This is a genomic window from Draconibacterium sediminis, assembly GCF_000949475.1.
Lineage (GTDB): Bacteria > Bacteroidota > Bacteroidia > Bacteroidales > Prolixibacteraceae > Draconibacterium > Draconibacterium sediminis.
Genome location: NZ_JRHC01000006.1, coordinates 115,344 through 173,014 on the forward strand (window position 1 = coordinate 115,344; position 57,671 = coordinate 173,014).

The window sequence follows — 57,671 nt, forward strand, 5'->3', positions numbered from 1 at the left end:
TCCTGAACCTGCATATTCTCCTGATGAAAGCTTGCGAAAATGAACTCCATTCAATTTAAAGGTGATTCCAAATCACAAACAAAAGTATTCAATTCAATCCAATAAGCCTGCGGTTGCAAAAGACTTCGGCATAAACGCAGCGGATGAATAGTCAAGAGTTTTTGAAAACGATTATACTTTTGCATGAATACACCTTTCTCATACTTCGAAAGGAAAATTCATTGCAAAAACAGCGGTAAAAACACTTGACTATTAATGCGCCTCCCCCGCTTCGATTATCATCGTCCATTTATTCCGATTCCTTTTGCAATTTGGATTAAATTGATTTTTGAGTGTTTACGATTTGGAATATGAGCCTTATTCCGGAGGATAATCAACCGGAATAATAGAACATCACTCCCCCAACCTTTGTATAAGGGAGTGTACCATTGGTCCGCATGTTCTGTAGAGTCCTTGATGATACCCCCAACAGTTCGCGAATCTCACTCGACCATAGCCACCTTTTACTGGGTTGCCCGTAATGTTCCTTTAATAGCTTTTTGAATTCATCTAATATTTCAATTTTGAAAAGCCTTAAATCATCGGTAGTTAAAATTTCTGCAGGCAAACATTACAATTTTTAGTTAGACATTTATTTCCGCTCACAAATTGCGATGATCTGCGCATTTTTTTCCCAAGGCGCACCCAACTTGGGAAAGGCTCATTTTGAATTAAGAAACGCATTAAAACCTTACAGCAAACATCCCTATCCTACTGACCTGTTACAATTTAAAAGCTCAGAAAGCCGCAAATTAAAAAAGAAGTAATTTTTTCACTTCTTTACATTTCATCCAACTCATCCATTTTTTTCAAAAGGATCTTACTGAGCTTGTCCAGGTACTTGGTACGCTCATTTTTACGGTTACGGATGTCCAGGAATACATGGAAGATATCACCCAACTTAATATTGAAAACCTTCGAAAGCATTTGCTATCTCCTTTAAATCAGCTTCTCCATTGTCAGTGGACTCCAGATAGTAAAACCCATAGATCAGTTCAACCAGCGACACCTTGGAATCAGTCCACTTCAGGGAAGACTCCATCACTTCCTTTTCTGCTACAGACTTCTATTCAATTTCCTGTTGGTGCATTACCTCCTCAGTAACCAACCCCTTCAAACAATCCAGTGCCACCTCAAAATAGAAAACAAGAAACACGAATGAATACGTTACAAATATTTATTATTTTCAATGCAAGAATGGAAGGTTTTTGAACAGCTTTTGGAGGGGTCAGTTAAGACCGGCACATGCATTCTTAATACCAGAAGTTCCCATTTGCTCCCATAACCTTGTTCTATTCTTCGGAATTGAGCTCCCAAATATTCCTATTTTTTTCGTTCAGTTCGACTATATTCATATCTGTATTCAATACTATTTCGTTTTTAATTCATTTATGAACCAATCTGTAATTTCCTGACCTTCATGCTCTTCAAGGATGTTAAGAAAATTTTTTGTAGAATGGATATCATCCGATAAAAACCTATTTAAAAACTCATTGAATCTACTCTTTCCAATTTTTTCTTCTAAGCTGAATAGCAATAAAGGTGCTTTATTGTAGAGCAAAGAATACGCATTCTTGCTCATTCTGTCGAATTCCCATAAAGGATCAGAGTTCTTGCATGATTCTTTCTTTTTGCTTAACCTGGTGTGGAAAGATTCTTCTCCAAATAAATCGCGTATAATAGCAAGTGCTGAATATTCTGCAATACCTTCATTTAACCAATCTTCCCAAGAGTTTACATCAGCTTTAAACCACCATAAATGGGCGATCTCATGGGCGAAATATCTATAATATCGTTCCTCTTTATCAAAATAATCTCCGGGGTGAAATCCCCCTAAAAATATACCGCCAATCCTTGCATAACCACCACCAGTTTCTCTTTTGGAAATTATCACGGTTATTTCATTTTTTGCTTCACCATACAAATTTGAAAGTTTAGCGTAAATCAGGTTGAAATCATGATGTAATTTTGGCAATACAGAATCTGGGACATTGTGATGATAAATAGATGAAGTAAAATCACCTTGAGTGCTATGAGATAATAGCACGTCCTTTGAAGCACAAACTACAATATCATTTGTAGGATGCTGATTCTCGATTATATAGTTCGTACCATTGAAAGTAGTTTTCCCCATCCCAAATACATTGTAACGTTTATCTATTTGAACAGTAACTTTATAGGTATATAAACTAATATCTGAACTGTATGGAAACCATGGATAATAAAGACCTAACTCTGTCCAATCTTCAGAAATAATATTGCCAAAATATTTTGGCAACTCGGAGAGTTTTCCTTTGTACGAGAAACTTAATGCGATAGTATTGTTCTCAATTCTTATTGGTTTCACAGGGGCTAGGTTAACTGCACTAGGCATGTAACCCATTTTAATTGCGCTTGTATCCTTCTTAAATTGAACATCCTGGCAAGAGATAGTTTCAATAAACAAGGAACTATCCAAATAAAAAGTAGTCCCGTCACTTGAAATAGTGCCGGGTGGTATTATCAACTTTCCTTTAACTTCAATATGTTTTTCAACCGGATCCACAATTAGGAAGATTTCGTAATGAGGATTTTTACGATCATTTTGAATGTTACTTTTACAGGACAATAGGGCAGCACTGAATAAAAATAAAACCATTAATTTTTCCATCATGATATTTCTTTTTCATTTAAATGAGAACAAGAGGATTAGGAACATTATATGCATTCCCAAATCTGCCACTCTTACCAACAATATCTCCTTGATTTACCCAATCACCAACAGCTACATTGACGCCTTGCATATGAATCATTGTGATTTGAAATATATTTCCGCCAATGCGAGATGTCTTGCGGTAATAATGGCCATTAGTCTCTGCATAATCGGAAACTTCTGTTATTGCTTATTATATAGTCGATTTAAATTAAAACAACTGTTATTGCTGATTAATCAGCAATAACAGTTCGGCAATTAAAAGAAGAATACTTATAATTACCAATATAAGAAAAAATATCTTTTCTATTTTCTTGTTCATCTTTTCATCAAAACGATTTACTTATTCCAACTTTGGCATAAAAAGGTACAGTAGGATTATCTTCAAAATCTTGTCCGTATGTTTTTCCGAAACGCAAATACAGATTTGTCGATTTTATGCTAGCATTGGCTTGTAATCCGAGCTTAAAATTCCCGCCTGCAGTGTTATACCATCCGTCTGTTATCTCGGGATAGTAGTCTTTGGTAATGCCATTCTTAATTTTGGTAATCTCCGAACGATCGTAAGTAAATTCTGCAGCTATTCCCCATTTGGATTTCTGATAACCAAATAAAGTTGACAAGCTAGATCCAAAATTCAAAAGGCTGGCAACTTCCGATTCAAATTTTCTGGTAATAACCGAAGCTTTAGCCGACCACCATAAATTATTGTGGCTCCATATCTTCGTCTGAAGTCCTATTCTGGAGTTCCAATCATCGAATACGTCTTCACCAAACGGAACACTGAATTCTGCATCAACAATCAATGGCAATTTTGTATTTCCAATATTATATCCGTAGGTTAAACCATAATATGAGCAGTTATCTTCTCCCAGACTCAGAGTAACAAAATGCTTTTTCCCATTTTCAACTTCGTTCCAATTAATATCCTGGGCGTTTACAATGCCTGCTTTTAAAGTGAGTAAAAAAACTAAGGATATGATTATTTTATTTATTGTTTTCATTTGTGTTCTATTTATTGTTTTCTGATTGTTTAAAATTTCTTTGGTTTTCATTTTGCCTATTGTATTTCATTCAAATAGCTTAAAACCTTTGGATACATGTCGTCCCAGCCGAAGTAAAACATTTCGTGGCCTGTACCCAGAACAATTTCTATCTCTTTGTTTGGGAAAGGAGCAGCTACTTCTTCGGCCCAATCTTCACCATAAGCTTCGTTCCATTCGCTGTACATAAAAAGTACCTTTGTGTTATAGTTTCCAAGATTATTTTTGAAATCGAATCCATGTTCAGACACATAATCATGTGAGGCACTGTGTGCAACGGCGCCGCTTCTCCAGTGTGGATAAGGACCGGGATTACCAATGGTGTTTCCTTCGGCCGTTTCGAATGAAATCCAAAAACTTTGCTTGTAGTCCAGTATCTCATGTTCGCTCCTACCTGCAAAAACGTGGTCTGGGAAAATGGCATCGTTTGTTGCTTCATTGAAAAGCTCAACTTCCAGCGACCGTGATAAATATTCCTCCATCTGGTCGAAAGTTAAACCTCCTGGCTCAGCCAAAATCAATCCATCAATAGCATCCGGATATTCGTTTACATAACCGGCAGCAAGCATTGAACCCCATGAATGGGTTAGCAGATTTACCTTTTGATTTTCATCGTAACGATAATATTCAATAACTGCTTCCAAATCATCGAAATACATTTGTACTGTGAAGTCGTCAGCGTTATGCCGCTGTGATAAACCCGCTCCGCGTTGGTCGTAGAAAACTACGTAATAACCATCGTCAACCAAATCGCGGCAGCAAAGTAATGAGCGGTAATCTCCTCCCGGGCCACCGTGGATAACCACAATCATCGGATCTTCAGGATTCCCAAAAGCTTCAGCATGAAGCATTGTACTATTTACTGTAATAGATGGTAAGGATGGATCCTCATCCACAGTTCGCGGGACCAACAGCCCGGGTTCATCCATTTCATAAAAATCATCTTTACTGCAACCAAAAACTAGAAGGATTGCCCAGATAAAAATTGATAACTTAAAAATTTGTTTCATCGTTTTCATGTTTGTTCTTTTTAATTGTTTAAAATTCGTTACAAACATAAAGCGAGAAACAAGGCGCATCGCTTCAGCTTAGAAGCTGGTACCCTCTTGTGGTGTCAGCCTGAAGGCTGATACTCTGCAAAGCTTGTTACTTGCTGGTAATCAGTGAGAAATATTGAGATGGTGTTTGACCTGTACTTTTCTTAAAATACCGGTTAAAAGATGACTTTGAGTTAAAGCCACATTCAAAAGCAAGTGAAAGTAGCGTTAATTGTTGGTTTTTGGGAATAGCAATAAGTCGTTTGAATTCTTCTACGCGATAGTGATTTACAAACTCATAAAAATTCTTTCCTTCTTTTTCATTTATCACTTGCGATAAGTAATTGGGATGTACGGTAAACTCTGATGCGAGCTCGTTTATAAGCAAATCGTTTTTTGTATATGGTTTTTCTTCATCCATATAATGGGTCAGCTTACGATACAACTCCTCCGACGCATCTTTTTTCAGGCCTGATTTTAAATATTTACCCTTTAGTTTTTGCTCAGTGCCATGTTGTTGTGGATATACCGCAACTTGTCTGATTCCAAAAAATCCCATCACAAATACAAAAAAAGTAACGGTAAGAAAATCATAGTAATCATCCACATCCAGAATAACGACAAACCAAATAACAGCCATTCCCCATAAAAGAATACGAAGCCATGTGAGATCTCGTTTTTCAATATCAGAGAATTGATTTAGGATATTCTTTTTATGGCGTTCCAATAAAATAATCGACCATACCTGGTAACCTATTCCAGTAATCGCATAGGCTAAAAATAGAAGCTTCATAAAGATCTCGTACCCTACTCCATTGTTTTCATAGATGAAGATCTTCTCCTGCGCCGGGCGTAAAAAATAAGGAATCAGATAAATGTAAGCAGCAGTTATTGGTACAAAATGTAGCGCCAGAAAATTTCTTTTTTTTGGGAGTTGCCTGGTGGAAGAAGCAACGTATAAGTACAACATTACTCCATGAATTAGAGGAAGTGGTAACCCAAATCCAAGTAAAAATGGATAATTCAGGTCTTCCTTGGTGTAGTTCATAAAAAACAAAAACATGTGCACCGAAATAAGGAACATCCAAACAACCAGAATTTTGTCTGATCGAGTTTTGTTCTTTTTAAATAGCAGCATCAACTCAAAGAAGACCGCAATGCTTATTCCGGCAATAAATATCATTAGCTAAAATTTATTATCCACTCCAATTCCAAATAAAACTATACATATTTAAATACTTTTATAACATTTCCCAAATAAAATTAAGTTTTGTCATATCCTGTCGCCAGCTAATTCATGATAATAAACCAGCAAAAAACGGAACTAAATACCCTTTCTCTTGATGTGTTATAAAGATCAACCTTTACTTTTATATTAGTCCTTTTTCTGCTTTCCAGCTCCAACAACGCCTCTTCTCGATCTGAATTAACATAGTCAGCTTTTGAATAAACGATACCATTTGCCGGTTTGCTAAATTTGATTTCTGCTTTTCGAACTACCGGAACTACTTTGTTGACAACAGTTTTAAATTCTTCTAACAAAAATTCGCCACTTGTTGCTTCTGCCAAAATAAAAAGTGCTCCTGCATGGAGCGTTCCGAGATGATTTAATAATTTTTCATCAGGCGGCATAGTAAAAATATAATCAGTAGACTTAGCCATTTTCTTAAGTCCTGTATGTTTGTTCAGGGGTAAATCAATTGTATTCATAAGTGCTATTTCTAATAGTATGGTTCGTATCTTCTGGTGTAAAATCCCGACACATTGTTCTATTTAGTTATTTGAATCGATCAAGCCAATCAAGATTATCTATCTGTTTTAAAAGATTTTGCGAGCAGAAAATATGCTACTTAATAAAATTACATCTTAGATTATAAAGTAGTTTTCATCCAAGTAAAAACCATAAAAAACTTAATGGAATTCAAACTTTGTTTGCTTCTCGTAATTTTTTACTCTTCTCTATTTCTTCAATTTTCCTTTGAAATAAGTAGCGTACCAGCGAGCTGTTTGTGTAAAGCCATTTAGTAAAACGTTTTTTCCTTCCTGGAATAAAAACAGTTCTTTTATTTTTTTCTAACGCTTTCAGTGATTGCAAAACCACGCTTTCCGGTGTCATCCATGAAGAATCCGGCACTGCACTTTTGTCAAAATTCTTTAAGTCTCCAACCTCGTGAAATTCGGTACTTACAAATCCGGGACAAAGTGCTTGTATTTTTATGCCTAAGCCTTTTACCTCGGCTTTGAGGTTTTCGGAAAAGGTAATTAGAAATGATTTTGTAGCATCATACAAAACATTGCCCGGTGTTAATATATAAGCACCCAATGATGAAACATTTATTATAGCACCGTGTTTCCTTTTAATCATAATTTGGAGGGCTGTATGGCTAAATTGTATTGGTGCTGCCATATGCACATGAAGCATATTCATATCTTTTTCAATGGGTACATCCGCAAAATAACCCTGCGTGGCAAATCCGGCATTATTAATCAAGAAATCAAGATTTGATATTTGTTTAATACTTTCTGAAACTTTATTAATGTCTTTTGCAAGAGCGAGATCGGCTCGAATTATTTCACACTTTATAGAAAATTCTGATTGAAGTCTCGTCGCAATTTCATGAAGTCGTTCACTCCGTCGTGCAACTAAAACCAGATTAAATCCAAGTTCTGCAAGCTTATTAGCAAAACATAGTCCTAATCCAGAAGAAGCTCCTGTTATTACAGCACATCCTGGTTCGTTAAAATCCCAAAAAGCCTTCTTTTTCTTTAATTCTGTCATTTTTTTTAATTTGATTGTTTCGATATTCGGCTTAGCATGAACGCTAACGAATTGGAGATATAAATGTTACACTGTCTCTTCGTTTCTGAATTCATGACATCCACAAAGGCAAGCAATCATCCAATACTTACTAAAATTTTAAGCTAAAATTTAAATTTTTGTTGCTTATGTAAACTTCGAGTTCAGCTCGCAGCTTCAACCAATAAACATGATCTTTTGAAAATATTATCGTTTCAATCTCTTCAGCACTTTCCAGATAGTTTTTATACAGAATTTCTTCAAAACGAATCCAGTCCTCTCCCCTTTTATCATTAAAACTCAAAGCATGTAACTCAATATCATCTGTTATGTGTTGAACTTCAGAAACAATCGCTTTGGGATCTGATATTTTTGGAATAATCGGACCAATTTTTAACGATGTTTTCACACCTTCAGCTTTAATCTCACGAAGAGCCTGATTCCGATTCTTTTTATTCAAAGTATTGAAATCAAACAGTTCGTTAATTTTATCGTCGTTCGAAGCAACCGATAAACAAACCTTCGAGGCAGGCATCTTTTTCAGAATATCGAAATCTCGTTTAACAAGATTTGATTTCGTATTTATGTTGACTGAAAAACCTTTTTCTAGTAAAACTTCCAATACGATTCTAGTCTGACAAAGACTCTCTTCCAATACCTGGTACGGATCGGTCTTATATCCGATAAGAATGGTTTGTGGCTCAATTTCATCGAGTTCTTTTTGCAATTTTGTACAAATATCTCTTTGAATTTTTATTTCATCATTCCAACTTGTTTTGGAACAATTTGAGTTAGTAAAATAAGCGAAACTGCTCTGATGACCAATATAAGGGTCGATGTAATATTGAAACTGCTTTTGGCTACAAGTCCTTAAAACAGAATTACTTGAACAAAATGAAATTCTCATTATTAAATACTGTTATCAATTTTTATAAATACGATCATCAATAAAGAAACCTACTGTTTTTCTGAATTATCCCAGTGTTAATATTTTAGTTTTCCAGCCAATTCATTCCTGCTTCCCTGGTACAAAAAACTTCAAACTCAACATTATCAATTGTTTTCAATTCCATTAAGAAGATTAGGGCAAAAGAGGTTTCACGAGGAGAATTTACAATGTCGGCGATTTTTATCGTACATGATTTTTTGAAAAGCTCATTGAATGCATTAATAAGTGTCACTTGCTCATTAATCTCATAATTAGCATAAAAAAAACGCAGATCAAGTAAAACCCTTATTATAGTTGAGTTCTTGGCATATTCAGCCAAAATCTCTACCATTTCCAACAGATCAGAAATTCTTAAATCATCTCTTGCTTCATAAATTAACAGATCTTCCTGATTGAAATATTTATACTCAAACTTATTCATTGTAATTATTTCTGAGCTAGCAAATCTTTGCTTGGTTCTAATTTTGTTCAAAGGTCATTATCATATTTTAGGAAAGAATCACCCTTCGGGGTGATTCTTTAGGGTGATTCAAAAGCTTTAAAGCCTACCCAAGAGAAGATTCGTCTCCCAAAAAGCGTTTACTCCTCATTCCATTCTGCCCAATTATTCACTATTTCATGGGCAACAAACCCGCCTACCCGGTATGCATTTTCAACGGCAATTGGAAATCCAACCCATGTATCATTAATACAATCGCTTGCATTTTCACCCGGGTATTGTTGATCAAAATCACTCGCAGTTCGAAGTGCCATCACCCTGTCAAAAGAAATAAGATTAGTCTCTGAAAGTCTTTTTAGTGCTGTAACAATACCACTGTCTTCCATGTTGGTTACATAGTATGTTCCCTGTCCATTAGTCCATTTCTTAACCCACCAATCTGCCCACTCGCTATAAACTTTCCCATAGAAAAAAGTATTGCCGGCAACATTATCTCCAATTGTAACAAAAGGCTCTCTTCGTGCAGCAGAATTAGCTGGAAACCTGTTTCTGATTTCTTGAGCCTCCTGAATATCAAATAATTCAACGTTTTTTGTTATTTCATATGCTTTTTTCACCAGTGATGAATTTAACTGGGTAACTTCTGTTCCGATAGTCCAGCCATTTTCACACCAAACCTCTTTACAGCCAAGTCGGAATCTGGAAAAATCCCAATTATCAGGCAATTCTTTGGCATCAATAACATGACACAAATCAGCATCCAAAATCCATTCCGACCATACAGCTGAACCAAGTGTGCAAACTTGGGGTGAAGTGCCGGCAATACCGGCTACAATGAAATAGGTATTTGAAAGATCCAGTTTAGGATTTAATCCCAATGCCATAACAGACGCGGTAGCATTAGCCAATCCACCTCCGGTAATTATTAAACCTTCTCCATTATCGTTATAATACAAAGGAGAATAAGCTCCCGGTATTTCCATCTCATTTACAAGGCTGTCTCTCTGATACCAAAGTTGGGCTTCTCCTATACCATCATCAGTAAGATCTCCCATTTCCATCATGGTAATTATTATGACTTTAAAAGAAGTCCTTTGGGCACTAGCTGTATTAAAATGAATTAGAGATAAGATGGTAAAAATGATCACAAATCTTTTGTAAGTTATGTAGTCAAACATATCCATATTGCTATTATTTATATTCGAAGGTCATCACCAACTTGCACCTTTAAAGTAATTAGGATCAAAGATTTTGGCTTTCAACTTTTGAGGGAAAGCAATATCGAAGTATTCTTCTTTCATTATGGGATTTCCATTTTTAAAAAATACCACCTCTGTTGCTATGTATTTACCATTTATCATTCTGTAATTATCAAAAATGGCTTCATCATATCGACCATGATTGTTATTTATCATTTTTATAAAAACAAGCCTTTCTTTATCGACATAAAACCTTGGGCTATCATCATTATCATCAGACGCACCTACACAGTACACTGATTTCCCATTTAACGAAGTTTCATACAACCGGGAAATATCATAACCTTTTTTCGTGAGCTTATCAATGGTAAGTTTAACTGGTTGTACATACACATCGAAACCCAGTACCATTAGATCATGAATATCCTCTATTTTATTCTGAACCTGATTATTATTTATGATGTAAATACTGTCATTTCGAAACACATAACCATCTCCACTGTCGAAACTGTCAAACTTAATTATCAATTGATTTGGAGATCGATAAGCCTCATGCCACACTGTTTTGTTAACGACAGAACCGTTTTGATATTCAAATACATATTGAGAAAAAGTTAGGTTCCTGACGAATGACTCAGCATACTTTTCTTTCATTAACACAATTACATCTTCACCTGTTCTCACTGGTTTTTCGCCAAAGCTCAACATACTGATACAAATTAGTAGTATAATGGTAGATACTGTTTTCATTTTTAATTATTGGGTTAGAATTTAATAATAATCAGGGGAATAGCGGTTTAATGAGGATCATCCACAACAAAATACCTAAGCCAAAAACAGTGTGGTTTGTTATGTTGGTACGAATAATCTTCGATCTCTGTTCAGATTTAGCCGCAACAAATCCCATGTTGATACTTGGCAAAAGCCAAAACCATGGAAAAATTACAGTTACAAAACCATAGAATATTGGCAACCAAAATTGGTTTTTCATCCAAGGGAATTTTAATTCCATCCCAAAATAGAATCCGGTTAAAACGATACCTATTAAATAATGCGATATAAAACACCATAATTTTTCATTTTTTAACGGAGGTGTTGTAGTAATATTCTGGTGAAAATATTTTCCCTTAAACAAATATAGAAACCATCGCCCAAGTTCATTTTGAGTAATAAATGGATGTATAATTTTTCTTTTAGCAAGGAAGCTGGCACATAAATCCATTATTATTGTTGCAAAAGTCCCTGAAAGTATTATTTGAGCTATAAGCATAACATTCTATTTCAATAGCTTACAAAAAGTTACATTTTCTCCACTCCACAAATTATCATCTGCAGGTAGTACATTTTCATTAAATTCAATACCAGTAAAATCAAATGGTTTCAAAAGACGAATTAAATCTTCATGCGAAAAGTAGTGCGTCCAAAAACGGTAAACGCTGGTTTTTTCATCTTCAGCCACAACATGCTGGTTAAGTATTACTTTTTCCTTTTCATAAAAAAAGGATTCAGAAAGGGTTATATAAGGTTTATCGCGCCAGAATCCCTGTTCTGCAACTTCCCAGTTTTTCGGACTTACTTTTTTATCCAATTCTCTGTCATTTAAAACATCAAATATCAAAGTGCCACCGGGTTTTAGGGCTTTTTCTATTTTGCCAAGAAGTTTGTTTCGATCATCCGGCAACAGTACCCCTAAGTCGGTGTAAATCATTAATACCAAATCAAAATCATTTTCCGGCAATTCCAGATCCAGATAGTTTTTATTAATGTATTCAATATCCAGGTTCCTTGATTTAGCCTGTTCGATTGCATAGTCAATCGAATTTTTTGAGATATCAACTCCTGAAACCTTATGACCTTTTTGAGCAATCTGCTGTGTATATAATCCAGGACCACAACCTAAATCGAGGATTTTTAATTTTTTATCCTCTACCTGTTCAAAAATCCAATGAATAGTTTTTTCAATGGTTGCCTTTTTTCTGCTTGCCAAATCAATATCGGGATGCAGGTGAATTTCGAGCAATTGTCTTGAAATATGCGGATCGGTCCACATAAATGCATTGCCAGGATTATAAATCTCGGGTTGTTGGCTATATTTTATAATATCTGTAATTTTCATTTTATCTGTTATTTAATTTGTTTGATTTAATGAACGTGAATAGAAAATAGGAACTTAACACAGTCAGGTGAATCCATATCGGAATCATATTATTTAATGCGATGTATCCACATGATACTGCGTAAATCTGAGCTAAAACAATACCTGAAATTACCGGGAAAACAGTGATCACTAAAATTCCTTTGCGTTCAAGCGGTTTTAAACTGCCCCAAATTAAGAGCACGGTCCAACCAACCATTAACCCAGCTCCCATACCAAGAGCGTATCTGTATTCGGGAGTTGAAACTACGTTTTCATGCTTAAAAAGATACGTTCCGAATTCCGGGAACATCATAATTATTGCAGCAAGCGCATCAGTAATGGCACCTAACCAAAATGCTATTTTTAATAGTGTTATCTTATTACTTTTTCTCATTTCTGTTCATCTTGTAAAAACGTTAGAATCTGTAGGCTATCCCTAAGTTTAAGTGCATTGGAGAACCTCTGTAACTATTAAGTTTTTCTGTAAATGGAAGTTTCAATTCCGAATAGACATCAATATCCTTTTTGATGGTGAATCCACCTTCCAGTCCAAATTGAAACCTTCCACCGGCACCTTTGTACCAGCCATCAACAGCATCCTCATAATAGGTTTCCTTATAAAAATCAGAATGCTCAATTTTATTTAGAAAGATGTTTTCATATTCCGCAGTAAGTGCAACAAATCGCTTTACGCCGTAAATGCCAAATGCCACTTCATCAGCAGCGGCAAACCTTTTCGAATCGAAATTCTTTGCCGACATGCTTCCGGCAGAAACATTCAGGTTATTTACAATTTTGAATTTCCCTTTTTCAATCACGGGTAGAATTCCACCTATTTTAAAATCGTTGTTACTGAAATTCGCCGTTGATGAACCAAATTCTGCAAAACCAACAATGTTTTGGTTTAAAAATCCAATATCAAATTTACGCTCATAGCCTAACGTAAGCATGGTTGCAGGTTCTATTCCCGTTCGTAAATACACCCTGTTGTTTACGTCAGGATCGCTATTTATTATGGTTTGCGCCGACAACTGATTTAAGGTAAAAAGCAGTGTCATTGCAATTACTATGGTTTTTATGTTGTTCATTTTGTTTTCTGTTTAAAAAATCTACTTAAAATAATTTCTGATTAATAATGCTATTTCGTCAGGCTTTTCCCAAGGACCCGTATGCCCAACTTCTGAAACTTCAATTAAACCAGATTGTGGATAATATTGCATTTGCATATCGGCGTATTCTGGTAATTCATTCAGTACGTTTTCACTTCCGATAAATAAAAACCTACCCTGAAATGAATTGAGATTTGAAGTAATATCGAAATCTTCCGAATCAATAAAATCAAGGTTATCATCTAGAAGTAAAGCGCCTGCCCGCCAATATGGTGAGTTAGGATCTGCATGGAACTCGGGCTGCGATTTGTCGGACTGGCTTACGTTCATCATGTATTGGTAATCGGCTCGTTCGTGCCCATCAGGAGTAAAATGATCGTGTGCAATTAAATACTCTTCCAGCCATTCTTTACCAATTTCACTTAACACTGAAGTTGTATTATCCTTAACATAGTCCCAAACTTCTTTTGATAAAGGCCCCGGCTCATAGGAAACAATATCTTTTATTCTTTCAGGATATGCATTTATTAAGCCGGTTGCTAATGTCCCGCCAAACGACCAGGCAAACAAATACACCTGTGAATCGGAAATACCTGTTTCATTTTCTTTTGCCTGCAGGTAATATTCAATAATGTCATTTAGATCTTCAACATACAAATCAAAGCTCAATTTACCCGGTTCAAAACGAGGCGAGAGCCCTCCTCCACGCTGGTCGTAGAATACGCAGAAATATTCATCCTGAAGTTGGCTTATTCCGCCATTGGTAACTGTCCTTTCTTCTGGATAACGTGAAGCATTTTCAACTCCTTTCTGACTAATCATTGGTCTATAATCGCTTCCCGGACCTCCATGCAGAAAAATAATAATCGGGTTTTCAATATTTCCCATCGTTTCGGCATGAAACAGTTTCCCGTTTATTTCAAGCCGTGGAAGACGAAGATCTTCCGTTACAGTTTTCGGGAGCAAATTTCCCGGTTCATCAATATCATAAACTCCTTCATCGCATCCGAAGAAAAAAGCGGATACAAGAATAATTATGACAATATTTAATAATTGTTTCATTGTTTTCATGTTTCTTGTTTTCGTTTTCCTAAAAATTTTTTAGTGATTTTTGTTGATAAGAGAGCTAATCACAAGCCCTATCCCAATTCCTACCATAATGCAGCCAACAAAGGCTTTTGCCGATGTGTGGAGCACAAAAAAACCAACGCCTAATCCAAGCATCGTAGTTCCTCCTATAATCCACGAAGACGAATTGTCGTTTCTGCATTCTGTTTGTTTAATTGTTTCCATGGCTTAAATTTTAGTCGTTTAATTGTTTTCTGTTTTTATGCCTTCAAAAAAGTTTTTAAGCTTATGATCTCCATACCAGGGGGCAACCATATCCATTGCAAGAACAGTGAAGAAAAATTCCATCGGACCGTAAGTTTTCTGAGATGTGAATGTTCTGGCGAACCATAATATCGTTTTTCTCATCCATTCGGGCATGTAGCTAATTTTTGGTTTTTTCCCGAGCGTATCGAATGCCATATTTACAATTTCGTTATGCGTGAGAATTTCAGGACCACCGGCTTCAATTTCTATTTCATTCGTCTCAATGGCATCAACACATATTTTGGCCAAATCGGCACCGTGTATAGGATTCATTTTAAAATTTCCATCGCCAAAAAGTTCGGCTTTTCCTTTTTTTGCCATTTTTAGGAATTCGCTCATGTCTGAGAAAAAGCCATTTGGCCGCACAATACAATAGCCGATACCCGATTCCTTGAGCTTTTTAACAAACATTTCTTTAGCTTCACACATTTTCAGATGTGTTAATTTGTCGGCATTAAATGCTGACACATAAATGAACTTTTTTACTCCGCTTTCAATTGCTTCTTCCAATAAATTCAAATTGGCCCGGTAATCAACATCCATATAGGTCAGTCCATCCTTTTGTTTGGTAATTCCGACAGTACTAATAACAACATCCGCATTTGGCATGCATTCAATAATACTCATCGGATTAGTTACCTCTGCTTCTATTACATCAAATTTATCCTGATCAAAACCGGCTTTCTCCTTGTTCCGGACAATTAAACAGGTGTTATATTCCCGGGCCGTTAATTCTTCGGCTATGTATCTTCCCAAATACCCTGTAGCTCCTGCCAGTACTATATTTTTTGCTTTCATTTTATTCGATTACATTCAAAATGTGAGGTTTTTTTCTTGGGTGAATTGCGGGAATTTTTTTAGGATATCCCAATGCAAGAGGTGCAACTATTTTTAGGTTCGCTGGTATTCCTAGTTCATTTCGTAATTCAGGATTACTAATTGCCGTGGCAAAATTCACCCAGCATGTTCCTAATCCTTTCGATGTTGCTAAAAACATAAAATAGCAAGCAGCTAACGAACAGTCGGCAACCAGGTTTTTAACATTCGTTTCCCCCATAATAAAAACCACAGCAGGCGCGTGATAGAAAATATGGAAAGATTCATTTTGAAGCATCTTTTCATATTTTTTAGCAGGATCGCCAGGATTCGCAGCAATACGTTTGATGAAATTCTGCCTGCACTCATCAGATATCCGGTCGAGCATTGCTTTGTTGCTTACAACCAGATACTTCCATGGCTGCTCATTGCCGGCACTTGGCGCCAAAGTACTATCTTTTATTATGCTTCGTATTGTAACCAACGAAACAGGTTTATCCTGGTAGTTTCTAATAGATCTTCGGTTTTGTAATATTTCATCTAGCATCATTTGTCCGTGATTTTTTTTGATTTTTGAAATCATTATTTGCCGGGACTCTCCGTTTTTTCTACTGAAATAAGTTTCAGATTTAAATCTCTGATCTTGTTCAGAATTCCGTAAATAAATGCTTCGTCTCGTGCATCTCCGCGCAAAATGGTGTAATCGCCTTTAGTTGTGATATCCAAACCATCAAACCATTCTTTCCACGATGAATCGAGATGTCCTTTGATTTTTATTTTAATTGTACCATTCATTTTAAATTGCTTTGAATCAACACAACAAAGGTCCGGATCATCCGCCAAAAAAAAATCACCCTTTTGGGTGATTTCAGAGGGTGATTTTGAATGTTTTATGAAATTAAAAATCACAGGATTCCCAATTTTTTCGCCTTTTCCACGGCTTTTATCCGGCTATCTACCTCAAGTTTGAGGTTGATGTTTTTCAGGTGGGTTTTTACAGTGTTCAACGAAATAAACAAATCGTCGGCAATTTGCTGGTTGGAGTATTCTTTGGCTAATAGTTTAAGTGTATCCCGCTCCCGGGCGCTTAAAACGTTTTCGGAAGAAGATTTTTCCGTATTCTTTTCATTTTCACATCCCTTTAGTAAAAGGTTAAGATAATCTGTTGAAATTGCATCTAAAGTTTCATCCGACTTAATTGCTTTTTCTTTTTTTACTTCCTTTAGAATCTTTTCAATTTCAATGCCTTCATTCAAATACAGTCTAACTAATCCTTCCCTCTGGGTTAGAATTAACAATTCTCTGATACTGTTAATGGCATCTTCATTTTTCCCTGTCTTTATGAATACTAGTACTTTCATTATTTCCACTTCAGCAAACAACTCTACTATCTTGCTATTCTTTAGTTTCAATGATAGTTCATCAAGAATTGTATCCGCTTTTTGGTATTTATTAAAAGAAATGAAATAACGAGCACTTGCTATACCATATAGAATTTGTTCAATTGGATTATTATTTGTTGGGTTACTTAGTTGTTTGTATAATGAATCAGCTTCATTTTTCATGCCTAATTGGGAAAACAACTTTAGCTTTAAGGCAAATGATAAAACAGCTAAATGATGTCTCGAATTATTCAAGAGTCTGGTCTTCTGCTTTTCAATAGTTTCCAGAGCTGTCTTTAATTTACCGGCTTTATAATAACTTTCAGCCAATAATAATAATCCAACGCCTTTAAATGACATACTCACCAGATTCTGTGATAGTTCATAACCTTTGAATGCATTTTCGATACCTGATGTTATATTTCCCTGTTCGGTATATATAAAGCCAATTGTTGAATACAATATTGATGAATACAGATTAAATTTAAATCCTTCTGTATACTTTTTCTCTTTATACTTTTCAAGTAGTTCCAGGCATATTTTAACTGATTCTTGATATTTCCCTCTATGCTTTGAGAAATATGCAAAATGGAATGTTTGTACAATTTCCAAATATGTGTTATCGATATTCTTTGCATGATCCAATCCAGTAAAAAATGAAGATGTGCATTTTTCAAGGTCGAACTGCAATAATTCAGATAATCCCTTTCCATAGTATGCCCAGGAACTCCAAACATTGTCATTATCATTTAAATGGTTGACAGATAAATTAGCAAAGTATGTAGCACTTTCTACATCACCCATGTAATCTTTAAGAAGGGTATTGGTTGTATAGAGTCTTCCTAACAGAACCTTGTTCTTATTTTTGACATTTTCATCATGAACCAAAACATTCAGTTTATCTAAAAACTCTTCAGCTTCATTCAATCTTCCTACAATTATTAAAGTCCATGCATGCATAACACCGAACTTTAAATTTGAGAAAACCTCTTTCTCAGGAAAAAGATCAGCAAATTTTAAAACTATACCGTATTGAGAAGTTGCTATCAGGTGATCAATAATTTCATCAATAAGTTCAAGACCTTTTTTAATATTTCCTGCTTTAAGCGTATGCTCAATTGCCAATAATGCAAAATCATTTTGTTCAAACCAGGTTCCGGCATTTTGATGCAAGCTTTGAATACGTTTTTTATAGTATTGGTTCAGCCTCTGCATTAATAAATCAGCAAATAGATGATGATATCTGTACCATTTTCTCTCATTATCCAAAGGAATTAGAAACATGTTTCCTTTTTCAAGTATTTCAAGTAATTGCTGACTATTATCTTTCCCGAGAACCGCATCACAAAGCGATCCTGACAAACGATCAAATATAGATGTACAAAGAAGAAATTCCCGCATTTCATCATTTTGAATAATTAGAATCTCTTCCATAAGGTAATCCATAATATACTTATTGTTACCTGCTAGCTGTTCTATGTATTCAGAAATATTATCTTGTCCTTTAAATGTCAAAGACACCAACTGTAATCCGGCAATCCATCCTTCCGTTTTTCTTTTAAGTAAGTCAATATCTTTATCGCTTAAACTCAATTTAAGTTTTCGGTTAAATAGCTCCCCAATATCGTTCTTCGTGAAACTTAATTCTGCTGATCTTATTTCAACGATTTCATTCTGACTTCTGATTCTGGAAAGAGGTATTTGAGGATCTTGTCGGGTAATAATCACAAAATGAATGTTTTTAGGGCTATTTTCCAGCAAGAAAAGTAGAATATCTGAAATTTGCTGATTATTAATTAAATGAAAATCATCCAACACTATTAGAATATCTTCTTCGATTGGCAAGAGTTCATTAATAAATGACTCAACGATATAGCTTATTTTAATGGTGTCTGATGATTTAAGTAATTCCAAGGAGTTATCACCAATACTATTATTTAGGTTTCGAATACTATTAAATAAATATTTTAAAAATACTACTTGATCATTATCCCGCTCATCTAAGGAATACCATGCAGTTTGAAAGTTATGTTTATTAATCCAATTACTAACAAGTGTTGTTTTTCCATAACCGGCTGTGGCGGAAACAAGAATGAGTCTTCGGGTTAATCCTTCATCTAGTTTTTCAAACAAGGCAGATCGGTGAACAACATTCTCTTTGGGTTGCGGAATATGTAGTTTAGTTAGTAGCATATTTGAATATCTGAATTAGACAATCCCAAGTTCTTTCGCCTTTTCTACAGCTTTTGTTCTACTATCCACTTCGAGTTTGAGATTAATGTTTTTCAAGTGGCTTTTTACGGTATTCAAAGAAATAAACAAATCGTCGGCAATTTGCTGGTTGGAGTATTCTTTGGCTAATAGTTTAAGTGTATCTAATTCACGGGCACTTAAAACATTTTCCGTTGCAGCTTTACTTGTTTTCTTTTCATTTTCAAAAGCTTCAATAAGAACATTCAAATAGCTGGAAGACACTGCATCTAGTTTTTCTGTCGAACTAACTTTCTTTCTTTGTCCTATTTCCCTTAATAAGGACTCAATTTCTGCCCCTTCATTGATATAAATTCTATTAAAATGATCAGATTGGGTACATTTTAAACAATTCAAAACAGAAATTATAGCCTCTTCCCTTTTATTTGCAAGCAATAACGATTTTGCCATTAAGAGTTTTACTTCTGCTAATAATTCAAAAGCGTCATGACTTTTCAACCCCTTCTTTAGGTCGGTTAGCAACAAGATGGATTCGCTATAATTTTTCTGTGAGATACTATAACGAGCAATGGCTACATTATAAAAATAGTTCTCAAAATTGTGGTTTTTAGTTGTTTCCTTTCTACGGTTAAGGATTGTGAGAGCCTTTTCGTCTTCACCAAGCAAAATCAGCAAATTGCATTTTAAGGAATTGGCCAAAACATAAAGCCATTGCGCAATATCCTGATTAACGATCTTTTCAAGCTCTTCAATTAACGACAAAGCTTTATTGAATTCTCCAGACTTGTAATATGTCTCTGCCAGCAATAAAGCATTGTAAGCTTGAAACGACAGACTTAAAACTCCTCTTGAAAGATTATAACCTTTACGGGCATTTTTAATTCCTTCCTCAGTTTTTCCCTGCTCGGCCTGAATATATCCAATTATGGAATAAAGTATTGACGATAACAGGCCAATCCGGTATTCTTCGATTTTTGAATCGGCATTAAATGTTTCAAGAAGATTATTACATAGTTCGAGTGATTTAGTATACTCCCCTTTTACTTTTAATACATACGCAGTTTTAGAGGTTGCTATTAAATTCAGGTACAGGTTATCTACTTTTTGAGCCTTTTCTCTTGCAATTTTAAATGAGCTGATGCTTTTGTTCAATTCAAACCGAAGCAAATTCGATTCTCCGTATGAAATATGAGCCCACGAATTCCATAAAACATCATTTGTTTCAATATTTTCAATAGCAAGTTTTGAGTACCTGAATGCGGCTTCAACATCGCCCGAAAAGACTTTTAAAAGGTTATACGTTTCATACAATCTTCCCAACAGTTTATTCCTGGCGCCGTTAGATTTATCGGTTTTTATACTGGTTTGTAATTTATCCAGAAATACCTCGGCTACATCTAATTTACCCATTATAATGAGTACCCAGGCGTAGGCAATCCCAAATTTACCACTTGAGATAATTTCATTTTCATTCAGGTGCTGTGTAAATTTCAGAATAATTGTATACTGCGATGTTTCCCATAAACTATCAACTTCGTTATCAATTAATTGCAGTGCCTTTTCAGAACTTCCGGCTTTTAGTGTATGCTCAATGGCAAATAAGGAAAATCCTTTTGCTTCATACCATAAGCCAGCTTTTTTATGCAATTCTGGTATTTGTTCTTTATGCTTGATTTGCAGTCGTTGTTTTAATAAATCGCCAAAAAGATGATGGTAACGAAACCACTTGCGTTCATCATCGAGCGGAACAATAAACATGTTACATTTTTCAAGCGATTCAAGTAATTGCTGGCTATTGTTTTTGTCGAGTATTGCATCGCATAGCGAGCCTGAGAATTGATCCAGTACCGAGGTTTTTAACAGAAAGTCTCGCGTCTCATTATCCAGTGTATTCAGGACTTCCTCAATCAGGTAATCCATAATATACCTGCTGTCTCCGGCAATACTTTTCAGGTATTCCGAAATATTATCTTTATTCTGAAGTGTAATTGCAGTTAATTGTAACCCGGCAATCCAACCTTCGGTTTTTAGTTCTACAAGGCTAATGTCATTCCGGGTAAGCCCGAGCTTTAATTTCCGGTTAAAAAAATCGGTAATATCGTGCTCGTTAAAGCTTAAATCAGCAGACCGAATTTCCATAAGTTCATTCTGACTTCTCAGCCGTGCCAATGAAATTGGAGGATCAGAGCGAGTTAACAGCGCAATTTTAAAGTTTTGAGGTTTGTACTCAATGATAAAACTTAAGGTCTTAAATATCTCTGAGCGGTTAATTAAATGTAAGTCGTCAATAACAAGCAGAAACTCTTTTTCAACAGAAAGTATGTCATTTATAAGCAGTTCGATAATATACTTTATTTCTGCAGTGCCCGGAGATTTTAATAAATTAAGTGATTTGCCCCCAATGTTTTCATTAACTGTTTGGATGCTGTTAATCATTAAGCTCAGAAATTCAAAGGGATCATTATCGCGGCTATCCACCGAGTACCAGGCAGTTGGTATTTTGTTTTGAATTATCCAATCGCTAACAAGCGTAGTTTTTCCATAACCTGCTGTGGCGGAAACAAGAATTAATCTACGGTTCAATCCTTCATTTAATTTTTCAAATAAAGCTGATCGGTGAACCACATGCTCTTTGGGTTGCGGAATATGTAGTTTAGTTAGTAGCATTCTTGATTAATATAAAATAAATACCGACTATTAAAAATTAAAGATACTACTTCCATAAAAAAATTGAAAACTGATCAAAACTCACAATTGCAAATAATTAACACTATTACGAATTCCATTTTTTTATGGAACTGTCATAACTGGCTATTTCCTCTTTTCCAAGAATACTATTAATGAACTCGGACTTATCACAGATTGAATTTATTATTTCGCTATTAATAGCGTGGTTATATATCACCCAATTATTTTTAACATTCGGGTTTTTATTAATGTCAATCGTTCTACTTGTGTAATAAGTAAAATCATAATCTTTTACATTCATTGTTCTTACTTTTTTACTTGAGTTAGTTATGTAATAGATTTTCATGTTTTTAATGTCATAAACTATCTTCCATTGCGTGTTATTACTCACTGCATCAAGAATCGAAAAACTATAGTCTATTTCATTCTGCCCTTCATATTTTTCAACTAATTCCTTGGCGATATTGTATCTCTCCAATGAATTCGCCACATCAGTTGGGTAATTATTTTTACCGATATCTTTAATATGCTCATTTTGATTCAATGAATTTTCAATTGTGTTATTTGATAAGACTCCATCTAAGCGTGGATTATTTTTATACACAAGCATCTTTCCATTAATAAATTCAAATATAGCGCTGTCTCCATTTCTATCCATTGTATTAAAATGAATGGGGAATTTAAAATCTACATTAGAAATTCGCACCTCTGTGCAGGATTTTATTATTTCATTAACGGATTTACACGAATCAAGCATATACTGAATCCACTGGTGAGAAATTAAAGCAGGTCTTTCATCAGGTTGCTCATAAACTGATTCTTCCAAAAACAGGTGTTCCACAACCAAGCCTTTTTCATTCATCCCGCCATGTGGAATATCCTTACTTATCTGATTAAAAGTAATACTTCCAAACTTTGACCTCCAAACCGCAGGAGTTTCGTTACATTTTCGACTAATATAAGCTGTCTTTTTTACCTCGCGAGGATTAATAAATACTGTCCCAATGTCAGTTTCTACATCCAAATTTCGGCCAAATATTAATTCTGAATCGGTTTTAATTGTGAAGCTTGTACACATACATAAAGCATTTTTATTAATAAATATTGGTTGCTTTCAAAACTACGAAGGGTTTGTTTTCCTTTTATTTTTTATTAAAAATTGAATTATCTCCTGTTCAAACCTCTCTAGAATAGTACAATTGAAAAGAACGTGTCCCATTTTAGGAATAAGTACCAACTTAGAATTGGGTATACACGCTGCAGTTTGAATTCCTCCGAATTTGTGCACAAGATAATCTTCTTCGCCATGAATAATTAGCGCCGGTATTTTTACCTCTTGTAGTTGTTCTGTTCTGTCGGTAAGATTTGCCTGTGCTTTAACATGCGAGTCACCAATAGCCCCAATAATATCCTGACGATCATACAGGTTTTTGGTGTATTCAACAGCCAGTTTTTTATCAAACTCGGCAGTTCCATTCAAGTATTTCCATACTTTCAGAAAACCTTGCAGGTCATTATTAAAATTATTGGTCGGATTGTTTTCCATAAATATTTCCCAAGTTTTAGGTGGTGGCGGTGGGATATTACCGGAATTTGTTGAAGCTGAAGCTGAAGTCATGGAAATAATCCTGTCGGGATAATGAATTGCCAATAGCTGAACTATAAAACCACCCATCGAATGACCTACAACATGTGCCTTTGTAACCGAAAGCGAATCCAATATTGTTATGGCATCTTTGGTAAGTTGCATAACGTCAAAGGGATTTTTTTCGTAATCAACTTTCGTTGAATAACCAAAATCGCGATGGTCGTATTTTATCACACAAAAGTTTCTGTTGGCGAGGTTTTTGCAAAGCTTATCCGACCAAAATGATGAATTAGCGCCGGCTCCTGAAATAAATAGAATGGCTTCGTTCGAGTCATCACCGTAGGTTTCCACCCATAATCTCAGGTTTGGTTCAATTTGTATAAATCCCGTTTGCTTTTTCATCCCATAGCTATTTGAATAAAACGAAAATGTCAATATTAAAAATGCAATGATGCAATTCGCTTGTTTCACATTTTTTTAGCTATAAATTCACTTGCAATTTTGAAAAATTCTTCATGATTCGAGAACATAGCCGGATGATTGCCTTTCTCAAAAATATGAATCTTAAGAGCTGTATTTTTGTCCTTTAATCCCTCGAAAATCTTATCCAGATGATTACAATATTCATCTTCCAAACTTCCTGTGAGCAATGTTGGCACATCAAGTTCCGAAATCGATTTATGGAAAAAAGAGTTACCGGTTTTTGCAAATTCGATGTTTACATTGGTGTCCATATCAACCACTTTTTCCCAATCCGTTCCGTGCATATCTTTCCAGAAAAACTGAGCTTCTTCAATCTTTTTGTCTCTTTCTCTGTCTTCTCTTATGGTTTTTACAAAGGTTTCTAAAGATGATTCTCCTTCAAAACTATCAGCTACCAAAAATTTGACTTTATCCGGATGTTCGAGCGCCAGGTTAATCCCAACCAATGCCCCGCCGCTGGTGCCAATTACATTTACATTTTTTAGATTTAATTCCTCCAGCAAGGCGTTTGACACCTTTGAATTGTAATACCAGAAATCCGTTTCAAACTTCTCCAACCGGGAAGATTTACCGTGCCCCGGAAAATCAAAAAGTATTACTTTGTAATTATCAGCATATAGTTTTATTATGGGATGAAACATGCGGGATGAAACACTATTTCCATGAATCAATAAAAGTGGCTCACCTTCTCCAAAAATTTCATAAAAAACTTTACCATTTTCAAATTTATAGAAAGGCATACTTAGAATTATTTAATGAATTGATTTTTGAGTCAAGATTTAAAATTAATTGCTTTTAAGTTTATAATGAACTGTCCATTGTATTTTCCTGAAAGCATCTTTATTTCTAAAAAAAATCCTAAATGGAATGTTGGCTTCTTCTTCATCAAGGTACGACCAGTCCTTAATATACTTGTAATTCGTATCCCATGTTTCAATTTCATTACTATCGGTAATCCCAAATTTGAATAACGTTTCTTCCCCAAGTTTGAGCTCTTTTTTCATTTTTATGGCCATCATTTTTCCGCGCCACCCAGCAAGCCATTTCGTGTTAAAGACTTCGAAAACAACTTCCGGATTGGTAAACTTTCTTTGAAGTTCGCCAAACAGAGCTTTCACATCAGCCAATTCACAATACATGAAAACTCCTTCTGCCATCAAAAAAACGTGTTCTCTGTCTATTTCGTTTATCCAGTCGAATTCGAAAACCGACTGAGAAAATTGGCTGTAACGTTTAGTTGGCGCAATAATATTTTCTTTGATGTTAATAATATCAGGGAGATCCAGGTCGTAAAAAAGGATTTTCCCATTATCGATTCTTTTGAACCGGTTATCCATTCCGCACCCAATATTTACAATCGCAGCATCAGGATGTTTTTCAATAAAACTTTTAGCAAATAAATCATACTGCCGGGCACGAAGTGCGATGTGAGTGACCAGACTCTTTTTAATTTGGTTTGAGTTAAATCCCGGAAGTCCGGTTATCTCCTTTAACGCCTCCAATGTGTCTAAAGAATTCCTGTCATTTAATATGGAATGCCTGGAGTTTGCATCTAAAGCATGACATTGCAATGTTAGAAATGCGGTTTGAGAAATTTGTCCGATTTTTGCAGTCATTTTTTAATCATTTTTCGGTAGCTCAGTCAACGTTTTGTTTGTGTTTACAAGAGGTAGCGGAATAAATGCAACCAAATCGTCTAGATATTCAGCGCTCACTTTATTTGTGACAGGATCGCTAATGGCATGACCACCCTTTGGATAAACCTTTACAAGGAAATTATTGAGATTGTTAACTTTTAGTTTCTCCTTGCATTTTTCAACAGGAACATTTCTGTCATCGCCTCCAAATCCAATAAATACAGGGACATGTATTTGTTGCCAATACGGAATAGGATCAAAACCAACCAATGCTTTCTGATGGGGCATTTTGCTGATCCTTTTGGAAGTAAGCGGAGCAAGAGCCTTTGCAATAAATCGATAAGTATAAGGTTCGATATTATTAATTTCTTCGTATACCAATTGTTCGTCGGTTGTAACCGTTGCCCCTGACATGGTTGCCACAAAATCAATATTTGCGGATTTAGTTGCGGCAACCGGGGCGATCCATCCCCCCTGGCTCATCCCCAAAACTCCAATTTCAGAATAGTCAAAAGTATTCTGCCCTTTTACATATTCAACAGCTGCTAAAACATCACTTGCTAATTGGTTAAAATCAGCTCCAATCCATTCTCCTTCCGATTTCTCACATCCTCTTTTATCGGGAAGCACAACGGCAATTCCATTATTTGTTAAATGCTTTGCCACCGATAAATACCAAACACTGTTTCTAAAACTAGGTCCTGATCCGTGGATAAAAACAACCACGGGAAATGACCCGTCGCCTTCAGGTAGCATCAGCATTCCGGCCAGTTTTAGACTATCTGCTTTGTTCTTGAATGTAATTTCGGAGTATTCTATTTCTGAAAGATCCGGTCCGGTTAACATCCTTTGCGGCTTGTTTTTAAATGCCAGCGGTAAAATTAGAAATACTATTAATCCCAGGGTTACAATTAGTAAAGTTCGTCTCTTTTTTAGTTTCATGTTTTCTGTTGTTTTTATTCTTCTAATCTTTTATCGATGTGATATAAAATGCTTTGGACTTCTTGCCCAACATCACACTTTTGGAAATTTCAAAACCATTCTTCACAAGCAGACTCTCAATACTTTTTTTGGTGGTTTTTTCTTTTAATGCTTCATCAGATGGTTTCCCAAAAGTTTTTATGTAGCGAATTCCTACGGCCATCCGGCTAAAGAAATTCATATCATCTATAGCAAAAGAGGTTATTATCAGATATCCACCGCTTTTTAATACCCGCTTACTTTCCTGAATCACCTTTTCTGCATTCCCAATTATGTGAATCAGGTTAGCCATAAAAACCGTGTCAAAGCTTTCATTTTCAAAATCAAGATTCAAGGCATTGGCTCTTTTGAATTCCACTTTTTGCAGGTTTCCTCTTTTTTGCTTTGCAGTGGCAACCATGTCATCGGAGAAATCCGTGGCAACAACAATCTTTGAATTTTTCAAAAGGATTTCGGTATACAATCCGGTTCCGCAACCCAGTTCCAGAGCTTTTCCTAAATCAGATTCTTTCAGCATTTCTTGCCTGGTGAGAGAAAGCAACTCTTTGCCAACTACCTTTTGCTGTTTTTCTTCGTAATCTTCCGAAAACCGGCTCCAGTATGTTTCTTTGATTTTCTGTTTCATCACTCGTCATTTATAGTATTTTTCAAGCTCAGGAAATAATTTCAGGCAGTTTGTAAATGCCATTTTCTCTAATTGGTTATCGTTAAAGTCTCCCTGTTTTAGTAGGTTTTTAGTTACAATTGGTGCCAGTTTCGAAATGCAAACATCAGTTCCAAAAACGATATGGTCCGGACCGGCAAAATCCTGTAACGTTTTTATGGCATAGTTACCAGAAACATTAGCCGTATCGTAATACATTCTTTTCAGGTGTTGAAGTCCTTTGGATGGTTCGCCATTTACTAGAAAATCGTAAAAAGTTCTTATAATTGGTGGCTTTTTATCTTTTTGTCCATACTCAATTCCTGCCAATCGCCATGCTATATAGGGAATTGTGCCACCTCCGTGCGATAAAATATACCGAATTTCAGGATACCTGTCAAGCACTCCGCTGTACATCATGTTGGCTACAGCACGTGTGGTATCAAAAGGTGCCTCTATTAATGCATTGGGCATACCTAATCCAGAATCGAATTCTACTCCCGGGTCGGTAGGATGAATATAAACCACAGCTTTTCGTTTATTCAACTCATTAAAAAATGGTTCAAAAATTTCATCACCCAAATATTTGCCTAAATAATTGGTCATCAAACAAACTCCATTTAAATGAAGAGTGTCTAAGGCATAGTTCAATTCAGTTAAAGCCGCGTCTGGATTTAACATAGGGATTGTGGCAAAACCACCAAATTGATCAGGATAAATGTCTTTCGTTTCTGCTATAATTTCGTTGGTTAAGCGTGCCAAAACTTCAGGAAAATCATCAGGCACTTTTACGTCGGGAAAGTAAACACCCGGTGTTGAAATGGACAACATGGCAATTTTAACCCCATTTTCTTTCATCTTTTTAAATGAAGTTTCCACTGTCCATTTCGGCAATTTTACACCAATAGATTTTTCAATTCCTACTTCCTTTAGCGCCTCAACATATTCTTTTGGAAAAATATGGTGATGTACATCAATTTTGTTAGTTGTTTTCATGGTATTGTATCTGTTTTCCTTAAAAATACTCTTACAAAGTTTAAAGAAAAACGGCATCAAAGAATCACCCGCATGGGTGATTTTAGGGGTGAATTGATAATTGAATTCTTGTATTGATTGTTTGGTTAAATTTCTTTGTGAAAGAAAAATGCTTTGTGGCAGTTTAAAACAATGTTATATTCTTATTTGTAATTAACTGGCTATCATAAAGAAGTTGCGCTAACATAACAATATCAGATACGAAATAGTCAGTTAAAACATAAAGACAGCAGATGTATGTGTTTTTTATAATAAATGAAAAATTTATCTATCAAAAGACAAATTAAGAAAGTGTCAAAGTTAAATAAATCAATTTTTAAGAATTTATACTAATTTAGGATAATTAAACAAAATTCAGTACTTTTTAGAAACCAAAGTAAATAAATAAAAATCTAAATATCAGGCAGTTGAGCTACCAGACTGTTTCTTATCTGTACACCAGAATCCTTAATTCTTTAGATATAAAAGATTTAAATCTTCTGTATCGGAAAATAATTAGAACAAATCATTCAAAATTCACCAATAAAAAAGTGCATTTCATTCACGAAATGCACTTTTTCGTAGTCGGTATTTCTTAAAATTTACTATTTCAATTTCATCGTATCCGGATTCCAAAGTACCGGTTTTGCCTGGTAATAGCTTTCATTGGCCAGCAAAGCAGCTCCGGCAGCACGTAGCCCGTAAACCGGATCTTCAACGATTTTCTTTTGTCCGCGAACACCCTGAAAGAAATTATAGAAATGATCGTAATGAGCACCTTCGTAATCGTGCGGAGCCTCGTAAACGGTTTCGCCAATATTCAGATCCGCCTTTCTTTCGTTCAGGTATTTCATATCATACTCTTCCTTAATTTTCTTCTGCATCTCTTCCGTATAAGCAATTAAGGAATAACCTTGAGGCTTCATATTCAGTTTCGAACGATTGAGTTTTACACTATTCGAGCCGATTTCCATTTCGCCTTCAGTACCAACTAACCTGAAACCACCTCCGCCACCGCTTCCGGCTATGAAATTCACGCGGAAAGCAGCATTAAAAGCAGCATGTGTATTCGTTTGCGGAAAATCGTAAAGTGTTATAGAAACATCAGGAACGTCACGTCCATCATCCCAGTACCGTAATCCTCCGGTTGCCTGAGCACGCTCCGGACCATTTGAACTAATTACATAATGCAGGGTAGAAAAAGCATGTACAAACAAATCGCCTGCTACTCCGGTACCATAATCCCTGTAATTTCTCCAACGGAAAAAACGTTTCAGTTCAAATGGAACTTTAGGAGCACGCCCTAAGAATGTATCAAAATCCACCGTGTCGGGGTTGGCGTCCGGCGGTATCGGATATTGCCAGGCCCCTTCTGCCGAATAACGGTCGTTATACATATCAAGCATTACAATCTCGCCAATGGCTCCATCTTCATACAATTGTTTGGCTTTCTCGTTACCCAGCGACGACATTCCCTGACTTCCAATTTGCATAACCTTCCCCGACTGTTTCCAGGCTTGAATCAGCGGGTGACCTTCATCGAAATTTTGTACCATTGGTTTTTCACAATAAACGGCTTTTCCGGCGTTTAACGCTTCGGTACTGATTTTTATATGCCAGTGATCCGGTGTGGCAATAATTACGGCATCAATATCCTCGCGGTTGAGGATTTCACGGTAATCACGGGTTACAAAAATATCGTCGCCCCATAATTCTTTTGCACGTTGCAAACGGCCGGTATACAAATCACAGGCAGCAACCAGTTTCACCCCCGGCACGCGAAGAGCCGAAGACGTATCGTAAATACCCTGAATTCCGGCTCCTATCAGTGCCAACTGTACCTGGTCGTTGGCTGAATACTGGGTCGGTTCAAATTCACGTGGGTTCAACATTATCCGCTGGCTGTAGGAATTCGCTAAAATTGTTGGAGCCGAGGAAACAAGGGCTGTGCCGAGAACCGTGTTTTTTATAAACGATCGTCGGGATGAATGACTTTTACTTTTCATTACTCAGATTATTAGTTTTAGTTAGTTTTAAGTGCCACATACCTGTTTGTACAAATAATGGCTATACTCACTACCAAAGTTATAAAAGATTATGATAGAAGAAAATACCAAGATGTAAGGATATCTTAAGCTATTTTAAGAATTATTGTACACCTTAATTTTTGGGGCCTCACATTTTTACTGAGCTTAACTTGCAAGTTTAAAAATAACCTGTGGAAATAAAAAAAGCCGGTAAAAACCGGCTTTAAATATTGGAATAGATTTTATTCTTTAGTCATTATCCATTTCATCGATAACGCGAATCTTGTCTTTCAGCAACTCAATTTTTTGCTTGGTTACTTCAATTTTCTTTTTCACATCCTTAATCAGCGATTCTGCATTTTTCGATTTGGCAAAGAACCCAACATTATTATCCAGCAATACCAGGTCGTTTTCCAGCTGTTTCATTTTGTTCATGTACTTATCGCGTTCCATGCGCATTTTGTTTTGCCCACGCGATGACTCAGAGAACGACGACATCTTATTTCTGAATTTCAACAGATTGCGTTTTTCATCGTCCAAATTTAGTTCATCGAACAATTTGTTAATGGCATCTCTGAACTGTACTTTAATTTCATCTTTCTTTTTAAACGGGACGTGACCAATTTCTGTCCATCGGCGCTGGAAATTTTTAAGCGATTCCAGATTTTTGTCAACGCTGTCAACCGGTTTAAAGTTTTCCACCTCTTTAATCAGGTCTTCTTTCAGTTTCAGATTATCATCCTGCTCGGTATCCACATCCGTGAAGTGCTCCGATTTTTTATCAAAGAAAAAGTCGCATGCTGCGCGGAAACGTTTCCACAAAATATCAGAATGTTTACGAGGCACTGGACCAATTTCTTTCCATTTTTTCTGGATATTTATAAAGTCCTGTGTTGTTTTTTTCCAGTCTTCACTGTCTTTCAACGACTCTGCCTGAACACACAAATCAGTTTTCAACTGCAGATTATTCTGTTGCTCTTCTTTGTTTTTGGCATAGAATGCGCGCTTGGCATTAAAAAAGGCATCACAGGCAGTGCGGAAACGCTCGTAAATTTTGTTGTTGTCCTTTCGTGGCGCAAACCCAATTGTACGCCAAACTTTTTGTAATTCAACAAGTTGTTTTGATCTTTCATCCCACTCTTTGTGGTTCAAAATTTCTTCCTGAATAATCTCTTCAGCTTTTTCGCACAGTGCTGTTTTGGCTTCCAGATTTTTCTTTTGCTCAACTTTTCTATTCTCAAAAAAGTCTTGATGCTTTTTATTGATTTTGGTTGTTGCCGCTTTAAAACGTTCCCAAATATCGTCTTTTTGCTCGCGAGGCACCGGGCCAATTTCGCGCCATTGTTCGTGGTATTTCTGAAGGGTGTTAAAAGCTTTCAGAATTGATGGTTCTTCAACCAGCAGCTCTTCCGCCCTTTCGCAAAGTTTGATTTTTGCTTCCAGGTTCTTTTTCAGATCCAGATCGCGCAGCTCGCGGTTGATTTTTATATAATCGTAGAAATTTTCAACATGGAAATGATAAGTATCCCAAAGATTTTTCATTTTTGATTGCGGAACCAAACCAATCTCACGCCATTCTCTTTGAAGATCACGAAATTCGTTAAAGGTTTTATTGATCGATTCTTCGTTATTGATCAATCCTTTAATTTTTTCGATAACCTCATATTTTTTCTGCAGATTTTCCTCCTTTTCGGCTTCCATCTGCTTGTTGTGCTCAATACGAATGTGGCGGTATTTTTTTAGCAGATCTTTAATGTCTTTTTCGTACGGATCTTCTTCGGGTTCAAACTCTTCTTCAGCACCGCCATCGGCAATAAATTGCTTTTTGTCGTCTTCTATGCTTTCGTTCAGAATCTTATAAAAAGCTGCTTTAATAGTGTCTATTTCTTCTTTTACGTTGATATCACTTTCACCTTCAAGTACGTCGCGAAGAGCATTTACAAGCTCAACCTTTGAGTGATTGGAATAATCGACCGGCTCTCTTTTTTCCGGTTTTTCTTCTTTAACAGGCTCTGCTTTTTCTGCTGTACTTTCCGTTGTTGGCTGCTCTTTTTCTGTGGCTACAGTTTCCGGTTCAACTTGTACTTCTTCTGCTTCTTTTTCTTCAGTAGTGTCTTCCTCTACTTCAGCTGAATCTGTTGTGCTTTCTTCTTCTGATTTTGATTCGGTCTCCGAGTCCGTTTGTGGTTCTTCTGCCACTTCTGTTTCAGGCTCTTCTGTCGCAGTTTCTTCAACGGCTTCTACCGGAGGTTGTTCGGGTATTTTTTCCTCGGTGGGTTCAACACTTTTTTCATCCTCAACAGTATTCGGGTCTTCCGATTTCGCAGCTTCTTCCGAAGTTGGTTTAACTTCAGAATTCTCAAGGTCAGTATTCTCCGTACGCTTTAACTCTTCCGAGTTTTTTAGATCTTTAGGTTCCATTTACATTATTTTTTACATCGTATTGCAACGATTTTCATGATATCATTCACCTACGAAAATAGGGAAATCCCCATTAATACTCAATTAATAAGAGAAAATAATATTTTATGAATTTTATAGCAATTGGTTTTCAATTGGTTAGCGAATGTTATTTTGCACCATTCATGCGCTAAAATCTTCTGTACGAGCCTTTTTTAGCAGGTTTAATGCATGTTTACTTTACATTTATCGATAAGGGCTGTATCCACTACTTAATTCAATATGATTGGTTAAAAATATGTTCTGGAACCATGTTTCTAAACATTGTTAAAAGTTTAATTATCAAAACATAAGACATTTTTATTGTGAAAGAATTATAGTAAATTACTATTCCAATTTTTGAACAGACACCAACTTAAATCTAAAATGATGGGATAAGTATTTTATTCTTAAGCAACCGCAACTCTTGCCGAAGTCAAATGGCCGAAGCCATACTACGAAACTACAACGATGACAATCTACAAATTTATTCTGCCGGATTAGATCCTGTGGATCATGTTAGTTCTATTGCTATGGATGTGATGAGCGAAGCCGGCATAAATTTGCAACAAAGCGTGCCTCACAGTTATACAGAATATGCTGATATGGATTTTGATTACCTGATAACGGTGGGCGAAGGAACAAGCGAGGAGTTAACAATTCCGAAAGTAAACTATAAACGGAAACTGCATTTGGGCTTTAAAAGCCCGTATAAAGGAGCTAAATCGCAAGAAGAAATTCGGGAAAGGTGTTGTGCCGTGCGCGATGAGCTTCTGTCGGAAATGGATTATTTTTACCACCGGATATTAAAAAAAAGGCATCCACAATTATGAATGCCTTTGTATGATTTATCCTTGTTGAACGATCTTTTCAACTTCATCGGGTTCTATAGGAACCCGCTCTCCTATTATTTGGCTACCTGTTTCGGTAACAAGAATATCGTCTTCAAGACGGATTCCGCCAAATCCACGGTATTCATTCACCTTATCAAAGTTTATAAAGTCTTTGTTTATGCCTTCGGCCTGCCATTTGTCAATCAGCGCCGGAATAAAATAACAGCCCGGTTCGTTGGTGATTACAAAGCCCGGTTTCAGACGTTTTCCCAAACGCAAAGCTGCTGTTCCAAACTGATTGGCGGGCCTAATCTCATCATCGTAACCCACATAAATTTGTCCGAGATCTTCCATATCGTGTACATCCAGTCCCATCATATGTCCCAAACCGTGTGGGAAAAACAGAGCGTGAGCTCCGGCGGCCACTGCTTCTTTTACATCGCCTTTTATCAGCCCCAGCTCTTTTAATCCGGCAGCAATTACTTCGGCAGCAGCCAAATGAACCGATAAATAGGTAACACCCGGCTTGGTAAGCTCTGTAGCCTTATTATTGGCAGCCAAAACCACCTCATAAATCTCACGCTGTTTACTGGTAAATTTTCCACCTACCGGAGTAGTACGCGTAAAATCGGATGCATAATGAAGCAATGATTCAGCACCGGCATCGCATAACATCAACCGACCTTTTTCAAGAATTTGCGAATGATCGTGGTTATGCAGCGTTTCGCCGTTTTGCGAAAGGATAATCGGAAATGAAGCCATTCCTCCACCGGCAAATGAAATTCCTTCCATAGTTCCGGCAATTTTTTGCTCCCAAGTCCCGGGGTGCGCCATACGCATTGCCGCTACATGCATTTGATAACCGGTTGCACAGGCTTTTTTTATCTCTTCCACTTCCTGCGCTTCCTTAATTTCACGAATCGAGATAATGGCTTTAATAAACTCCAGCGATGCATGACTTTGAATTGATAAGGCAGAAAGTCCGGTTAATTTTTCCAGTAAAATCTTGTTCTCGCCACGGTACGGAGGCAGGAAATGAACTACTCGGTTGGCATTCATCGCTTTCTTAACAATGTCGAATAGTTTTGCAAACGGCGCTGTTTGGGTAATTCCCACTTTGGCGGCATTATCTTTTAAAGGAACCTGTGGCCCCATCCAAATAATGTCGTCAATCTCCACATCATCACCAAAAATGTATTCGTCACCACTTTCAAAGTCAATTACTCCGGCCAGCCCGGGAAAATCAAGACCGAAGAAATACAGGAAGGAACTATCCTGACGAAAATGATAAGTATTATCCAAACAGTTCATTGGTGACTCACCATTTCCGAAGAATAATCCGATACCTTTTAAATCCTTGGATTTCAATTTATTTCTACGATCGATGTAAGTATTTTTGTCAAACATATTGTGCAGTTTTATAAAAATTTCACGAAGATACTGTTTCTGTAATTATTTAGAATGTATTAAGATTTAATAGAAGTTAAAGATAGCGCTTCGTGTTCAGAATTGAACTGACTGTTGTCACCACCAAGAACAACAACCAACCAAAACACAGACATTCTGATAGTTATAATTGGCACAAATGCGGTTAATATTCATAAAAATTGAAAGTGCAGTATAATCTCACACCAAAATCATGGGCAAAAACATAACATGATCACCAGAATTAGCGTAATCTAGAATGTAACAAAGCTTGGAAATTATGGGAAATTCATTGATGAACTATCTGAACAGCCGCCTGAAAGAGGCAAAAGCTCGTGAATATGGCAACATGCATGAGGCCGGACCGGTGATTACCATATCTCGCGAAGTGGGTTGTAATGGCCTGGTTTTAGCACGGCTAGTAGCTGAACGACTCAATAAAAACCTCGCAAAAGGCTCGTGGAATGTACTGAGTAAGGAAATATTTTATGAAAGCGCCAAGGAGCTGGATCTGGATCCGGAAATGGTACGGCAAACCTTTAAAAAGACCGACCGCTATGTTTTTGAAGAGATTTTAAAAGCCTTTCGTGATAAGCGATACAAAAGTGAAGAGCGGATTATAAAAACGGTTAAAGAAGTGGTTCGAACGCTTGCAATTGACGGTCATTGTATAATTGTGGGACGTGCCAGCCATATTATTGCCAGCGATATTAAAAATGCCTTACACATACGGTTAACGGCACCGCTTGGGTACCGGATAAATACCATTATGACGAATAATAAACTCAACCGGAACGAGGCAATTGCTTTTATCGAAAAGGTTGAGAAAGAACGGGCAACATTTCGAAAGGCTTTAAAAGAAAACAACCTTCATGAAGATGTATTTGATATTACAATTAACCGCGGATCATTTACGAATGAACAGGCAGTTGACCTGATTGAATTTGCGGTAGAGAAAAAAGGCATTTTGCATGAATTCAGCCCAAGGATAGAGTTTCATTGACCGATGGTTATTTCCCATAAAAAACGGGTAAGATCTATTTGGTCTTACCCGTTTTTTTATTTTTCTATCCCGTAATTTTATCGGGTAATCCTTTTACGTTTACCGGTTTTTCAGCATCGGGTTTGGGCTCAAACATATCGTTTGGCGTTAATTCGCACTCTTCCAGCATTTGAAGACAATACTCCAACTCGCCATGGTTTTTGGTTACGTTGTTTGTTCCGAACGAAAACTTTACACCGGCTTCTTTAGCCATTTTTATCATTTCTGCACTTGGTGTTTTATAACGGGCATTTATTTCCAATGCAATTCCGTTATCAGCCAAAACTTTTACCACACGTTGCATGCGCTCTTTTGTCCAGAGCTGCTCGTATTCCGGCATCAACTCATTTGGTAAAACTGTTGGATTCACATAAATATCAACCGGTTCCTGTGAGAAAATTGCTTCGATCTTTTCTACCAGGTCGTCCATAAACTGCTGCTTATCGTCCACCCACACTTCTTCCGGAATCCAAATACGGTTACGTCGTCCTTTTCTATCGGTAAAAGTCATGGCATCGGTAAAAATATAATCGAATTTAGCCACCGCTTCCTCCGAGAACAGCGTGATCCATTCGCGTCCTTCAGCCTGCATACCTTTAAACGTTGGGCTTCCTTTTACTTCATCCATGTATGCATACAAGGATTCATCGTCGGTTACAGGGAAATGAAGGCCACAGTTTGGCGCAACACCATAGTTTATTCCCAAACGTTGCGAATTCTCCACCAAATCATCGAGCGTTAAACCGCCTTTTAAGTGTACGTGGTAATCTACCAACGGAAAACCTGCAAACATCAGTTTGGTAACTTTTGTATCCCACTCTTCATCCACTTCCGGAGTTACCGGTTCTGCCTCAGGAACTGCTTTTACGCGGATATTACGGTAATAAGTTGTGCTGCCCGGGTCATGTGCCTGCAAAGCAAATGTCCCATGACTTAATTTGGTATTTTCGCCACCATTCCACCGCCACGGATTTTCCGGTTCGATGTATTCGTTCACCTTAACATCGTTCACAAAAACTTCAACAACATTTTCCACTACTTTAATTCGCATGGTAAACCACTCGTTATCGCCAGCCAGCGGATAATAAACGTTACGTACGTTGTATATACTTCCGGTTTTTCGTCGCTCGGGAAATTTAACAGAGCCACGATAAGAATTATTCACCTGAATTTCGTAGCCTTTTGCCGGCCATCCTTCTTCCTGGTATTCGGTATGAATAAATACGCCCGAATTTGAATGTTCCTGTGCATTTATTTCGGCTTCAAATTCAAAGTTTTTAAAATCGCCTTCATAAAACAGGTGCGACCGTTCTCCTGCACATTTTATCATTCCATCTTCAACGCTAATACTCTCCGGATTTTCGCCGGCTTTTTTCCAGCCATCCAGTGTTTCGCCATCAAAAATGGTTTGCCACTCTCCCACCGGAACTTTATTCTGGCAAGCAGTAAGCGCAATAAATAACAGGATAACAAATGGAAATACTACTTTTCTCATGTTTATTGGTTTAGATTATTATTGGATTTTAAAACTAAAGAAAAAATCGTTAGCAGAATAAGGATTGACTATTTGTTTAAAAATAAAGGCGCTTGCACCATTTGCACAAACGCCTTTATTTTTACTCGTCAGCCAGTGGAATCAGTCGTGCTGAAAGATCAGGATCGGCCATGTCCTTATCAAGCGGGAACATTGGGCGATGGATACGTTTGTACCCCAGTCGCTCCAAATCCTGATCAACGCCTCCCGGAGTAAGTGCCATTAACCAACCGGCGCGCATATTGTAAAGCTCCGGAACCAGGTAACCAATTTTAACAACAACAATATCCGCTTCTCGCGGATACAGGCTCAAATCGGTAAAATCAGTTTCGTGGTGATAGGGCTTCCGCTTTTTAGTCACGATAACATCAACACTTCCGATATTAATTACCACTTCGGTTTCGGCATAACGATCGCCCTCTTTGATGGCTTCCACCCTGCCCGTTAATTCAAGTGGTCCGCAATAACGATCATCAACCAGGGCACCAACCATGCCGGTAACTGTTTCGCCTATACCGGCTTCAACAGCTTTGGCAACAAGATCGGGGCCGGGAATGGATGCATAAATTAACGATGGTCCGTTTTCCTTTTTGAATTCTTTTCGTTGAAGGATTTCGTTTAATGTCCAGGTAACGTCTCCGGCCCCACCGGCTGTAGGATTATCGCCCATATCGCTGATGATAAAGGGCTTTTCTTTAAAGGCAATTGCCCTGTCGAGACATTCATCCAGTGTAGCCACCGGAGCCACAAATTCAAACTGTTCGCGTACATCCCAAAAGGCCTGCGCCAGTTCTTCGGCCGATTTTGTTACTGCTTCTTCATCGTCGCCATACGCCATAACCACCGCACGGTTGCGCGGCTCGTCTGCCCATGCGTAGCCCACCCAAATAGCTGCATCAATCACGCCTTCGCGCGCTGCTGCCGGGGCAACTTTAGCATAAAGGCTTTTCCCCGGTTCGATGCGGGTACTTGTCTTTTCGCCGGGTAATAATATCGGAACCGGGATCCAGGCTTTGTATTTTGGTTTGCCCAAACCGCTCTCCAAACGGTCGAGCAGATTGGTCAACGCACGTTTTTTCGATTCTATTGCATCTTCGTGCGGTGCCATGCGGTAACAGGTAATCATATCGCTGTAATGTGCCAGTCGTTCAGTTACATTTCCGTGCAAATCCATCGATGTAGAAATAAGCACATCATCGCCGATTACTTTACGAATGCGTTCGATAAAATCGCCTTCCGGATCATCCAAACCAACCACACTCATGGCGCCGTGAATATCAAAAAACAATCCATCATAAGGCATATTTTCTTTTAAACGGTCAAGCGTTTCACCAACCAGCGTTTCGTATGCCTCGCGGGTTACAATTCCTCCGGGCAGCGCATGACCACGCAAAGTCGGGAACCACTCGGCCCGCTGACGCGTAGCTGCCGTATCGTCCATAAACGGGTAATAACTGAATATCTCGTCTCCGCGGCGTGCATGAAAGGCCTCAATACCCGACTGTGCAGGCGAAAAGGTGCTCGATTCAATGGCCAAACCGGCAATGGCAACACGCGGAAGTTTGTCCTCCTTTTTTTTCTCTTTGCAGCCAAAAGTAAACACCATGGCCGCAATCAATAATCCAAAAAGAATTCGTCTCATATCTTTCTAAAATTTTTAAATAACAATACAATTAAAGCAAATTTACGGAGAATTGCAGGAATGCAAATGAGATTATTCAGAATTTTTAGGAAGCAGGTTTCAGGAGAATCAGAAATCTGCTCAATTATATTTTTTGTGGTTTACATTTCTATTTTGAAATTGTCTATTTTTACTGCATCTATTCGTGATAAATGAAAACAGACATCAAAATACAATCGAACAAAACGGTAAATGACGACCGGAAAAAGATGCTCCTGTTTTTATACATATTTTCCGAGCTATAAAATTTTCATTTCATATCGCCCCCATATTTTAATTCAATAACTATTCATTTGATCGTTCTTTTTTGAAATGGAAACGTATTATAACTGGCAGAATCAGCTGGTTAACAACAATAAGTCTGCTTTTTCGGAGTGGACAAACCTTAAATGGTTAAACACCTATTCAGCCCACGAAGCGCAGGAGAAAAAAGTTGTTTTACTGGAAAAGGCGGAGAATATTTTATTTAAAGGCACCAAACCGTATTACAAACAACTATCAAACGGGTGCAAGCTTTGCGGCCTTGGGCAATGGAGCTGTTTGTTTATTACCGGTAAATGTAATGCCTCGTGTTTTTACTGCCCGGCATCGCAGCAGGAAGACCATTTGCCCACCACCCAAAATCTGAGTTTCGCCGATCCGGCGGCCTTTGCCGAATACGTAGATCATTTCCGGTTTAAAGGCGTGAGTTTTAGTGGTGGCGAACCCTTGCTGCAGTACGACCGCACATTGAGTTACCTGAAACAGGTGCGACGAAAATGTAACCCGGACACCTATATCTGGATGTATACCAACGGAATTCTGGCCGAAACGCAAAAGTTCAGAAAACTGGCGGCAGCCGGAATTAACGAAGTTCGTTTTGATATTGGTGCCACAGCGTTCCGGCTCGATAAAATTGCAGCGGCTAAAGGTATCATACCGGTTATCACCATCGAAATTCCAGCGGTACCCGAAGAATTGGAGCGTTTAAAAAAGCTCTTGCCCGAAATGGTAAAAGCAGGTGTTTCGAACCTGAATTTGCATCAACTTCGCCTTACGCAACACAACGTAAAACAATTGTCGAAACACAACTACACTTACATTCATGCCGAGCAGCCGGTGGTTTTAGAGTCGGAACTGGCAGCATTGGAACTTATTGCTTATGCCCACGACCATTCCATCGACATTGGCATAAACTACTGTTCCTTTCATTTTAAAAACCGATTTCAGAAAGCAGGATTTCGCAATAAGGTCGCTACCGCACTGGCCAACGATGAAGATGTGCTTACATCAAACGGTTATATCCGGCGCTATAACGGCACAGGAATTGGCTACGATTCGATACGTATTTTTGATGTAAAGCCCGATCGAATGGCGTTTCAAGAATTTCAGCTAAAGAACAAAACCTACTATTATTCGCGCCAAGCGGTGATGAATACGGTAGCGATTAATTCAGCAATGAAAGACAAAATAGACAGGCTGCTTGCTGCCGAACCGACGGAAATACCCGACGATCCGTTGCTTTTCAGGATATGGCAACTGGAATATATTGAGTCGGGGTTGCGGGAGTATTAAAAAAAATGACACCCCTTTGGATGCCATTTTCACAAATGTGTGCCCGAATTTATCTGTTACGATTCGGGTACTACACTGTCCACTTCCTTCTCGTTACGTCCCTGGCGAATAGCCAGTAAATCGTTATAGCGTTTAATTTTTTCGTTCATTACAATTACAAAATTTTCCATTTCGGGGGTTGCCATTCCAATGGATATAAACGAATTCACCAGGTTTATAATTTCGCGGTACAGCGGGTCCATTTTTAAACGCACTGCTTTTACATTTCCGCTCGATTTGTACCCCGATTCCACATCGCGCTCGTTTTGCAAGGCCTCGAAAGAGCTTTGCTGCGTTTTATATATCGGCACCCACGGGCTAAGTTTTACCCGTTTTACATGCTCCTCGTTTTTTTGTTTTTCCAAATCCTGAATCAGATTTTTGGCATCGCCCGATTCGGCTACATAGGTTTTTCTTCTGAAATCGCCATAAACATCAAAAACACGGCGCAATACTTTGGCGCTCTCCACTTCTTCGGGTATAGGACTGAGCAGATGGGCATCAATCATTAAGTCCATGGCTTTCCAGGTATTGCCCCTGTCGGTATCGGCAGCCTGCACTTTTTCAGTTAAAATACTTCCCTGATCAACATTGCTAACGGTGTCGAGTTCGGTATAAAGTTCTTCAAAATCGGCCAACACTTCGTCGGTTTTAGTGTTCGATGGAATAACCCCGGGCAACAAACTTTTCAGGTCGAAAATAAGGTTAAAATATTCGCTGTTGCGCAAGTCGGTTAAGGATACATGATTAACAGTATTCATAGTAATGTTATTAAAGGTTAATAATTAAAATGGTGATGTTTGAATTGTTATTTAATTGATTTTTATTTTGTGTGTTATCTCAGATCGGATTGATTAATAGAAGTATAAAAATAAAACATATGATTACTTAAGTCAACCCCCGCAAACATGTTGTGCGACATTATATACCTGAACATGAGCAACATGATTACAGCTGAGTAATGTTAGTTCAGCCAATGTTGCTAGCATTTGACAACGCTGCAAAGTAAGTTCGGCATGGGCTGAAAGGCTTTTTCACGATTGAAAAGTTAGTTCAGCAGCGGCTGATTACGGATTACACAAATGAAATGGCTTAGCAGATGATGCGGAAAATACATTACAGCTATGAAATGTGCTTTCAGCACTAGCTGCTTTTATTTTACACGCGTGTAAAATGGTTTCCGGCGTGGCTGCTTTTATTTTACAAAGCTGCGGGAACACAGTATTTCAAGCAGTTAGGCATTGACACAAAAAAGGGATTCCATCTCTATAAAAAGATGGAATCCCTGTCGGATTATTGCCTGTCGCCCCTTTTGGGGCTCTTAGCTGAACTCCTAATATTTTTTATCGGCACACTTTGAATAAGTGTTATTCTTATTTTTTCAATTCATTTGCTTTTTGTATAAATGGATGACCATCAGTAAGTGTTGGTTTTTATGGTTTAGGCCTTCTGAAGAACAGGACCAATAATTTTTCTATTCAACACGTATTACTTGCTATTTACGATTTCTGCCGGATATTACTTCTCGTACTTATCCTGTGGATTATGCGCTTTAAAGCTAATAGCCGAAATAATCAATATAATTCCGAGCAAGGTATAAATGGCATACGAATAGCTGCCCAGGTGCGAATGCGATAAGCTGAAAAAGATTGGCCCCAGAGCGCTAAAGAAAACGATAATGGCCATTACAAAGCCGGTGATTTTCCCCAGGTGATCGCGGCCGTAAAAACGTGGCCAGGTTACACTTAACAGCACGTTATACATGCCGCTTGGGATAGCGCTGCCAATTATAAAAGCGTAGTAATAAAAGCCGGTGTTAATATTTGCCAGTGCGATTAAAGCCACTACCATTCCGGCCAGCATAAAGTAAAGCAGGTACTGAAGTTTTATGCGGTCGCTAATCCATCCGCCAACAAAAGCAAGTACCACCGAAATCATCGACATGGGAATAAACACCGATAGTGCTTGCTCTTTGTCGATGCCGGCCTCGCCAAAAACCGACACCAAGTGGAATACATAACCCGTAATAAACATGGCGTAAATGGCCGAGGGCAGTACGAATAACCAAAATGTCAGTCCACTACGTGCCTCCTTAAGCGTGAATTGTTTAAACGGTTTAATGATTACATCGTGCTCCTTGTTTCCGTGTATTTCTCCGTCGGGAATCTGGTCACAATCTTCAGGATTATCGCGGAAGAAAATAAACACAAACAGGAAGAAGCCAACACCGATTCCCATTGCCATAAGCAACCAGGCCCAGCGCCACGTAGTTCCAACGATTAACAAATCGAAGCTTAGCGGAGCAATGGAAAAACCAAGTGATACAAATACCGAGGAAATACCGTTTACCAATCCCCTGCGGGCAATAAACCACTTCATCAGCATATTTCTCGAAACCATGGTAATTACGCCCTGCCCCGAAAAACGCAGCATAAAAAAGAACACGATACAAGTAGCTACTGCCACGCCAACATAAATGTTTGAACTCTGCGGAACGATGGCTTTGATAATTCGGTCGGACTGGCTGAACAGAACCAAAACAAAACCCAGCGTAAGTGCTGCGGCCATGCCCACCCAACGTGCGCCGTATTTATCGTACAATTTCCCGGCATAAGTTAGAATAAACGAACTGGCTATGGTTCCAAACATATAGGCGGTGCTGATCTGGTCGCGACTAATTCCAATGTTCTCGATCAGATAATCGGTAAACGTTGAAACCCCTGTTGTTTGTCCGGGCGCACTGCACAACACACCAATGGTGGCGGCAAATAAAATCACCCAGCCATAAAAGAAGGGCACTTTTGATGGATTGAACGGGAAGTTGTTGTATTTCTGTTTGAGCTCCATTTTTACAAAGCTACTTATTGATTAATAGCAATTCGTACAATATGGTATTTATTTTTGAATGGTAATGATTTGTTATTGGAGGTTGAGGAACTGAAGGACTGAGGGACTGAGGGATTGTGGTTTTGAGATATGCGTTAATTTGTGAATGCTTTAATGCTAAAATGCTTCAATGCTTTAATAGTGGGAGTTTAGCGGCATTATTAGAGATAATTGTAAAATTGTCGCACAACTCGGAGCACGCAACTTTTTCCTTTTTCCTTTTGCCTTGACATTTATTTCAATAAATGTAGATACGTCTCAATTCCTGAAGTTATGGCCCATGAGTCGAATTCGTAGTTGTGCCCGGTGGTAACAATTACGGCATTTAGCGTTGGGAAAATATAAACAAACTGACTGCCAAATCCGTTCGCCCAAATACAGGGATACTCCTCTCCTGCTGATTTTAGCATGAGATTCCACCACTGAAAGGCATAATCATCGCCCGGAATATGCGTGTGCGTTTTAAAGCTTGTCGACTTTTCTATCCATTCTTTAGAAACAACTTGTTGGCCGTTGAATCTCCCTTTATTCAGCAACATCAACCCTATTTTTGCCATTTCTCGCGGCGTTATTTCCAGCGAACCGGCCATACAAGGATATCTGTTTTGTTTTTCGATATCCCAATTGTAATGCGTAATATGCAAAGGTTCAAACAAATATTCTTTGGCAAACTCGTCGCCATACAAACCTGTTTTCTTTTTGAGAATGGCACCCAGCAACTCCGTATTTCCACCATCGTACTGAAATTTGATTCCCGGTTCATTATTCAATTCACGCAACAGAATTGTGGCTATCCGGTCATTACTAAAATAAAGTTCCTCGTCGTTGGGTGTTAAGCCCGAAGTCATGGTAAGCAAATGTTTTAGCGTGATTCGCTTATCAAAATCCGGAACTTCCAGAATTGTTGCCACCGGCTCATTTAATCCGGTGATAAATCCTTTGTCCATTGCAATTCCAATCAGCAACGAGGTAATACTTTTTGTTGTTGACTCAGCCTGATGAAGCGTATTTTGTCCGTAGCCATAAAAGTATTCCTCGCATACCAGTTGATTATTTCTGATTAGTAGAAAAGAGTTGAGGCGGCCAAAATCGCCGTTTATAATTTGCGGTAGTAGTGAATAGATAAACAGCGAATCGCCTTCATTTCGAGTATGCGAGGTAGGTAAAAGATCTTCAAGCTGTTTAGGACTTTTGCAGTGATATTTATAATCAGTATTGTGGCAACCCGGTAGCGCATCGGTTAGAAATCGTGCTATTCCATCCTTTTTCACAAGCATCACGGAATCAAAAGGTTCGCCATCGCAGGCAAAACCTCCACGAATTGTATTTCCGGTTCGTTCACCCAAATATGTGCAATTCCAGTTTGGCACAAAAAAGCGGATGGAATTATCGCTAATCATCAAACTGTCGATTTGAAATCCTGAATCATAAAATCTATGATCAGTCCAGTAGCCTTTTGCGAAAGAACTATCTGCATCAATCAACTGCACATAAAATTTTTTGTTGGGATCTTCGGGATGTGGACCTTCCCAAAAGCCTGAAAAAGAAGTGTTGCCGCTATCTGCTGAGCATGCAGCGCAAAGCGCAACAAAAACAAATAAACGAACAAAGCGGAACATGGCTGTAGAATTTGATTTTATTCAAATTTAGCCCTGTTTTTGCAAGAAAACAACATTGGTTGATGAACTACACAAAAAGATGTATAAAGGACTAAAAACCTTCGATAAGCGATAGTTGAGCTTATTCTGCTTCCTGACAAACCACCTCAAACTTGATCCCGTCAGGAGCTTTAAAGAAAACGGCATAATAGTTCTCGTGATACTCGGGATATAAACGTGGTGTGCTTACAATATCAGCATTTATTTCCAGCAATTTTGAATATACATAATCAACTTCTTTGCGCGATTCAGCTTTAAAAGCCAGGTGATGGAGTGCTCCCGGCCGGCGGCGGTGAACAGCTTCATCTTTTAACGATTCACGCGGAGAAGTAAGTGCGATACAAAGATTGGGATGCGAATATTCAACCACGTGTTTGTCGTGCGAAGCAATATAAGCTGCTGTTTTCTTTTCAAGACTAAAACCCAGTAAGGGCAAAAACTGATCATAAAACGAAACGGTTTGTTCAAGGTCTTTTACCGTAATTTCAATGTGGTCGATTATGGGTTGCATGATTTTTATTTACAAAGATTACAATAAAACCTAAACCATGGCAAAGCCTATTCAAAAAAAACAATGCTTCCCGGGTATCAACAACACGAATGAAAAGCTGTCAATATTGTTTCACGCAAAGAAAAGAAGAAGCGCAAAATTCGCAAAGGTATAGAATCTGTTTTGCGTGCTTTGCGAGAACTTAGAGATCTCTGCGTGAACTTTTTGTTTTACCAAAGTGACTTTCAGAAAAAAGCCACCTGAATACAGGCAGCTTTTTACATCTTAATCAGGCGATTTTTTTCTTTCCTTATGAACTTCTTACTCCTCTTTTTTATTCTTTGCTACAATTTCTTCGTATTCTTTTTTGGTAATCTTATCTGCCTTGTAGCCTTTTTTTTCGATAGCCGCAGCCAGTTCTTCATCCGAATTTTTTCCGTCTTTGTATTCCACCAAAATGGTATTTGAAACGTGATCAATTTTCAGGTCCTTCACCCCTTTTTCAAATTTCAGGTATTCGGTAACTGTTTTCTCACAGTCGGCGCAGTCCATGTTGCTTTTAAAGCAAACCACTTTGTTCTCTTTTTTCTGTGCAAATGTTTCGTTACCGGCAAAACCAATAAACACTGCCATTGTAAATAATAAAATCAGCTTTTTCATCTTGTTCATTTTTATGCGTCAAGCATTTCGCTTTTAGCTGGTTATTCATAATTCAAATTAAACCGTAATCCGAGGTAGATTTTTCTCCCCATTGTTGGCCCCCAAATATTGGTAGCACTGAAATTTTCGCCAAACGGATCGTCGGTGCCTTCAATCGGATTACTTTGTGTAAAATCAGTAAGGTTTTCCACCCCGAGGTAAATATTCCAGTAGCGGAAATATTTCGTTACCTGTGCATTCATAATTGTGTAGGGCGAGAACTCAAAAATGTCTCCCGCAATATCTGCCCGATTCATCCACTCTTCATAAACACGCGGGATGCGTCCGCCACCATTAAACTGAATGGTGTAATCGAACATCCACTTCTTCAGATTGGTGGTGTAGTTTAAATTGATCAACCCCTTGTAATCGCTGGTTAAAGGCGCATCTTTTAATTCGCCACCGATGGTTTCTTTAATATCATTAACACGGTAAGCCAGCAACATATCCAGGCGCTTTACAGGTTGCCAGCGCACATCAAACTGAAGACTATTAGCATACGCCTTTTCGGTTGAAGGCAACAGATATATAAATTCAGAAGACGTTTCCCTGTCAACCACCAATTTTTGCTGAAACTCGGTACGGAAGAATTCGGCATTGATACTCAGGTCGCGATCCAGTAATTTGTAATTCTGAATAAATGCAAAACCAAAGTTCCAGGCTTCTTCCTGAACCGCATCTTCCGTCCAGCTAATTGGGCGAGAGTTGGCCAGCAAAAATGTATTTTCTGAAATTACATTTGCAGTTCGGTAGCCTTTTCCGGCGCTTGTACGAATGGTATAATGGTCGGCAAACTGATAACGGAAATGCATACGGGGCGTAACAAAATTCCCAAAAATATTGTGGAAATCGGCACGAATACCGGCCATCAGGGTTAGCCTATCGCTGGGTTTAAAGGTGTATTCCGTAAATATTCCCGGAACTTTTTCGGTGCGCTGTACATCCTGATTGTAAAGCATTTCGTTAAAATCGTCGTAAATAAAACTGGCGCCACTATTTAGTACATGAATTGCTGCTAAATCCAGATCCTGTGTGTAAACCAGGTTGCCGTAAAAACGTGTTTCATCGGCATCGTAACGCGATAAGCCGTAATACGATTTGGTTTCATGACGGGCAAAATTGGTCAAAATTGCCAGGGCACGGTGATTATCTTGCGATACGATTCCCGATTTAAAAAATGCATCTACCCGGTTGGTTTCAATATTAACACCGTACGGATTGTCTACGGAAGGAATCATATCACTATTAGCACCAACCTGACCTCCCATTCTGTCGTTCCACAGCAAAGTAAATCCGGCCTGAGCCATACCGCCTCTGTGGTTATTGTATTTCCAGCGGTTGGCCACCTCAAAAGTACTCGAAAGCGGCGAATCAAGAAAGCCATCATGATTGTGGTCATTTTCTTTCGACACATCGCTGGCATGTACAAAAATACCGGTGGTAAGTGTATCGCCTTTTACTTTAATATTTGTGTTTCCGTTAAATTCATAACGGCCTTCGTCGTTGCCAAAAACATTCAGAAAAAGTTTTTCCTCGCTGTCCGGCTTTTTCAATTCTGCATTGATTTGCCCGGCAATCGACTCGTAACCGTTCAACACAGAAGCCGCTCCTTTCGAAACCTGAATCGATTCCAGCCACGGGCCGGGTATATAAGTTAATCCAAAGGTGGTTGCCAGACCACGCAATGCAGGCATATTTTCCACCTGAAGTTGCGAATAGGTACCGTCGAGCCCCAACAGCTTTATTTGTTTGGCTCCGGTAACGGCATCGCTGTAACTAACATCCACCGAAGGATTGGTTTCAAAACTTTCGGCCAGGTTACAGCAGGCCGCCTTGTGCAACTCTGCTCCGCTAATATTTTCGGTTTGTATGGGATTAATCACCGACAAATAAGTTCCCCGATCCTTTTGAATCACTGTAACTTCTTCCAATTCAAGATTGGGTTGAAGCACCACTTCTAAAGGATCGTTATCGCTCACACGAACGGTTTGCGATTCGTAACCAACAAAACTAAAAACCAGCTTGTTTCGTCCCGGTTTGTTCTTTAATGTAAAACTTCCGTCGGGCATTGAGGCAGTACCTTCGCTGGTGCCTTCCCAAACCACATTCACCCCCGGAAGTGGTTGTTTCCCATTCGCCTCGTGGCTAAAAACCACACCTGAAACAGACTGTGCTTTCGAGAGAAACGGAAACAGGATAAATAAAAGTATTATGTATTTCTTCATTATTCTTAAGATTATAAATCAAAGCGTGCAATCTCCATTGGATACAGAAATGCACAATTATATTGCTGCAAAAACTGCAGTGTTCTGTGTACACAGAACCAATCTTAAGCTAACGAAGGGATTTTAAGTTGTTGAATATGGATAAGATAGTCGAGAGAGGATTTTATCCTGGGCGGAGGATCAGCATAATAACGTTTATTGAGGTTGTCCTCCGTATTCGTTTTCAGTTCCCAAAGAATTTCGGCGCTGAACACTTTTAATTCAACCGGCTGAACGGCGACGAACTTTACTTCATCATTAACCGCCTTATCCATCAATTTCATAAAAATCGATTCAGGCGCTTCACATCCGCACGTATCTGAATGTTCAGCTATTGGTTGGCATTCATGACATTCGCCTTCAGAACAGCTTATTTCGTTGTTCGACAAATCGTGTTTGTGATGTTGATGAAATTCGGTTTCACAGGTTGCAGGTTTTACGATAATGCTGGTGTAATCCTCGCCTGAACATGCACAATAGCTTTTGTACAAAACGAATCCGGAAGTTGACAACAGAAATATCATTCCCAGAAATAAAACCGCTATGTTCTTTATCTGATTCACATTACAAATATAACCTTGAATGCACCGAATTTGTTGTTAACGGGGAGTTAAATACGACGAAGAATAATTTTGGAGAAAAAAGAACCGGGAAGTTTAATTCTTCCCGGCTTGTATTTTTAACCTAATTAATTCATAGAAATGAATTAATTACCCGAAGGGCTGACGAAATAATTAAAAAACAATTATTTGTCAGGGTTAACCTTGACATTGAAAATCGTAAAATATACATTACCAAAGCACGTAAGGTGCAGATTTTCAATCGTCAACACTTTTTGTGAAAAATTCATGAATTTTTCAGGTTAGAGTCCTAAAACCTCTGCTCCCTGTTCAAAAACGATATCACGCGGGATGCCGGCTTCTCCTATCCGGTCGAGGTCTTTTTGAAGTGCTTCGCGAATAAAACCTTTCTCTTCAAGGATTTGTTTGGCCTTCTCATAATCGCCATCACCCTGAATTTTAAGAACAATTTCCGACAGGTTCATCATGGCGTCTTTCATTTTTTCGTAATCAACACGATAGGTTCCAGTGGCCTCGTCGCGTGTAAAAGCTCCCATTTCCTGAAAGTAGTAAAACCGCATCATGTTGGCCTTACCGTGTGCACTGGCAGCGCCAAAACGTACCGAGCGGAAAATGCCGGCCATAAATGTTACGAAGTTGTCCATCATTTCTTTTTCGCCCAACTCGCCCATTTCGTTTAGCTGGTAAACACACCACAAGCCAAGAATGTCGGCTTTACTTTCTTCAATTGATGTGTAGGCATCTTTTAAAGCTTCACGAACCGTAGTACTCTGATCAACCGTATTTCCTAATCCCAAACCGTGCGCCACTTCATGAAACATGGTATTCTCGAAAAATGCATCGAATTTCACATGTTGGCGCTGATCTTCTGCAATTAACAGATCGGCAATTGGTACTAGTATTTTATCGAACTTAGCCTGCATCGAATTTTTCAACTGCAGTTTACGGCTACCTTTTGTTTCGCGAACCTCTTCGTCGTTTGGAAGATTAATGGCAATGGTTTTACTCCCAGCATTACAATCGCCGGCGTAATAAATGGCATCGTAAACATTCATATCCGAATCAACACCCGGCGTTTCATTTTTATATGGTTGTTCGCAAGGCAATGCTTTTTGCAAGCCCGGTAACAATGCTGCATATTTTTCCAGTCGCTTACTCCATTCTTTATCTTTTATCAGGATAAACGATTCGTGGGCGGCTTTATATCCATAAAGCTGATCCTCGTAATTTTCGATGGGGCCAATAATAAATTCGATGGTGTTGTTTTTCATCTCCATCCATGCCACATCACTGGCATAATATTCATCGCTGAGCAATGCTTGTGATCTTTCTTCCAGGTATTTTTTCAGTCCGGCATCTTGGGCCAGTTCTGCTGCCTGAAGCAAAAGATCGGCAGCCTTTCTAATTTCCTTTCCGAATGCGATGTGGTATGGTACAGATTTTAAAGCACCGTCTTCGTCGCGTCGTATCAGGGTATACAGGCTTGTTTTTGTTTCGTCGTCCCAGGCTTCAAATTCTTCCTTTGTCATATCGGTCGGATAGAAATTAGCACCTGCAGGTTTCTGATTATATCCGGGTAAAAAGGGTTTGTTGGCATTTAAACGCTCCCACGGACCATAATTCAGCTTTATAAATTTCAGGGTGTATTCATCCCAGTTCTGACTCAACAATTCGTCTTTATCGCCGTACGCTTCCTGCCAGTAAATGTCGTTCATTAATTTGGCGGCTTCGAGCAGAATCGGCAACATTTGCTTTTCATTTTCGGTAAGTACGCTTAAATCGGTAGTTAATTTAAACGATACAAATTCGTCAGCTTTCTTTTTTATTTCCGGATTCACTTCCATTTTTGTGTTTTCTTTTACTTCTTTTTTAGTGTTTGTAGAACAACTAAAGAATAGAGTTGTTGCTATAAACAGCATGAATATTCGTTTCATAGGTAACAGTTTTTATTTGATTTCAAAGCTAAAAAAAGCAGTTGCTATTTGAAAGATTATAACACAGCTTTTCGCTATTATTACCGATGGCTTCAAAATTGTCATCCCAAGCCCGGGATTTCTATTTCAGTCTATCGGCATTAACCATTGTAAAATGTAAAATTTGCTTTGCGGCATTTTACATTACAATTGGTATAACATTCATATTTTCGAATGTTATTGAACAAAATTCGATGAGAAAAGTTAAAAAAGCAGACTTAACAGCTGAAAAATGATCATTCGTGAATAATTTATTTAAACTGAATTAACTTTGCAGGCGAATTTTTATCTGCATATATTTTATAGTAACAGATGAATTTCGCTTGTTTATAATCATTGTCGTGTATGCAAATGGCATACTCGTTTCATAAAAACAAATTATGAGTAACAATTTACTAAAAGGAAAAAGGGGAATTATATTCGGGGCACTAAATCCCGATTCAATTGCCTGGAAAGTGGCAGTAAGAGCACATGAAGAAGGAGCCACAGTGACATTATCAAATACCCCGGTTGCCATTCGTATGGGCGAAACAAATCAATTGGGAGAGCAAATTAATGCCGAAGTTATTGGTGCCGATGCAACCAATGTTGAGGATCTGGAAAACCTGATCAAAAAATCAATGGAGGTTTTAGGTGGCAAAATCGACTTCATTTTACACTCTATTGGCATGTCGCCAAACGTAAGAAAGGGCCGCCACTACAGTGATTTGGATTATAACTACCTGGACAAAACCCTCGATGTGTCTGCAGTATCTTTTCATAAAGTACTTCAGGTGGCACGTAAACTGGATGCTATTAACGAATGGGGATCGGTAGTTGCCTTGTCGTATGTAGCCGCACAGCGTTCGTTCTTTGGTTACAACGATATGGCCGATGCAAAAGCATTGTTGGAATCGATTGCCCGTAGTTTCGGTTATATTTATGGCCGTGAACGTAACGTTAGGGTAAATACCATTTCGCAGTCGCCAACCATTACCACTGCCGGAAACGGAGTAAAAGGTTTCGACCGCTTGCTGGACTTCTCGGAAAGAATGTCGCCACTTGGTAATGCAACCGGTGATGAATGTGCTGATTACTGTATCACACTTTTCTCTGATTTGACGAAAAAAGTAACCATGCAAAACCTTTTCCACGACGGTGGATTCTCGAACATGGGAATGAGCCTGCGTGCGTTGGAGCAATACGAAAAAGGATTGGATAAAATATGTGCGTGCGATAGTGATAGGCCTAGTGCAGATGAACATCGCTACGACTAAGTAGAACAAAAAGATATTATAGAAAAGACCGTTTCGTTTGAGACGGTCTTTTTTTCTGAAAGTCACTTTGGTAAAAACAATAAAGTTCACGTAGAGATCACTAAGTTTTCGCAAAGCACGCAAAACAGATTCTATACCTTCGCGAATTTTGCGCTTCTTCTTTTCTTTGCGTGAAACAATATTGATATCCTTTCATCCCTGTTGGTGATTCCATAAATCATGAATGTTTTTTGTGTCCTAAGTTCAAATATTCTTTATTAAATAAATTCAGCAGGAGACCTCTAGTCACCTGCTGAATAGCTAAAAACAAAAAGCCGCTTCAACTTAATGAAGCGGCTTTCGTTTTATTTTATCCAATTCTAATTTGCAGGAGCAAAATCATGAACTGTTCCAGCAACATCACCACTATATTCCATATGGAATGTTCCGGCACAAGCGTTATAAGTTCCGGTACCTATACACTCGTAAGTATTACCATCTCCCATAACAATAGGTTGAGAAGGCATAGTTACAGTGCCGCTTTCAGGATCGAAATCATAATAGGCCAAATCATTAGTCCAATCCCAAAAGTTTGTTATCCAAATACGATTTGGTACGTCGGGGTCTTTAGTAATGGTAGTACCATAAGTACCATACCCCTCTTCTGTAATTAAATAATCACCGATAAAATCGTCGATATTTAGAGGACAATACTTGGTAATTTCAAATGTTAGATTTTCGCCGGTAAGCACACCATCCTCTGCAACAATTGCTACAACAGCCTCAACTCCTTCAGATGGAATATTTACGTCAGATATAGTAACAGTAAATTCTCCAACATTTAAGTTAGCAGGAACAGTTACTGTTTCAGGTATTGAGTATGCACCTGCTGCCGCAGTTGTTAATTCCTCGCGGACCACTAAATCAAAAGTTCTGCTTGAACCTTGAATTTGCGTGGTATAAACTTTTATGGTTACATCGGCCGAACTGTTCTTATTCACAACAACAGACACTGATTCTCCTTCAAAACCAATGTAATCAAGATCTTCTGTTCCTGGCATATCATCACCGCAACTGTTTAATAAGAAAACAGAAGCGACAAACAGGAATAAATATTTTATGTTTTTCATATTCTTTTAATTTTTCTGATTAATATAATCTGCTAAGCAGAAATACTTCTTACTTATTACCAGAATCAAGATTTGGGTTGTTCTGAATTTCTTCAATCGGAATTTCAAAAGTCAACCTTGGATCATTGTAAGGAATTGATTCTCCTACCAACGATAAGTGGTTCGATCCTCTTACAATAGTTGCTTTATTACGTTTCATAGCCAAATAGCTCTTGCCTTCACCCCACAATTCAATACGCGTTTGCAGGTAAATTTCATCTTGTAAAGCCTGACCTGAAAGACCGTCGATATAACTTGCATCAGCCATACGATGACTTACCAAAGCTTTTAAACTTGTTCTCGCTGCATCTTCCTGACCAAGTTTAGAAGATACTTCAGCATGTAATAAATACATTTCAGCCACACGCATGTAAACATAGTCTGTTTCAACGTTACGTTGTGCTCCAATAGTTCTATTAGCAGGATAAAACTTGTTCAAAGGAATCAGGTAGTTTGAAGAAGCTGCATCCGCATAAAACTGACCTTTTCTTACATCATCAGCAGGAATAGCATCGTACAGACCCTGGTCGATTGCTTTTTTATCTCCTGCCCACTGGTAGCTATAAGTAAATAAATCCATTTGTCCCCACCATGAAACCAGGTCAAGGCCATTATCCAAAGTAATATCAACACCCCAAATCCATCCGGGAGTATTAACATCTCTAAAACCACCAATCGAAGCATCACCTGTGTAAACCACTTCAGTTGAATCCATTAGGGTGAAACCACCATTGTTGATGATATCTTCTGTTAAAGATTTTGCTTCAGCAAGCTTTTCGGTACCCATCGATGCGTAAACATAGGCCAACAATCCTTCAGCAACGTATTTATTAACCTGGTGTTTTCCATCACGGGTAAAGGTCTCCAGCAGAGAAATGGCCGCCGTAAGGTCGCTTTCCATCAGTGCAAAAACTTCAGCTGTTGTACTCTTTGGCTGATTAGGCTGCGTTGGATCGGTATATATTGGAAGAATTTCTTTTGATGGCTCATAATCCAATGCATAGAATTGAGTTAAATAGAAATAACAGTATGCACGTAATGCTTTGGCCTGCCCCATCAAATGTTGATTTTCTTCATTCTCTGGTGTAACATCGTTACCACCAAGCGTTGCAATAACAGTGTTAGCCGAACGAATTAAACGGTAATAATACCTCCATGGCATGTAATTCGTATTATTGGTATAGTCAACTGTTTCAGTTAATTCACAAGTTCTACGATACCATCCGTAAGTACTTATTGATAGTGCCATATCGCTAGATAAGAAGTCACTGAAAATATCGTAACCTTTCTGTCCGAAATCATCGTGCCCGGTTGTTCCACCAGTACCAGTATTGAACATGAGCGTATAAATACCAGCAACACTACCAGCAATTACATCCGGATTGTTTTCAGCTGCTTCAGCTACCTGTTCTGCTGATAAGAACTGGGTTGGCTGAACCTCGAGGAAATCGTCTCCACAGCCGGTTATTCCCAAGAATAACACCGCTATGAGTGATAATATATATATTCTTTTCATAATACTTTTCATTTTATCTAATTTCAAAATCACTTCTTAGAATTTTACGTTTAATCCCATAGTATACGTAGTCAACGGATTGTAAGTATACCAGTCAGAAGTTCCTGTTTCCGATGTTGCAGGGTTAAAACCGTCACGAGCACTTAATAGGAACAGGTTGTCACCTGAAACAAATAAAGTTAATCCGGTTATGCCCCATTGTTTAACCAGGTTAGAGAAATCGTATCCCAAACGTACGTTGTTTAAGCTTAGATAGTCAGCCTTAGTAATAAAACGAGTTGATGAGCTGGAAACATTTGTATCATATCCGCTCGACAAACGTGGAACATTAGTTATGTCGCCAGGTTTTTGCCATCTGTCATAAATATCTGTAGACCAATTATTTCCACCCACTTGATCATTATCCATTAATTGAGCATATACAAAGTCGTATGAATAACCACCGAGGCTATACAGGAATTGAGCGCTTAAAGAGAATTTCTTAACCATTGCATTAATACGGAATGCTCCACGTACTTTAGGGATAGAAGATTTTCCCACATATTTAGTGGTTGCAGAAGAATAAGCTTTTGTTGTAGTGGCACTTATTTCATGATCAGGATTTTCATGTTGGTATTCATACAATGAAGTAATTCCTTCTCCTGCATCCAACATACCGTTACCATTTTCATCGTAATAGTTCTGAATCCACATTCCTACACCATCGGCCGGATCAACACCCGCCCATTCTCTCGTGTAGAAATCAAATAATGAATGTCCTTCTGCACGTCCAAAACGACCTGCAATATCTAATACTTTAGGTTCTCCTGTTGCCGGGTCGAGTGGCATATCGATGATCTCGTTGTTCAACATTTCACCGTTAAGTGTGATATCTAAAGTATAATCAGACTGACGAATGATATGACCGGTAAAATCAAACTCGATACCACTATTACGTAAACGACCATCGTTTACAGTAAGCAAAGCATATCCGGCTGAAGGCCCAACCCTTCTGTCGAATACCAGGTTATCGGTATTTTTCATGTAATAATCGATCGAACCATCAACATACTCGCCAAGTGCAAATTCAATACCGGTTTGGAACATTTTTGATGTTTCCCAAGTTAATTCAGAATTACCTACTTCTCTTTCTGAAATTGAAATTTGATCATCCAGATTACTTACGTCAAATGAAATAATAGCCGGATAAAATCCTACACCTTGCTGCTCTCCAATTACACCATAACTGGCCTTAACTTTCAGGTAATCAACAATAGGCGCATTAGACATAAACGACTCTTCTGAAACTACCCATGACGCACCAACCGAACCAAAGTTATCCCATTTGTTATCACCGATAAAACGTGAAGTTCCATCGCGACGAACAGATGCTGACAAGTAGTAGCGGTTCATGTAGTTATAGTTAACCTGACCGAAATAACTTTCAAGGTTTACTTTATCAGTGTACGAAGTTGGAGGTGAAGAAACAATAATAAAGTTGTTCAAGTCATCAATATCAGGGTGAACTGCTTTTGATTTACTTGCTGTATTTCTTTTTCTTTCCCAGAAGTTGGCTTCGTGTGCAGCCATCGCTTCAACTGAGTGCTCACCAAATTCGGTTTTATAACGCAGTAGGTTTAACACATTATAAGTAAACATCTGCTCATCCAATTTATAGATAGAACCACCTTGACCGGCTGCTGATCCGTAAAATGGGTTATTAAGGCTGTTATACTTACTCATGTAATACTGAGCACCAAAAGTATTCTCGAAGGTTAATCCCTTCATAATTTTAATGTTGGCAGAGAAATTTCCTGTTGCCTGATGACGATCGGTACGAGATCTATCGTAATGTGCATCTGCAATTGAGTTGGTTAATGCTCCAAATCCACGGTCGTTACCGTAATCGTATTGATTACCTCCAAAAATAGGATCTTCAACATAAGCTCCATTTTCATCACGCAAAAACAGCGGGTAAATCGATGGAATGTTATCGGTAAACCAGAAAATACTTCCGGAGTCTTCCGACTGACCATTGTTATTAGTTTCAGTTAACGCATAAGTCATTCGGGCAGTTGTTGTTAACCATGGTTTAACTTTTGTTTCCAGGTTAATAGCAGCATTGATCCGCTCGAAGTCTGAGTTGATGATATAACCAACATCTTTCAAATAACCTACTGATGTAAAATATTTGGTTTTTTCGCTACCTCCACGGAATGTAATATTAGCCTCAGTGCGGTTTGAATTTTGGAAACCATAATCTTCCCAATCTTCTGGATCATACAATCGTGATACTCCTGAACGAACCTGACCAGTGGCAGGGTCAATAAGATCAGCAACACTTGCAACATCCCACATATTGTATTTTGGATTGATACCACTACCTGAA

50 protein-coding genes and 1 pseudogene (2 of these 51 cut by a window edge) are annotated in these 57,671 nt (G+C 38.1%); 5 read left to right on the top strand and 46 right to left on the bottom strand.

The window, feature by feature from the left end; translation table 11 throughout:
• Positions 1-43, top strand: the 3' portion of a protein-coding gene (locus tag LH29_RS24085) for a hypothetical protein (RefSeq protein ID WP_052671104.1). The gene continues 611 nt to the left of window position 1, outside the view; only the last 43 of its 654 coding nucleotides appear in the window; the start codon falls outside the window, past its left edge; it ends in the stop codon at positions 41-43.
• Between the two features lie 330 nt (positions 44-373).
• On the opposite strand, the gene LH29_RS25175 is transcribed toward LH29_RS24085, so the two are convergent.
• The 32 genes and pseudogenes from LH29_RS25175 to LH29_RS19560 form a co-directional block, all read right to left on the bottom strand.
• Complete coding sequence (locus tag LH29_RS25175; RefSeq protein WP_045032935.1) at positions 374-607, bottom strand: helix-turn-helix domain-containing protein; 234 nt, start codon at positions 605-607, stop codon at positions 374-376.
• 212 nt (positions 608-819) lie between these two features.
• Positions 820-1,081 (bottom strand): annotated as a pseudogene (locus LH29_RS25180) (RteC domain-containing protein).
• Positions 1,082-1,408: 327 nt separating this feature from the next.
• A complete protein-coding gene (locus LH29_RS19415; RefSeq protein WP_045032937.1) occupies positions 1,409-2,692 on the bottom strand; it encodes a M1 family aminopeptidase in 1,284 nt (427 codons plus the stop codon).
• Positions 2,693-3,060: 368 nt separating this feature from the next.
• On the bottom strand, positions 3,061-3,735 hold the full coding sequence (locus tag LH29_RS19420; RefSeq protein WP_157493767.1) for a hypothetical protein: 675 nt from the start codon (positions 3,733-3,735) through the stop codon (positions 3,061-3,063).
• 56 nt (positions 3,736-3,791) lie between these two features.
• Positions 3,792-4,784, bottom strand: coding sequence for an alpha/beta hydrolase (locus LH29_RS19425; protein WP_052671131.1), 993 nt, complete (start codon positions 4,782-4,784; stop codon positions 3,792-3,794).
• A gap of 136 nt (positions 4,785-4,920) precedes the next feature.
• Positions 4,921-5,859, bottom strand: a complete 939-nt coding sequence (locus LH29_RS19430; protein WP_198152517.1) for a helix-turn-helix domain-containing protein — start codon at positions 5,857-5,859, stop codon at positions 4,921-4,923.
• A gap of 242 nt (positions 5,860-6,101) precedes the next feature.
• Positions 6,102-6,521 carry a PaaI family thioesterase gene (locus tag LH29_RS19435; protein WP_082063859.1) on the bottom strand — a complete coding sequence of 140 codons (420 nt, stop codon included), beginning with the start codon at positions 6,519-6,521 and terminating at the stop codon, positions 6,102-6,104.
• 211 nt (positions 6,522-6,732) lie between these two features.
• Positions 6,733-7,590 carry an SDR family NAD(P)-dependent oxidoreductase gene (locus LH29_RS19440; protein WP_045032941.1) on the bottom strand — a complete coding sequence of 286 codons (858 nt, stop codon included), beginning with the start codon at positions 7,588-7,590 and terminating at the stop codon, positions 6,733-6,735.
• 130 nt (positions 7,591-7,720) lie between these two features.
• Complete coding sequence (locus LH29_RS19445) at positions 7,721-8,335, bottom strand: radical SAM family protein (protein ID WP_045032942.1); 615 nt, start codon at positions 8,333-8,335, stop codon at positions 7,721-7,723.
• A 265-nt stretch (positions 8,336-8,600) separates the two neighbouring features.
• Entirely contained in the window at positions 8,601-8,978 is a 378-nt protein-coding gene (locus LH29_RS19450) for a hypothetical protein (RefSeq protein ID WP_045032943.1), read from the bottom strand.
• Between the two features lie 158 nt (positions 8,979-9,136).
• Positions 9,137-10,180 (bottom strand): purine-nucleoside phosphorylase, encoded by a 1,044-nt coding sequence (locus LH29_RS19455; RefSeq protein ID WP_082063860.1) that lies wholly within the window; start codon positions 10,178-10,180, stop codon positions 9,137-9,139.
• A 27-nt stretch (positions 10,181-10,207) separates the two neighbouring features.
• The gene (locus tag LH29_RS19460) at positions 10,208-10,945 is read right to left on the bottom strand and encodes a hypothetical protein (protein WP_157493768.1); all 738 of its coding nucleotides are present in this window, start codon (positions 10,943-10,945) and stop codon (positions 10,208-10,210) included.
• Between the two features lie 31 nt (positions 10,946-10,976).
• Positions 10,977-11,465 carry a DUF2938 family protein gene (locus LH29_RS19465; RefSeq protein WP_045032946.1) on the bottom strand — a complete coding sequence of 163 codons (489 nt, stop codon included), beginning with the start codon at positions 11,463-11,465 and terminating at the stop codon, positions 10,977-10,979.
• A 6-nt stretch (positions 11,466-11,471) separates the two neighbouring features.
• The gene (locus LH29_RS19470; RefSeq protein ID WP_052671107.1) at positions 11,472-12,311 is read right to left on the bottom strand and encodes a class I SAM-dependent methyltransferase; all 840 of its coding nucleotides are present in this window, start codon (positions 12,309-12,311) and stop codon (positions 11,472-11,474) included.
• Position 12,312: 1 nt separating this feature from the next.
• Positions 12,313-12,726 carry a hypothetical protein gene (locus LH29_RS19475; RefSeq protein ID WP_045032947.1) on the bottom strand — a complete coding sequence of 138 codons (414 nt, stop codon included), beginning with the start codon at positions 12,724-12,726 and terminating at the stop codon, positions 12,313-12,315.
• Between the two features lie 22 nt (positions 12,727-12,748).
• Entirely contained in the window at positions 12,749-13,420 is a 672-nt protein-coding gene (locus tag LH29_RS19480) for a hypothetical protein (protein WP_045032949.1), read from the bottom strand.
• A gap of 21 nt (positions 13,421-13,441) precedes the next feature.
• A complete protein-coding gene (locus LH29_RS19485; RefSeq protein ID WP_198152520.1) occupies positions 13,442-14,503 on the bottom strand; it encodes an alpha/beta fold hydrolase in 1,062 nt (353 codons plus the stop codon).
• 39 nt (positions 14,504-14,542) lie between these two features.
• Entirely contained in the window at positions 14,543-14,734 is a 192-nt protein-coding gene (locus LH29_RS19490; RefSeq protein ID WP_045032952.1) for a hypothetical protein, read from the bottom strand.
• An 18-nt stretch (positions 14,735-14,752) separates the two neighbouring features.
• Positions 14,753-15,613 carry an SDR family oxidoreductase gene (locus LH29_RS19495; RefSeq protein ID WP_045032953.1) on the bottom strand — a complete coding sequence of 287 codons (861 nt, stop codon included), beginning with the start codon at positions 15,611-15,613 and terminating at the stop codon, positions 14,753-14,755.
• A 1-nt stretch (position 15,614) separates the two neighbouring features.
• Positions 15,615-16,181, bottom strand: a complete 567-nt coding sequence (locus tag LH29_RS19500) for a nitroreductase family protein (protein WP_045033212.1) — start codon at positions 16,179-16,181, stop codon at positions 15,615-15,617.
• Positions 16,182-16,213: 32 nt separating this feature from the next.
• The gene (locus tag LH29_RS19505; protein ID WP_045033213.1) at positions 16,214-16,426 is read right to left on the bottom strand and encodes a hypothetical protein; all 213 of its coding nucleotides are present in this window, start codon (positions 16,424-16,426) and stop codon (positions 16,214-16,216) included.
• Positions 16,427-16,536: 110 nt separating this feature from the next.
• Positions 16,537-19,206 (bottom strand): LuxR C-terminal-related transcriptional regulator, encoded by a 2,670-nt coding sequence (locus LH29_RS19510; protein WP_045032954.1) that lies wholly within the window; start codon positions 19,204-19,206, stop codon positions 16,537-16,539.
• A gap of 15 nt (positions 19,207-19,221) precedes the next feature.
• Positions 19,222-21,891 carry a LuxR C-terminal-related transcriptional regulator gene (locus LH29_RS19515; RefSeq protein WP_045032955.1) on the bottom strand — a complete coding sequence of 890 codons (2,670 nt, stop codon included), beginning with the start codon at positions 21,889-21,891 and terminating at the stop codon, positions 19,222-19,224.
• Positions 21,892-21,997: 106 nt separating this feature from the next.
• Positions 21,998-22,990 (bottom strand): linear amide C-N hydrolase, encoded by a 993-nt coding sequence (locus LH29_RS19520; RefSeq protein WP_045032956.1) that lies wholly within the window; start codon positions 22,988-22,990, stop codon positions 21,998-22,000.
• Positions 22,991-23,032: 42 nt separating this feature from the next.
• Positions 23,033-23,902: an alpha/beta fold hydrolase gene (locus tag LH29_RS19525; RefSeq protein WP_045032957.1), complete on the bottom strand. Its 870-nt coding sequence runs from the start codon at positions 23,900-23,902 to the stop codon at positions 23,033-23,035.
• Positions 23,903-23,967: 65 nt separating this feature from the next.
• Positions 23,968-24,723, bottom strand: coding sequence for an alpha/beta fold hydrolase (locus tag LH29_RS19530; protein ID WP_045032959.1), 756 nt, complete (start codon positions 24,721-24,723; stop codon positions 23,968-23,970).
• 45 nt (positions 24,724-24,768) lie between these two features.
• The gene (locus tag LH29_RS19535) at positions 24,769-25,599 is read right to left on the bottom strand and encodes a class I SAM-dependent methyltransferase (protein ID WP_082063862.1); all 831 of its coding nucleotides are present in this window, start codon (positions 25,597-25,599) and stop codon (positions 24,769-24,771) included.
• Positions 25,600-25,602: 3 nt separating this feature from the next.
• Entirely contained in the window at positions 25,603-26,562 is a 960-nt protein-coding gene (locus LH29_RS19540; RefSeq protein WP_082063864.1) for an alpha/beta hydrolase family protein, read from the bottom strand.
• A gap of 22 nt (positions 26,563-26,584) precedes the next feature.
• Positions 26,585-27,226, bottom strand: coding sequence for a class I SAM-dependent methyltransferase (locus LH29_RS19545; protein WP_045032963.1), 642 nt, complete (start codon positions 27,224-27,226; stop codon positions 26,585-26,587).
• 6 nt (positions 27,227-27,232) lie between these two features.
• On the bottom strand, positions 27,233-28,240 hold the full coding sequence (locus tag LH29_RS19550; protein WP_045032964.1) for an amidohydrolase family protein: 1,008 nt from the start codon (positions 28,238-28,240) through the stop codon (positions 27,233-27,235).
• A gap of 623 nt (positions 28,241-28,863) precedes the next feature.
• Complete coding sequence (locus LH29_RS19555) at positions 28,864-30,264, bottom strand: Gfo/Idh/MocA family protein (protein WP_045032965.1); 1,401 nt, start codon at positions 30,262-30,264, stop codon at positions 28,864-28,866.
• Between the two features lie 270 nt (positions 30,265-30,534).
• Entirely contained in the window at positions 30,535-32,706 is a 2,172-nt protein-coding gene (locus LH29_RS19560) for a DUF349 domain-containing protein (RefSeq protein WP_045032966.1), read from the bottom strand.
• A 419-nt stretch (positions 32,707-33,125) separates the two neighbouring features.
• Here LH29_RS19560 and LH29_RS24090 point away from each other — a divergent pair, with 419 nt between their 5' ends.
• Positions 33,126-33,557 carry an arsenate reductase/protein-tyrosine-phosphatase family protein gene (locus LH29_RS24090; protein ID WP_262485570.1) on the top strand — a complete coding sequence of 144 codons (432 nt, stop codon included), beginning with the start codon at positions 33,126-33,128 and terminating at the stop codon, positions 33,555-33,557.
• A gap of 15 nt (positions 33,558-33,572) precedes the next feature.
• Here LH29_RS24090 and LH29_RS19570 read toward each other — a convergent pair whose 3' ends face one another.
• Positions 33,573-34,964: an aminopeptidase P family protein gene (locus LH29_RS19570; RefSeq protein ID WP_045032968.1), complete on the bottom strand. Its 1,392-nt coding sequence runs from the start codon at positions 34,962-34,964 to the stop codon at positions 33,573-33,575.
• A gap of 298 nt (positions 34,965-35,262) precedes the next feature.
• Here LH29_RS19570 and LH29_RS19575 point away from each other — a divergent pair, with 298 nt between their 5' ends.
• Positions 35,263-35,985, top strand: coding sequence for a cytidylate kinase-like family protein (locus LH29_RS19575; protein ID WP_045032969.1), 723 nt, complete (start codon positions 35,263-35,265; stop codon positions 35,983-35,985).
• A gap of 64 nt (positions 35,986-36,049) precedes the next feature.
• On the opposite strand, the gene LH29_RS24365 is transcribed toward LH29_RS19575, so the two are convergent.
• Both LH29_RS24365 and LH29_RS19585 read right to left on the bottom strand, forming a co-directional pair.
• The gene (locus tag LH29_RS24365; RefSeq protein ID WP_045032970.1) at positions 36,050-37,519 is read right to left on the bottom strand and encodes a DUF1080 domain-containing protein; all 1,470 of its coding nucleotides are present in this window, start codon (positions 37,517-37,519) and stop codon (positions 36,050-36,052) included.
• A 121-nt stretch (positions 37,520-37,640) separates the two neighbouring features.
• Positions 37,641-39,200, bottom strand: a complete 1,560-nt coding sequence (locus tag LH29_RS19585; protein ID WP_045032971.1) for a M81 family metallopeptidase — start codon at positions 39,198-39,200, stop codon at positions 37,641-37,643.
• Positions 39,201-39,551: 351 nt separating this feature from the next.
• On the opposite strand from LH29_RS19585, the gene LH29_RS19590 reads away from it, so the two are divergent.
• Positions 39,552-40,793, top strand: coding sequence for a radical SAM protein (locus LH29_RS19590; protein WP_052671111.1), 1,242 nt, complete (start codon positions 39,552-39,554; stop codon positions 40,791-40,793).
• Positions 40,794-40,849: 56 nt separating this feature from the next.
• On the opposite strand, the gene LH29_RS19595 is transcribed toward LH29_RS19590, so the two are convergent.
• From LH29_RS19595 to LH29_RS19630, 8 genes are all read right to left on the bottom strand, one after another.
• Positions 40,850-41,593 (bottom strand): DUF6261 family protein, encoded by a 744-nt coding sequence (locus LH29_RS19595; RefSeq protein WP_045032973.1) that lies wholly within the window; start codon positions 41,591-41,593, stop codon positions 40,850-40,852.
• Between the two features lie 757 nt (positions 41,594-42,350).
• The gene (locus LH29_RS19600) at positions 42,351-43,679 is read right to left on the bottom strand and encodes an MFS transporter (protein ID WP_045032974.1); all 1,329 of its coding nucleotides are present in this window, start codon (positions 43,677-43,679) and stop codon (positions 42,351-42,353) included.
• Between the two features lie 272 nt (positions 43,680-43,951).
• Entirely contained in the window at positions 43,952-45,337 is a 1,386-nt protein-coding gene (locus LH29_RS19605; protein WP_045032975.1) for a serine hydrolase domain-containing protein, read from the bottom strand.
• A 121-nt stretch (positions 45,338-45,458) separates the two neighbouring features.
• The gene (locus LH29_RS19610; protein WP_045032976.1) at positions 45,459-45,887 is read right to left on the bottom strand and encodes a VOC family protein; all 429 of its coding nucleotides are present in this window, start codon (positions 45,885-45,887) and stop codon (positions 45,459-45,461) included.
• A 300-nt stretch (positions 45,888-46,187) separates the two neighbouring features.
• A complete protein-coding gene (locus tag LH29_RS19615) occupies positions 46,188-46,526 on the bottom strand; it encodes a heavy-metal-associated domain-containing protein (protein ID WP_045032978.1) in 339 nt (112 codons plus the stop codon).
• A gap of 41 nt (positions 46,527-46,567) precedes the next feature.
• Positions 46,568-48,790, bottom strand: a complete 2,223-nt coding sequence (locus LH29_RS19620; RefSeq protein WP_045032979.1) for a TonB-dependent receptor — start codon at positions 48,788-48,790, stop codon at positions 46,568-46,570.
• Positions 48,791-48,894: 104 nt separating this feature from the next.
• The gene (locus LH29_RS19625) at positions 48,895-49,392 is read right to left on the bottom strand and encodes a hypothetical protein (protein ID WP_045032981.1); all 498 of its coding nucleotides are present in this window, start codon (positions 49,390-49,392) and stop codon (positions 48,895-48,897) included.
• Between the two features lie 299 nt (positions 49,393-49,691).
• On the bottom strand, positions 49,692-51,344 hold the full coding sequence (locus tag LH29_RS19630) for a dipeptidyl-peptidase 3 family protein (RefSeq protein ID WP_045032982.1): 1,653 nt from the start codon (positions 51,342-51,344) through the stop codon (positions 49,692-49,694).
• Positions 51,345-51,763: 419 nt separating this feature from the next.
• Here LH29_RS19630 and LH29_RS19640 point away from each other — a divergent pair, with 419 nt between their 5' ends.
• A complete protein-coding gene (locus LH29_RS19640) occupies positions 51,764-52,639 on the top strand; it encodes an enoyl-ACP reductase FabI (RefSeq protein ID WP_045032984.1) in 876 nt (291 codons plus the stop codon).
• 359 nt (positions 52,640-52,998) lie between these two features.
• Here the strand turns inward: LH29_RS19640 and LH29_RS19645 are convergent, their stop codons facing one another.
• The 3 genes in view from LH29_RS19645 to LH29_RS19655 are tightly spaced (at most 49 nt apart) and all read right to left on the bottom strand, a layout consistent with a single transcriptional unit that may run on beyond the window.
• Positions 52,999-53,748, bottom strand: a complete 750-nt coding sequence (locus LH29_RS19645) for a hypothetical protein (protein WP_045032986.1) — start codon at positions 53,746-53,748, stop codon at positions 52,999-53,001.
• Positions 53,749-53,797: 49 nt separating this feature from the next.
• Positions 53,798-55,303, bottom strand: a complete 1,506-nt coding sequence (locus LH29_RS19650; protein ID WP_082063883.1) for a RagB/SusD family nutrient uptake outer membrane protein — start codon at positions 55,301-55,303, stop codon at positions 53,798-53,800.
• 36 nt (positions 55,304-55,339) lie between these two features.
• Positions 55,340-57,671, bottom strand: the 3' portion of a protein-coding gene (locus tag LH29_RS19655) for a SusC/RagA family TonB-linked outer membrane protein (RefSeq protein WP_045032989.1). Its footprint extends 872 nt past the window's final position; the window shows 2,332 of its 3,204 coding nt (coding positions 873-3,204); its start codon lies beyond the right edge, outside the window; the stop codon is at positions 55,340-55,342.

Coding starts and splice junctions, on each gene's coding strand:
- LH29_RS19555 (WP_045032965.1), bottom strand. CDS start 30,264: ATGAAAAGTAAAAGTCATTCATCCCGACGATCGTTTATAAAAAACACG.
- LH29_RS19510 (WP_045032954.1), bottom strand. CDS start 19,206: ATGCTACTAACTAAACTACATATTCCGCAACCCAAAGAGAATGTTGTT.
- LH29_RS19650 (WP_082063883.1), bottom strand. CDS start 55,303: ATGAAAAGAATATATATATTATCACTCATAGCGGTGTTATTCTTGGGA.
- LH29_RS19500 (WP_045033212.1), bottom strand. CDS start 16,181: ATGATGCTAGATGAAATATTACAAAACCGAAGATCTATTAGAAACTAC.
- LH29_RS19480 (WP_045032949.1), bottom strand. CDS start 13,420: ATGAACAACATAAAAACCATAGTAATTGCAATGACACTGCTTTTTACC.
- LH29_RS19505 (WP_045033213.1), bottom strand. CDS start 16,426: ATGAATGGTACAATTAAAATAAAAATCAAAGGACATCTCGATTCATCG.
- LH29_RS19545 (WP_045032963.1), bottom strand. CDS start 27,226: ATGAAACAGAAAATCAAAGAAACATACTGGAGCCGGTTTTCGGAAGAT.
- LH29_RS19490 (WP_045032952.1), bottom strand. CDS start 14,734: ATGGAAACAATTAAACAAACAGAATGCAGAAACGACAATTCGTCTTCG.
- LH29_RS19415 (WP_045032937.1), bottom strand. CDS start 2,692: ATGATGGAAAAATTAATGGTTTTATTTTTATTCAGTGCTGCCCTATTG.
- LH29_RS19430 (WP_198152517.1), bottom strand. CDS start 5,859: ATGAACTACACCAAGGAAGACCTGAATTATCCATTTTTACTTGGATTT.
- LH29_RS19540 (WP_082063864.1), bottom strand. CDS start 26,562: ATGAAACTAAAAAAGAGACGAACTTTACTAATTGTAACCCTGGGATTA.
- LH29_RS19470 (WP_052671107.1), bottom strand. CDS start 12,311: ATGAAAATTACAGATATTATAAAATATAGCCAACAACCCGAGATTTAT.
- LH29_RS19585 (WP_045032971.1), bottom strand. CDS start 39,200: ATGAGACGAATTCTTTTTGGATTATTGATTGCGGCCATGGTGTTTACT.
- LH29_RS19560 (WP_045032966.1), bottom strand. CDS start 32,706: ATGGAACCTAAAGATCTAAAAAACTCGGAAGAGTTAAAGCGTACGGAG.
- LH29_RS19475 (WP_045032947.1), bottom strand. CDS start 12,726: ATGAGAAAAAGTAATAAGATAACACTATTAAAAATAGCATTTTGGTTA.
- LH29_RS19530 (WP_045032959.1), bottom strand. CDS start 24,723: ATGCCTTTCTATAAATTTGAAAATGGTAAAGTTTTTTATGAAATTTTT.
- LH29_RS19630 (WP_045032982.1), bottom strand. CDS start 51,344: ATGAAACGAATATTCATGCTGTTTATAGCAACAACTCTATTCTTTAGT.
- LH29_RS19570 (WP_045032968.1), bottom strand. CDS start 34,964: ATGTTTGACAAAAATACTTACATCGATCGTAGAAATAAATTGAAATCC.
- LH29_RS19515 (WP_045032955.1), bottom strand. CDS start 21,891: ATGCTACTAACTAAACTACATATTCCGCAACCCAAAGAGCATGTGGTT.
- LH29_RS19640 (WP_045032984.1), top strand. CDS start 51,764: ATGAGTAACAATTTACTAAAAGGAAAAAGGGGAATTATATTCGGGGCA.
- LH29_RS19440 (WP_045032941.1), bottom strand. CDS start 7,590: ATGACAGAATTAAAGAAAAAGAAGGCTTTTTGGGATTTTAACGAACCA.
- LH29_RS19610 (WP_045032976.1), bottom strand. CDS start 45,887: ATGCAACCCATAATCGACCACATTGAAATTACGGTAAAAGACCTTGAA.
- LH29_RS19455 (WP_082063860.1), bottom strand. CDS start 10,180: ATGGATATGTTTGACTACATAACTTACAAAAGATTTGTGATCATTTTT.
- LH29_RS24365 (WP_045032970.1), bottom strand. CDS start 37,519: ATGAGAAAAGTAGTATTTCCATTTGTTATCCTGTTATTTATTGCGCTT.
- LH29_RS19420 (WP_157493767.1), bottom strand. CDS start 3,735: ATGAAAACAATAAATAAAATAATCATATCCTTAGTTTTTTTACTCACT.
- LH29_RS19615 (WP_045032978.1), bottom strand. CDS start 46,526: ATGAAAAAGCTGATTTTATTATTTACAATGGCAGTGTTTATTGGTTTT.
- LH29_RS19535 (WP_082063862.1), bottom strand. CDS start 25,599: ATGACTGCAAAAATCGGACAAATTTCTCAAACCGCATTTCTAACATTG.
- LH29_RS19435 (WP_082063859.1), bottom strand. CDS start 6,521: ATGAATACAATTGATTTACCCCTGAACAAACATACAGGACTTAAGAAA.
- LH29_RS19645 (WP_045032986.1), bottom strand. CDS start 53,748: ATGAAAAACATAAAATATTTATTCCTGTTTGTCGCTTCTGTTTTCTTA.
- LH29_RS19485 (WP_198152520.1), bottom strand. CDS start 14,503: ATGAAACAATTATTAAATATTGTCATAATTATTCTTGTATCCGCTTTT.
- LH29_RS19550 (WP_045032964.1), bottom strand. CDS start 28,240: ATGAAAACAACTAACAAAATTGATGTACATCACCATATTTTTCCAAAA.
- LH29_RS19425 (WP_052671131.1), bottom strand. CDS start 4,784: ATGAAACAAATTTTTAAGTTATCAATTTTTATCTGGGCAATCCTTCTA.
- LH29_RS19465 (WP_045032946.1), bottom strand. CDS start 11,465: ATGCTTATAGCTCAAATAATACTTTCAGGGACTTTTGCAACAATAATA.
- LH29_RS19595 (WP_045032973.1), bottom strand. CDS start 41,593: ATGAATACTGTTAATCATGTATCCTTAACCGACTTGCGCAACAGCGAA.
- LH29_RS19605 (WP_045032975.1), bottom strand. CDS start 45,337: ATGTTCCGCTTTGTTCGTTTATTTGTTTTTGTTGCGCTTTGCGCTGCA.
- LH29_RS19450 (WP_045032943.1), bottom strand. CDS start 8,978: ATGAATAAGTTTGAGTATAAATATTTCAATCAGGAAGATCTGTTAATT.
- LH29_RS19520 (WP_045032956.1), bottom strand. CDS start 22,990: ATGTGTACAAGCTTCACAATTAAAACCGATTCAGAATTAATATTTGGC.
- LH29_RS19460 (WP_157493768.1), bottom strand. CDS start 10,945: ATGAAAACAGTATCTACCATTATACTACTAATTTGTATCAGTATGTTG.
- LH29_RS19495 (WP_045032953.1), bottom strand. CDS start 15,613: ATGAAAGCAAAAAATATAGTACTGGCAGGAGCTACAGGGTATTTGGGA.
- LH29_RS19525 (WP_045032957.1), bottom strand. CDS start 23,902: ATGAAAAAGCAAACGGGATTTATACAAATTGAACCAAACCTGAGATTA.
- LH29_RS19575 (WP_045032969.1), top strand. CDS start 35,263: ATGGGAAATTCATTGATGAACTATCTGAACAGCCGCCTGAAAGAGGCA.
- LH29_RS19600 (WP_045032974.1), bottom strand. CDS start 43,679: ATGGAGCTCAAACAGAAATACAACAACTTCCCGTTCAATCCATCAAAA.
- LH29_RS19590 (WP_052671111.1), top strand. CDS start 39,552: ATGGAAACGTATTATAACTGGCAGAATCAGCTGGTTAACAACAATAAG.
- LH29_RS19620 (WP_045032979.1), bottom strand. CDS start 48,790: ATGAAGAAATACATAATACTTTTATTTATCCTGTTTCCGTTTCTCTCG.